The 57671-nt window shown below is 43.5% G+C and carries 59 protein-coding genes and 1 pseudogene (2 of these 60 cut by a window edge); 29 read left to right on the top strand and 31 right to left on the bottom strand.

Annotated elements, in window-relative coordinates:
- Window positions 1–134, bottom strand: partial view of a sensor histidine kinase gene (locus ACOOEY_RS18505; RefSeq protein WP_420386212.1) — the beginning only. Its footprint begins 934 nt before the window's first position; only the first 134 of its 1068 coding nucleotides appear in the window; its start codon is at window positions 132–134; the stop codon falls past the left edge of the window.
- A gap of 183 nt (window positions 135–317) precedes the next feature.
- On the opposite strand from ACOOEY_RS18505, the gene ACOOEY_RS18500 reads away from it, so the two are divergent.
- Complete coding sequence (locus tag ACOOEY_RS18500) at window positions 318–1235, top strand: ABC transporter ATP-binding protein (protein WP_420386211.1); 918 nt, start codon at window positions 318–320, stop codon at window positions 1233–1235.
- Window positions 1232–2011, top strand: coding sequence for an ABC transporter permease (locus ACOOEY_RS18495; RefSeq protein WP_420386210.1), 780 nt, complete (start codon window positions 1232–1234; stop codon window positions 2009–2011). Before ACOOEY_RS18500 ends, ACOOEY_RS18495 begins: the two co-directional genes overlap by 4 nt.
- 283 nt (window positions 2012–2294) lie before the next feature.
- Here the strand turns inward: ACOOEY_RS18495 and ACOOEY_RS18490 are convergent, their stop codons facing one another.
- The gene (locus tag ACOOEY_RS18490) at window positions 2295–2966 is read right to left on the bottom strand and encodes a DUF4412 domain-containing protein (protein WP_420386209.1); all 672 of its coding nucleotides are present in this window, start codon (window positions 2964–2966) and stop codon (window positions 2295–2297) included.
- Window positions 2967–3323: 357 nt separating this feature from the next.
- Here ACOOEY_RS18490 and ACOOEY_RS18485 point away from each other — a divergent pair, with 357 nt between their 5' ends.
- The 5 genes from ACOOEY_RS18485 (at window position 3324) to ACOOEY_RS18465 (ending at window position 7148) form a co-directional block, all read left to right on the top strand.
- The gene (locus ACOOEY_RS18485) at window positions 3324–3806 is read left to right on the top strand and encodes a GNAT family N-acetyltransferase (RefSeq protein WP_420386208.1); all 483 of its coding nucleotides are present in this window, start codon (window positions 3324–3326) and stop codon (window positions 3804–3806) included.
- Between the two features lie 64 nt (window positions 3807–3870).
- Complete coding sequence (locus tag ACOOEY_RS18480) at window positions 3871–4548, top strand: nitroreductase family protein (protein WP_420386207.1); 678 nt, start codon at window positions 3871–3873, stop codon at window positions 4546–4548.
- Entirely contained in the window at window positions 4541–5839 is a 1299-nt protein-coding gene (locus tag ACOOEY_RS18475; protein ID WP_420386206.1) for a D-alanyl-D-alanine carboxypeptidase, read from the top strand. The genes ACOOEY_RS18480 and ACOOEY_RS18475 overlap by 8 nt, the downstream gene beginning before the upstream one ends.
- 844 nt (window positions 5840–6683) lie before the next feature.
- Window positions 6684–6815, top strand: a complete 132-nt coding sequence (locus ACOOEY_RS18470) for a hypothetical protein (RefSeq protein WP_420386205.1) — start codon at window positions 6684–6686, stop codon at window positions 6813–6815.
- 201 nt (window positions 6816–7016) lie between these two features.
- Window positions 7017–7148, top strand: coding sequence for a hypothetical protein (locus tag ACOOEY_RS18465; protein ID WP_420386204.1), 132 nt, complete (start codon window positions 7017–7019; stop codon window positions 7146–7148).
- Between the two features lie 256 nt (window positions 7149–7404).
- Here ACOOEY_RS18465 and ACOOEY_RS18460 read toward each other — a convergent pair whose 3' ends face one another.
- A complete protein-coding gene (locus ACOOEY_RS18460) occupies window positions 7405–8355 on the bottom strand; it encodes a DUF6268 family outer membrane beta-barrel protein (protein WP_420386203.1) in 951 nt (316 codons plus the stop codon).
- Window positions 8356–8504: 149 nt separating this feature from the next.
- Here ACOOEY_RS18460 and ACOOEY_RS18455 point away from each other — a divergent pair, with 149 nt between their 5' ends.
- The 6 genes from ACOOEY_RS18455 (at window position 8505) to ACOOEY_RS18430 (ending at window position 18261) form a co-directional block, all read left to right on the top strand.
- Window positions 8505–11609 (top strand): WD40/YVTN/BNR-like repeat-containing protein, encoded by a 3105-nt coding sequence (locus ACOOEY_RS18455; protein WP_420386202.1) that lies wholly within the window; start codon window positions 8505–8507, stop codon window positions 11607–11609.
- 11 nt (window positions 11610–11620) lie between these two features.
- Window positions 11621–13108 carry a S10 family peptidase gene (locus ACOOEY_RS18450; protein WP_420386201.1) on the top strand — a complete coding sequence of 496 codons (1488 nt, stop codon included), beginning with the start codon at window positions 11621–11623 and terminating at the stop codon, window positions 13106–13108.
- 323 nt (window positions 13109–13431) lie between these two features.
- Window positions 13432–13905 carry a transcription elongation factor GreB gene (gene greB / locus ACOOEY_RS18445; RefSeq protein WP_420386200.1) on the top strand — a complete coding sequence of 158 codons (474 nt, stop codon included), beginning with the start codon at window positions 13432–13434 and terminating at the stop codon, window positions 13903–13905.
- A gap of 506 nt (window positions 13906–14411) precedes the next feature.
- Window positions 14412–14735 carry a GreA/GreB family elongation factor gene (locus ACOOEY_RS18440; protein WP_420388667.1) on the top strand — a complete coding sequence of 108 codons (324 nt, stop codon included), beginning with the start codon at window positions 14412–14414 and terminating at the stop codon, window positions 14733–14735.
- A 572-nt stretch (window positions 14736–15307) separates the two neighbouring features.
- Entirely contained in the window at window positions 15308–15640 is a 333-nt protein-coding gene (locus tag ACOOEY_RS18435; protein ID WP_420386199.1) for a PadR family transcriptional regulator, read from the top strand.
- A complete protein-coding gene (locus ACOOEY_RS18430) occupies window positions 15598–18261 on the top strand; it encodes an ABC transporter permease (protein WP_420386198.1) in 2664 nt (887 codons plus the stop codon). The genes ACOOEY_RS18435 and ACOOEY_RS18430 overlap by 43 nt, the downstream gene beginning before the upstream one ends.
- Before the next feature lie 339 nt (window positions 18262–18600).
- Here ACOOEY_RS18430 and ACOOEY_RS18425 read toward each other — a convergent pair whose 3' ends face one another.
- From ACOOEY_RS18425 to ACOOEY_RS18380, 10 genes and pseudogenes are all read right to left on the bottom strand, one after another.
- On the bottom strand, window positions 18601–18963 hold the full coding sequence (locus ACOOEY_RS18425) for a hypothetical protein (RefSeq protein WP_420386197.1): 363 nt from the start codon (window positions 18961–18963) through the stop codon (window positions 18601–18603).
- A 195-nt stretch (window positions 18964–19158) separates the two neighbouring features.
- A complete protein-coding gene (ctlX, locus tag ACOOEY_RS18420; protein ID WP_420386196.1) occupies window positions 19159–20067 on the bottom strand; it encodes a citrulline utilization hydrolase CtlX in 909 nt (302 codons plus the stop codon).
- A 6-nt stretch (window positions 20068–20073) separates the two neighbouring features.
- Window positions 20074–20868, bottom strand: coding sequence for a transporter (locus ACOOEY_RS18415; RefSeq protein ID WP_420386195.1), 795 nt, complete (start codon window positions 20866–20868; stop codon window positions 20074–20076).
- Window positions 20869–20943: 75 nt separating this feature from the next.
- Window positions 20944–21411, bottom strand: coding sequence for a thioredoxin family protein (locus ACOOEY_RS18410; RefSeq protein WP_420386194.1), 468 nt, complete (start codon window positions 21409–21411; stop codon window positions 20944–20946).
- Complete coding sequence (locus ACOOEY_RS18405; protein ID WP_420386193.1) at window positions 21411–23711, bottom strand: TonB-dependent receptor; 2301 nt, start codon at window positions 23709–23711, stop codon at window positions 21411–21413. Before ACOOEY_RS18405 ends, ACOOEY_RS18410 begins: the two co-directional genes overlap by 1 nt.
- A gap of 141 nt (window positions 23712–23852) precedes the next feature.
- Window positions 23853–24467: a bifunctional phosphoribosyl-AMP cyclohydrolase/phosphoribosyl-ATP diphosphatase HisIE gene (gene hisIE / locus ACOOEY_RS18400; protein ID WP_420386192.1), complete on the bottom strand. Its 615-nt coding sequence runs from the start codon at window positions 24465–24467 to the stop codon at window positions 23853–23855.
- Window positions 24464–25225, bottom strand: a complete 762-nt coding sequence (gene hisF, locus ACOOEY_RS18395; RefSeq protein WP_420386191.1) for an imidazole glycerol phosphate synthase subunit HisF — start codon at window positions 25223–25225, stop codon at window positions 24464–24466. The genes hisIE and hisF overlap by 4 nt, the downstream gene beginning before the upstream one ends.
- Before the next feature lie 61 nt (window positions 25226–25286).
- Complete coding sequence (gene hisA / locus ACOOEY_RS18390; protein ID WP_420386190.1) at window positions 25287–26003, bottom strand: 1-(5-phosphoribosyl)-5-[(5-phosphoribosylamino)methylideneamino]imidazole-4-carboxamide isomerase; 717 nt, start codon at window positions 26001–26003, stop codon at window positions 25287–25289.
- Window positions 26004–26057: 54 nt separating this feature from the next.
- Window positions 26058–26639, bottom strand: coding sequence for an imidazole glycerol phosphate synthase subunit HisH (hisH, locus tag ACOOEY_RS18385; protein WP_420386189.1), 582 nt, complete (start codon window positions 26637–26639; stop codon window positions 26058–26060).
- Window positions 26640–26669: 30 nt separating this feature from the next.
- Window positions 26670–27437: pseudogene (locus tag ACOOEY_RS18380) on the bottom strand (phenylalanine 4-monooxygenase); the annotation flags it as partial.
- Between the two features lie 269 nt (window positions 27438–27706).
- On the opposite strand from ACOOEY_RS18380, the gene ACOOEY_RS18375 reads away from it, so the two are divergent.
- Window positions 27707–28282: a hypothetical protein gene (locus tag ACOOEY_RS18375; protein ID WP_420386188.1), complete on the top strand. Its 576-nt coding sequence runs from the start codon at window positions 27707–27709 to the stop codon at window positions 28280–28282.
- A 55-nt stretch (window positions 28283–28337) separates the two neighbouring features.
- Here the strand turns inward: ACOOEY_RS18375 and ACOOEY_RS18370 are convergent, their stop codons facing one another.
- Window positions 28338–30215 (bottom strand): YfbK domain-containing protein, encoded by a 1878-nt coding sequence (locus tag ACOOEY_RS18370; RefSeq protein WP_420386187.1) that lies wholly within the window; start codon window positions 30213–30215, stop codon window positions 28338–28340.
- A gap of 136 nt (window positions 30216–30351) precedes the next feature.
- Here ACOOEY_RS18370 and ACOOEY_RS18365 point away from each other — a divergent pair, with 136 nt between their 5' ends.
- Window positions 30352–30900 carry an RNA polymerase sigma factor gene (locus tag ACOOEY_RS18365; RefSeq protein ID WP_420386186.1) on the top strand — a complete coding sequence of 183 codons (549 nt, stop codon included), beginning with the start codon at window positions 30352–30354 and terminating at the stop codon, window positions 30898–30900.
- A complete protein-coding gene (locus ACOOEY_RS18360) occupies window positions 30875–32239 on the top strand; it encodes a TonB family protein (protein ID WP_420386185.1) in 1365 nt (454 codons plus the stop codon). Before ACOOEY_RS18365 ends, ACOOEY_RS18360 begins: the two co-directional genes overlap by 26 nt.
- 46 nt (window positions 32240–32285) lie before the next feature.
- Here the strand turns inward: ACOOEY_RS18360 and ACOOEY_RS18355 are convergent, their stop codons facing one another.
- The gene (locus ACOOEY_RS18355; protein WP_420386184.1) at window positions 32286–33143 is read right to left on the bottom strand and encodes a prephenate dehydrogenase; all 858 of its coding nucleotides are present in this window, start codon (window positions 33141–33143) and stop codon (window positions 32286–32288) included.
- Window positions 33144–33256: 113 nt separating this feature from the next.
- On the bottom strand, window positions 33257–34408 hold the full coding sequence (locus tag ACOOEY_RS18350; protein WP_420386183.1) for a pyridoxal phosphate-dependent aminotransferase: 1152 nt from the start codon (window positions 34406–34408) through the stop codon (window positions 33257–33259).
- Between the two features lie 280 nt (window positions 34409–34688).
- On the opposite strand from ACOOEY_RS18350, the gene ACOOEY_RS18345 reads away from it, so the two are divergent.
- The 3 genes from ACOOEY_RS18345 (at window position 34689) to ACOOEY_RS18335 (ending at window position 36029) form a co-directional block, all read left to right on the top strand.
- Window positions 34689–35228: an acyl-CoA thioesterase gene (locus tag ACOOEY_RS18345; protein WP_420386182.1), complete on the top strand. Its 540-nt coding sequence runs from the start codon at window positions 34689–34691 to the stop codon at window positions 35226–35228.
- Window positions 35229–35388: 160 nt separating this feature from the next.
- Window positions 35389–35724 carry a type II toxin-antitoxin system RelE/ParE family toxin gene (locus ACOOEY_RS18340; protein ID WP_420386181.1) on the top strand — a complete coding sequence of 112 codons (336 nt, stop codon included), beginning with the start codon at window positions 35389–35391 and terminating at the stop codon, window positions 35722–35724.
- A 5-nt stretch (window positions 35725–35729) separates the two neighbouring features.
- Window positions 35730–36029, top strand: coding sequence for a helix-turn-helix domain-containing protein (locus ACOOEY_RS18335; protein ID WP_420386180.1), 300 nt, complete (start codon window positions 35730–35732; stop codon window positions 36027–36029).
- A gap of 86 nt (window positions 36030–36115) precedes the next feature.
- Here the strand turns inward: ACOOEY_RS18335 and aroF are convergent, their stop codons facing one another.
- The 10 genes from aroF to ACOOEY_RS18285 all read right to left on the bottom strand — a co-directional run bounded on the left by aroF (window position 36116) and on the right by ACOOEY_RS18285 (window position 44795).
- Window positions 36116–37129 (bottom strand): 3-deoxy-7-phosphoheptulonate synthase, encoded by a 1014-nt coding sequence (aroF, locus tag ACOOEY_RS18330; protein WP_420386179.1) that lies wholly within the window; start codon window positions 37127–37129, stop codon window positions 36116–36118.
- Between the two features lie 58 nt (window positions 37130–37187).
- Window positions 37188–37961 carry a tryptophan synthase subunit alpha gene (trpA, locus tag ACOOEY_RS18325; protein ID WP_420386178.1) on the bottom strand — a complete coding sequence of 258 codons (774 nt, stop codon included), beginning with the start codon at window positions 37959–37961 and terminating at the stop codon, window positions 37188–37190.
- Window positions 37962–38121: 160 nt separating this feature from the next.
- Entirely contained in the window at window positions 38122–39303 is a 1182-nt protein-coding gene (trpB, locus tag ACOOEY_RS18320; protein ID WP_420386177.1) for a tryptophan synthase subunit beta, read from the bottom strand.
- Window positions 39304–39393: 90 nt separating this feature from the next.
- Window positions 39394–40008 (bottom strand): phosphoribosylanthranilate isomerase, encoded by a 615-nt coding sequence (locus ACOOEY_RS18315; protein WP_420386176.1) that lies wholly within the window; start codon window positions 40006–40008, stop codon window positions 39394–39396.
- A 22-nt stretch (window positions 40009–40030) separates the two neighbouring features.
- A complete protein-coding gene (locus ACOOEY_RS18310; protein ID WP_420386175.1) occupies window positions 40031–40408 on the bottom strand; it encodes a four helix bundle protein in 378 nt (125 codons plus the stop codon).
- 25 nt (window positions 40409–40433) lie between these two features.
- Window positions 40434–41237, bottom strand: coding sequence for an indole-3-glycerol phosphate synthase TrpC (trpC, locus tag ACOOEY_RS18305; RefSeq protein ID WP_420386174.1), 804 nt, complete (start codon window positions 41235–41237; stop codon window positions 40434–40436).
- 65 nt (window positions 41238–41302) lie between these two features.
- Window positions 41303–42292, bottom strand: coding sequence for an anthranilate phosphoribosyltransferase (trpD, locus tag ACOOEY_RS18300; protein WP_420386173.1), 990 nt, complete (start codon window positions 42290–42292; stop codon window positions 41303–41305).
- A 35-nt stretch (window positions 42293–42327) separates the two neighbouring features.
- A complete protein-coding gene (locus tag ACOOEY_RS18295; protein ID WP_420386172.1) occupies window positions 42328–42699 on the bottom strand; it encodes a four helix bundle protein in 372 nt (123 codons plus the stop codon).
- Window positions 42700–42738: 39 nt separating this feature from the next.
- Complete coding sequence (locus ACOOEY_RS18290; RefSeq protein WP_420386171.1) at window positions 42739–43311, bottom strand: anthranilate synthase component II; 573 nt, start codon at window positions 43309–43311, stop codon at window positions 42739–42741.
- 77 nt (window positions 43312–43388) lie between these two features.
- Entirely contained in the window at window positions 43389–44795 is a 1407-nt protein-coding gene (locus tag ACOOEY_RS18285) for an anthranilate synthase component I family protein (RefSeq protein ID WP_420386170.1), read from the bottom strand.
- 440 nt (window positions 44796–45235) lie between these two features.
- Between ACOOEY_RS18285 and ACOOEY_RS18280 the strand changes: the two genes are divergently transcribed.
- Complete coding sequence (locus ACOOEY_RS18280) at window positions 45236–46087, top strand: M28 family metallopeptidase (RefSeq protein ID WP_420386169.1); 852 nt, start codon at window positions 45236–45238, stop codon at window positions 46085–46087.
- A 236-nt stretch (window positions 46088–46323) separates the two neighbouring features.
- Here ACOOEY_RS18280 and ACOOEY_RS18275 read toward each other — a convergent pair whose 3' ends face one another.
- The 4 genes from ACOOEY_RS18275 to ACOOEY_RS18260 form a co-directional block, all read right to left on the bottom strand.
- A complete protein-coding gene (locus ACOOEY_RS18275; RefSeq protein WP_420386168.1) occupies window positions 46324–47049 on the bottom strand; it encodes a hypothetical protein in 726 nt (241 codons plus the stop codon).
- A 77-nt stretch (window positions 47050–47126) separates the two neighbouring features.
- Complete coding sequence (locus ACOOEY_RS18270; RefSeq protein ID WP_420386167.1) at window positions 47127–48035, bottom strand: endonuclease/exonuclease/phosphatase family protein; 909 nt, start codon at window positions 48033–48035, stop codon at window positions 47127–47129.
- A gap of 60 nt (window positions 48036–48095) precedes the next feature.
- Window positions 48096–49382 (bottom strand): Nramp family divalent metal transporter, encoded by a 1287-nt coding sequence (locus ACOOEY_RS18265; RefSeq protein ID WP_420386166.1) that lies wholly within the window; start codon window positions 49380–49382, stop codon window positions 48096–48098.
- Between the two features lie 141 nt (window positions 49383–49523).
- Window positions 49524–50153, bottom strand: coding sequence for a 2OG-Fe(II) oxygenase (locus ACOOEY_RS18260; protein ID WP_420386165.1), 630 nt, complete (start codon window positions 50151–50153; stop codon window positions 49524–49526).
- 114 nt (window positions 50154–50267) lie between these two features.
- Between ACOOEY_RS18260 and ddlA the strand changes: the two genes are divergently transcribed.
- The 8 genes from ddlA to ACOOEY_RS18220 all read left to right on the top strand — a co-directional run bounded on the left by ddlA (window position 50268) and on the right by ACOOEY_RS18220 (window position 56355).
- The gene (gene ddlA, locus ACOOEY_RS18255; RefSeq protein WP_420386164.1) at window positions 50268–51338 is read left to right on the top strand and encodes a D-alanine--D-alanine ligase; all 1071 of its coding nucleotides are present in this window, start codon (window positions 50268–50270) and stop codon (window positions 51336–51338) included.
- The gene (locus ACOOEY_RS18250; protein ID WP_420386163.1) at window positions 51335–51883 is read left to right on the top strand and encodes a GNAT family N-acetyltransferase; all 549 of its coding nucleotides are present in this window, start codon (window positions 51335–51337) and stop codon (window positions 51881–51883) included. Before ddlA ends, ACOOEY_RS18250 begins: the two co-directional genes overlap by 4 nt.
- Window positions 51884–51960: 77 nt before the next feature.
- Window positions 51961–52335, top strand: a complete 375-nt coding sequence (locus ACOOEY_RS18245; RefSeq protein WP_420386162.1) for a hypothetical protein — start codon at window positions 51961–51963, stop codon at window positions 52333–52335.
- Between the two features lie 49 nt (window positions 52336–52384).
- Window positions 52385–53377, top strand: a complete 993-nt coding sequence (locus tag ACOOEY_RS18240; protein ID WP_420386161.1) for an NAD-dependent epimerase/dehydratase family protein — start codon at window positions 52385–52387, stop codon at window positions 53375–53377.
- 53 nt (window positions 53378–53430) lie between these two features.
- A complete protein-coding gene (locus tag ACOOEY_RS18235; RefSeq protein WP_420386160.1) occupies window positions 53431–53838 on the top strand; it encodes a hypothetical protein in 408 nt (135 codons plus the stop codon).
- A gap of 171 nt (window positions 53839–54009) precedes the next feature.
- A complete protein-coding gene (locus ACOOEY_RS18230) occupies window positions 54010–54765 on the top strand; it encodes a 5-oxoprolinase subunit PxpA (protein ID WP_420386159.1) in 756 nt (251 codons plus the stop codon).
- Window positions 54765–55475, top strand: a complete 711-nt coding sequence (pxpB, locus tag ACOOEY_RS18225) for a 5-oxoprolinase subunit PxpB (RefSeq protein WP_420386158.1) — start codon at window positions 54765–54767, stop codon at window positions 55473–55475. Before ACOOEY_RS18230 ends, pxpB begins: the two co-directional genes overlap by 1 nt.
- Complete coding sequence (locus ACOOEY_RS18220; protein ID WP_420386157.1) at window positions 55465–56355, top strand: biotin-dependent carboxyltransferase family protein; 891 nt, start codon at window positions 55465–55467, stop codon at window positions 56353–56355. The genes pxpB and ACOOEY_RS18220 overlap by 11 nt, the downstream gene beginning before the upstream one ends.
- A gap of 61 nt (window positions 56356–56416) precedes the next feature.
- Here ACOOEY_RS18220 and ACOOEY_RS18215 read toward each other — a convergent pair whose 3' ends face one another.
- Entirely contained in the window at window positions 56417–56776 is a 360-nt protein-coding gene (locus tag ACOOEY_RS18215; RefSeq protein ID WP_420386156.1) for a hypothetical protein, read from the bottom strand.
- Window positions 56777–57051: 275 nt separating this feature from the next.
- On the opposite strand from ACOOEY_RS18215, the gene ACOOEY_RS18210 reads away from it, so the two are divergent.
- A protein-coding gene (locus tag ACOOEY_RS18210) for an S-adenosylmethionine:tRNA ribosyltransferase-isomerase (RefSeq protein WP_420386155.1) crosses the window boundary here: on the top strand, window positions 57052–57671 show its 5' portion. It continues 586 nt past the right edge of the window; 620 of the gene's 1206 nt are visible here — the first part of the coding sequence; the start codon lies at window positions 57052–57054; its stop codon lies beyond the right edge, outside the window.

Genomic DNA, 57671 nt, shown 5'->3' with positions numbered 1-57671 from the left:
TATAGACCCGATTCGCTTTGCCTGATATAGAAAAAGTACGTAAACGCCAGATATAAGAACCAGGCAATGATGTGTACAACCACCTCTACCAGTCCGCCCGAATGCCTGTCTAACCACTGCCTCAGTTTCTCCATAACTTAAAGGTAGAAGATTGACAACAATCAAATGTTACAAACCTGAATGGCTTATTTGTATAAGAAGAGGGTTGGTAGAGATCATTTCCCGATTGGCAGAGAAATATGCACCATTGGTCTAATCATCTATTTACTGTGTCATCAAGAACCACATTTGTTCCGTCATTACCCAAAACAGACCTTATGTCGAATCTGATTATTGAAACTAAAAACCTGAACTTCTACTTCAAGGAGTTCCAGGCGCTCAACCAGGTGAATCTGGAGGTTCCCGAAGGCAGTATTTTCGGCTTCCTCGGTCCCAATGGAGCGGGAAAAACCACTACCATCCGTATTCTGCTGGATCTGTTCCATGCGGGTGAAGGACAGATCAAACTCTTTGGAAAGGACTTCAGCAACGGTCGCGAAGAGATTCTCGAGAAAGTTGGGGCTTTGATTGAAAATCCATCGATCTACAAACACCTGACGGGAAGACAGAATCTGGAGGTGATCAGAAGAATGGTCAATGTGCCTAAGTCGAGGGTTGAAGAAGTCCTGAAGATTGTCCGGCTGGTTGACAATGCTGATAAAAAAGCCAAAAACTACTCTCTGGGTATGTGTCAGCGACTTGGCCTTGCTGCAGCCTTATTGACTGACCCGGATCTGCTCATTCTCGATGAACCCACCAATGGCCTGGACCCCAGTGGTATTATTGAAATGAGAGAGTTGATTACCCGGTTGAATAAAGAGCATGGGAAAACCATCTTCCTTTCCAGTCACATTCTCTCCGAAATTGAGAAACTGGCTACAGATGTGGCCATTATCGATCAGGGCCAAATACTCTATCAGGGTAAACTGGAAGGCCTTCACCAACAGGACGGCCTGATGGAACTTAAGATTGAATTGGAGCAGGTTAATGAAGCCATTGAAGCTCTTCGCAACATGAATTATACCATCTCAGAGCAAAACGGCAGATCTGTCAAACTACCCATTGAATCAAAAGCCGATGTATCCAGAATTAACAAACTGTTGGTACAATCAGGTATAGATGTCTATGGTCTGCAAACCTCTGAAGAAACCCTGGAATCTATCTTCCTCAACATCACAAAAAAATTAGACCAATGAATACAGCCATAGCATTGAAAAGAGGTATCTCAGCAGAGATATACAAGTACCGATCTACTTTTGTCTTTTGGTTCATCATACTGGCTCCTGCCTTTATTCCAATCATTAACCTGATTGTATTTCTCAAAAGAGGTGATGAGATTGTTGAAAGAGGTGGTACCGCCTGGGGTAATTTGTTGCAGTTCAGTAATGGCCCTGCCAATTTCTTATTCCCCTTCTTTGTCTTTATTGTCGCCCTTTTTGTCAGCAATATCGAATGGAACTCAAATACATGGAAGCTCATCTATACTCAGCCAATCAATCGATTATCGGTATTCTTCTCGAAGTTGCTGGTATTCGTTGCTATGCTTTTCGTAAGCCTGATGCTTTACGGAACGCTTATTTTGGTGGTTGGAAAAATTGTCCATACTATCAATCCTGACCTTGGCTTTGGCGATCCATTCGATTTGGTGATGCTCTATGGCAGAACTTTCAGGATGTTTCTGGCTACTCTTGGCTTTGCTTCCATCCAGTTCTACATTAGCCAGCGGACAAAAAACATTCTACTCCCATTGGGAATAGGCATTGGTGGGATTATTTCATTTATGATTGTAGTTCAGGGCTGGGAGTACGCCATGTTTCATCCCTATGGCTACCATGTGGCAGCCTCTGGCGAGTACGTTGGTGCCAGGTCATTATTATTAGAAAATATGCAACCCATCTATCTGAGCCTTGCTGTTTTCCTGATCTTATCTCTAACGGCTGCCATAGATGCCAGCAAAAAGAGAATTGTTTAACCAATGATAGTAAGATTTAAACTTTGAAAAATAATCTGACGAAAGCAGAAACATAAGTCATTTGCAATCGTCATAAAGATATCCCGCTTGTCGGGATTACATACATCCAAATCGTGCCCTGGCTGATTCAGCTGGGGTTCTTTTTTTAAGCATGTTGAAGTGAATAATAATGGTGAAGGCTTCTCCCCTGAGCTTCACATGAATGCAGAAAGACATCTGACTCAAAAAAAGAGAAGGCCTGAATAAATAAATATTCAGGCCTTCTCTTTAGAAGCAGGTAGGTCTAGTAACCTCCACCCATCTGCTCTAATTCCTGCATTGTCATTTTTTTGTAGCCTTCCGGAATATCCAGATTAAACTCATCATCGCTGACATTATTTTTGACGACTTCTGTAGCAGTGATCGTAATGGTCATACCCTCCTGCACAGTGTGCATCTCCAAAGGCATACCTTCAATTCCCTTGTAAGTATATTCCGTATTCTTATTCAAAGGCTTAAGGTCTGGTGTATAATAGATGGTCATTTTGGTACCATCTTCATCCGTTACAATGGCCTTTTTGCATTTGTATCCTGCAATGGTTTTGGTCTCTCCCGTTTCTTCAATCTTCGGGTCTTTCTGATTCTCCAGAGCCTTTTTGTAATCTGCTTCGGTCATGGCCACGGCCATCTTCATGCCCATCATATCCATCAACATCAATCCCGATTTACTATCGTCATGGCTGATCACTGTGGTGGTCATCATACCCATGTCCATGTGAACTCTGGCTTTGTCTCCCTTAAAGGCCAACACCATTTTTGAGTCCTGCATCATCATCATGGCCATTTCTGCCTCATCGCCTTCGGCATCAATTGCAAAGTCAAAAGTGATCTTGAAACTTTCCTGAGCCACAGACAGCTGAGCCGTCATAGCGAAAAAACACAGGAGGAAGATTGAACGCATGTTCTTAATAAGCATAGTTATGTAGTTTTAAATCTTTAGCAAAATAGCTGACTTATACCGGAGTTTAGTCAACAGCTCCCATGTATTTTTAAAATCCGGTGCTCTTTGGAAGAAGTATTAAAGCCTCGTTTGAGGCAGAATAACCTACAAAACACACTCCTATTCTAACTAATCAGTGTTTAGCGATCGGTTTATGTCTCAAAATGAAACAATTGAAACCTCCCCTTTCAACCCGCATAATTCAATAATGATTGAAAACCCAGAAGTCATGTAAATTACATATTGAAGCTATATTTGAGATAAACCTTGTCGACTATAAACATGGATTGAACTTCGGTCTATTCCTTTGTAGTTGATACGATTTGCTCACCTATGAAAACTCAGGAAATCACATTTCATCAGCTAAGCGATATTGAACCTGCGGATATGTTGGCCCTAATGAACAATGCCCAGGTTCGCCAGCAAATGCCTTTGTTCAATGGTGATTTTACTCAGGATGATTATGAAAGGTTTATCGCAGCAAAAGAGGAACTCTGGCAAACCCATGGCTACGGTCCCTGGGCTTTTAAAGTGAATGGAGTCTTTGCCGGATGGGGTGGGCTCCAACCTGAAAATGGTGATGCTGATCTGGCGCTTGTATTATTACCCAGGTTCTGGGGTGTTGGCAGAAAGCTTTATCGACTCATTATTGAGAAGGCGTTCAAAGAAATGCAGCTACCATCGGTTACCATACTCTTCCCTCCCAGTCGTACCCGCATTCAGGGAATACTCAGGCTAGGGTTTAAGGAAGAAGACAGAATCGATATCAACGGGTATACTTTTATCAAATATAGATTGATGGCCGGCAATGCCTGACCCTTCAACATTCAAACAATAACATTTAACTCAAAAGCATTTTTTCTAAATTCGAACCATGGATATGAAAGTCATTAACGGATTTGAGCACATTCCCTACAGTCATGAGCATTATGAGCCTGAGGAAATGATCGAACGTAGTCAGAAGTTCTACGACTGGATGGAAACACGCAGATCAGTCAGAGATTTCTCAGATCAGCCTGTTCCACGCGAGGTGATCGAAAACATCATCAAATCTGCCTCCACCGCTCCATCGGGAGCCCACAAGCAACCCTGGACTTTCTGCGTGGTGAGTAATCCTGAGCTAAAAAAGGAAATCCGTGAAGCGGCCGAAAAAGAAGAGTATGAAAGCTATACCAAACGCATGAGCGAAGAATGGCTGGAAGACCTTAAGCCCATGGCTACAGACTGGCATAAACCATTTTTAGAAACAGCACCTTATCTTATCATTGTTTTCAAAAGACCTTTTGAATATGATCCGGAAGGTAAAAAGCATCAGAATTACTATGTCAATGAGTCTGTAGGTTTAGCAGCAGGTATGCTCATTACTGCTATCCATGACGCAGGCTTGGTAACGCTGACCCACACTCCCAGCCCAATGAACTTTCTCCAAAAACTGCTTAATCGTCCTGACAATGAAAGAGCCTATCTTCTCTTGCCAGTTGGCTATGAAGCAGAGGAAGTTTATGTACCCAATAACCGCAGAAAAGGTCTGGACGAGGTAGCCGTTTTCTATGAATAAACTGCTTTGTCTTCTTCTGGTATTATCCTTTGGCCTGTCAACTGCACAGGCTCAACGCTATTCTAAGCGAAAAATCAGAAAAGACCTGCAAGAACTTCCCGGCTTTGAGAATGCCTTCATCGGTTTTTTATTGGTAGACCCGGAGAAGAAAAAGCCGCTCTATGAGCAATATGCTGACAAATACATGACTCCGGGCTCCACAACGAAGCTGTTCACCATCTATGGAGCCATACAACACCTGCCCGATACATTATCGGCATTAGAATACGTGGTACAAGGTGATTCTCTCATTTTCTGGAGTACCGGTTATCCACTCAACCTTCACCCGGATCATCCGGATTCTGCTGTAGTGAATTTCCTTAACGCCACCGATAAACAGCTGTTTTATTGGCCAAGGCCAACCGCAGACTCCCGCTTTGGTCCCGGATGGGGGTGGGACGATTATCCCTACTATTTCGGTGCAGAGAAATCTGTTTTTCCTATTTATGGGAATAGCATTCGTTTTATTCTGGACAATAAGAATAAGACCTACAGTATGTCTCCGCAATACAGAGGATTTCGGGTTACGGTTGACTCGCTTGATGCGGAAAAGTCCAGCGTAGTCCGCGATGAGTTCTGGAACGAGTTCCACATTCAATTCGCTAATAATTATGAGGTAGACACAATCACCCGTGCCTTTCACAGCTCCAATGCCCTTTTCACCGATCTATTAAGCGATGCTATCCAGCGGCCTATTCAGCATCTGGACTTAAACTCCAGGCCTGAATACCATGAATCAATACCCGGAGTTATAGCTGACAGCTTATATCGGTGGACCCTTCAGGAATCTGACAACCTCTTTGCCGAGCAGATTATGCTGATGATCAGTGGACAGCAAAGTGATACACTCAGTACAGAAGCCGGAATAGACGAATTACAACTTACATGGAATTCATCGACAGCCCCTCAATTCCCGGGTGAATTAATATGGCGTGACGGTTCCGGACTTTCCAGATACAATATGTTTAAGCCAACCGAGTTACAAAAGTTGATTTCCTTATTCGATACGAATGAAATACTCGGTCTACTCCCCCAGGGCCAAACCTCGGGAACCCTTGAAGACTGGTATGGCCCTTATGTCTTTGCCAAAACAGGTACTCTCAGTAATAATCATGCCCTGGTTGGTTATGTTCTAACAGACAAAGGCAAGTACCTCCAATTTGTATTGATTGCCAACCATTACACCGCCTCTACCAGCACTGTTCGAAAGTCTATGGGTGTTATGCTGGAGAAGATTAAAACAGGGTTTTAGGTTCTGGACTTAGAGTTCGAAAAGCTAACATCCCCAGGCTTCACTGACCTGACACCGTAACCCCACTTTAGGGGTTGGGAAAAAAGGCTACCACAATTAGTGTCCCCTCCGATTGATTGAATATGTTGAAGGTTTTATGCTCTGAATCCGTCATGGTGAGACACCTTGACTGGCTGATTGCACTGAACCAAAAGAGCCCCCCATCTCCTGTCGGAAGGCAAGGAAAGGCCTAGAGTATCAAAGCCTGGTGGTTTCCGCTGGGGATTCTTCCGTCATATTATCCCCGATATGCATCGGGATAATACTTCCTCTGAATGACGGTGACTGATGCAGCTCCGCTAAACGCCTCATTCAGAAGGAGAACATTTCCATGAAATGAGAAATGGGCGACTGAAGAATCTCCCTGGTGTTTGCAGTTTAACAGATAGGTTCCCTGTCTGCCGCAGGCAGGTTCCCCCATAGGAGGAGGACGGTACGGAGTGCTACGAAGAGCATTGTAGTTTAACTCTTACAGTATGCGGAGAGGTAAATCCCTCCTGTCGGAAGGCAAGGAAACACCTAGAGTATCAAAGCCCGGTGGTTTCCGTTGCGGATTCTTCGGTCGTATTATCTCTGATATGTATCGAGATAATACTTCCTCTGAATGACGGTGACCGATGTAGCTCCCCTAAACGCCTCATTCAGACAGAGAACATTTCCATGAAATGAGAAATGTGCGACTGAAGAATCTCCCTGGTGTTTGCAGATTAACTGAGAGGTCCCCTGTCTACCGCAGGCAGGTTCCCCCAAGGGAGGAAGACAGTACTGAGTCCTACAAGGAGCATTGTAGTTTAACTCTTACTGTATGCGTAGAGATAAAGCCCAACTGTCGAAAGGCAAGGGAGGGCTTAAAATATCAAAGCCAGGTGGTTTCCGTTGGGGATTCTTTGGTCATATTATCTCTGATATGTATCGAGATAATACTTCCTCTGAATGACGGTGACCGATGTAGCTCCCCTAAACGCCTCATTCAGACGGAGAACATTTCCATGAAATGAGAAATGTACGACTGAAGAACCTCTCTGGTGCTTGCAGCTTAACCGAGAGGTCCCCTGTCTGTCTGCCGCAGGCAGGTTCCCCCATAGGAGGAGGACGGTACGGAGTGCTACGAAGAGCATTGTAGTTTAACTCTTACAATATGCGTAGAGGCAAATCCCTACTGTCTGAAGGCAAGGGAGGGCTTAAAGCATTGAAGCTCGGTGGTTTCCATTGGGGATTCTTCGGTCATATTATCCCCGATATGCATCGGGATAATACTTCCTCTGAATGACGATGACCGATGCAGCTCCGCTAACCGCGTCATTCAGAAGGAGAACATTTCCATGAAATGAGAAATGGGCGACTGAAGAATCTCCCTGATGCTTGCAGCTTAACCGAGAGGTCCCCTGTCTGCCACAGGCAGATTCATTTCACTCCAGATGAAAAAGCATTTTCTGACCTGACACCGTAATCCCCCTTCAGGGCTTAGGGGTCACCTTGTTATCACAGGCTTCATTTCTCGCAATAACGATACCGTATCAATCAAACTACTTCACCTTTTTCCAAAGCTTCTCTGGTGGCACGATAAAGACGGAAAACTTCAGATAGGCCGCATCCTTCAGCTTATACTCCTGCAATGGATTGTTCAGCCTCTCACCAGGCAAAGAGACAATGTAGGCTACATTATTCACATAACTTACCTCAGTAGCCAACCACAGCCAATCGTAAACCTCTTGCTCATAAGTTACATTGAATAGAAAATCAGCTCGCTGCAGAGTCAATTGCGACTGTTGCTGATCAATGGCATCGGTGACATTGTAACGCCAGTTGTCATACATGGCTTTGGCAATAAAATAAGACTTGTCCGAAACATGATATCGCAAACTGATAAATGAAGGCAAAGTAGCCTCTATCATGGCCTTTGCTGACAGTGCTCTGTTATAGGTAAATGTTGGGTAGATATTCAAGACACCCAAAGCATAGTTGACCACTAAACCATAACCTAATTCCAGGTCCTCGCGCTTCTTTGTGTTATAAGAACCAGCTACATAATAGCGACCAGAGTAACGGTTCAGGTATCTGGTATCACTTGCCAATTCGGTAACTCCCAACAGAACAAGCTTCTTTGTATCTGAAAGATTTCGCTGATAAAGGAAGTTAAGCCCTGTGTTGATCAGACGCTCCTGATTAAGGTAACGGTAGATATTTTCATCGCTTTGGGGAATAAAAGCCGTGTTATACGACTGTCTGTAATATTTCAGTTGAACGCCAAAAAGTGACTTTTCACGAAGTACTATAGGAATACCCAGCCGAACAGTCAGCAACTGGTCACTTATGAATTCATTCTCTCCATTGGCATTCATGGAAGTAGACTGGTAATTGGAAAAACCCCGGTAACCTATTTCAATCACCTTTGGACGGTATTCCAACAGATCTACCTGAGCCTGAAGGGCAACAGCACACAGGCACCAGAGTGCAAAGCATGTTAGTAGTTTCATTGGCAAAGCTTCAACCTTTCAAATCATCAAAAAGTCGACATGCAATTAACGAATTAAATTCTAATCACGGATTGTTCACCGCTCTTAAAAAAGTGATCAATCTGCGCCATGATAATTTTTATCTTCAGGCCTCATACAACTAGAATTCGATGAAAAAAACGCTTCTTTTTCTCACTCTGTGCCTGACGACAATGGGCTTTGCCCAGGCACAAATCAGCTCAGAGAGCCTTTCCGGGCTTCGTCTGAGGAATATAGGCCCAGCCACCATGAGTGGCCGTGTGGTAGACCTCGCTGTCAATGAAAATGACCCCTATACCTTCTACATCGCTACGGCTACCGGAGGTGTATGGAAGACAACCAACAATGGGGTAACCATAGAACCTGTATTTGAAAATGAGAATACACACTCAGTTGGTGCCATTGCCCTACATCAAAATCACACTAATATTTTATGGGTAGGTACCGGAGAAAGAGCCAACCGACAAAGCTCATCATGGGGAGATGGTATCTATAAATCTCACGATGGAGGAAAAACCTGGCAACACATGGGACTAAAAGATTCTCACCATATAGGAAGAATTGCCCTCCATCCTACCGATACCAATACAGTCTATGTTGCAGCTATGGGACACCTCTGGGGACCCAATAATGAAAGAGGACTTTATAAGACTACCGATGGTGGTGAAAGCTGGGAACGCCTGATCTATATCGATGACAATACAGGCGTGGTAGATGTAGCCTTAGACCCTGAAAACCCACAAATCGTCTATGCAGCCACCTACCAAAGAAGAAGAAGACCTTTTGGCTTTGATGGTGGTGGACCGGGTTCAGGCCTGCACAAATCGACTGATGGAGGCAAAACCTGGAAAGAACTTCGTAACGGATTACCAGAAGGCGACTATGGTCGCATAGGTATTTCCATCTTCCGCAAAGATCCGAATATAGTTTATGCTTCAGTAGAACAAGGCTTCCAGTATAATGCTTCTACTGCCTATAATGAAAGAAGAGCCGGCTTATACCGCTCAAAAGATAAAGGCGAAACCTGGGAGTTCATGAGTGACTGGAACCCACGTCCGATGTACGCCAGTCAACCATTAGTCGACCCTAGTGATGCCTCCAGAATCTATATGATGAACCAGTACAGCTACTCCAGCGATTCTGGCCGTACTTTCAGACCTGCCAGACAATCGCTACATGGCGATGACCGAATCTTCTGGGTCAACCCGAAAGATTCGAGACATGTAATGAAGGGTGATGATGGTGGATTAGGGATCTCCTATGATCGTGGTCAGACCTGGTTATTCATTACCAACCTTCCTGTTTCTCAATACTACAGAGTGGCTGTAGATATGGCCAAGCCTTATAATGTTTATGGAGGTTTGCAGGACAATGGAAGCTGGGTAGGTCCTTCGGAAACTTATAGAAGCAATGGTATACTCAATGAAGACTGGAAAAAGCTTGGTGGCGGTGATGGTTTCCTTAACCTCCCTCATCATACTGATCCAGATATGGTCTACACTGAGTCTCAATATCTTGGACTGGGCCGACTCAATATGAAAAACGGTCAGCGACAGTCTATCCGACCCGATGACCCACAAGGTCATATAGGAGCAAGAAGAAACTGGGACGCCTGGGGCCCGGGTCAGCCTGAGCCAGAGTTAGGCAATGCGATGGCCCCAGCCAATTGGGATGGTCCGTTCTTCCTGAGCTATCACGATCCGAATACCATTTATGCCGGTACTAACCAGCTTTGGAAAAGTACTGATGGCGGAGCCACCTGGGAAAGCCTCGGTGACCTGACCACTCGCGTTAACCGCAGAGAACTGACCATCATGGGACAAAGAGCTGATACTTCTACTCACTCTCTGGACGATGGCATCCCCTACTATCCTACCCTGACCGCTATTGCAGAAGATCGCTTTATCCAAGGCCATCTTTATGCCGGCACAGATGACGGACTTGTTCAGGTATCGGAAGACGATGGAAAAACCTGGACCAATGTAACCGATAAGTTACCCGGACTGGCAGCAGATGCTTGGGTTAATACCTTTGAGGTATCTCCAAGTATGGCCGGTACCGCCTATGTGGCCATCAACAACTACAGAAACAATGATTTCAACAACTATATCTACCGCACAACCAATGGTGGTAAAACCTGGGAATCAGTAGCCGGTGACCTGCCTGCCGACCGTGTGGCCAGAACGTTGAGGGAGGACCCTAAAAACCCCAATGTTCTTTACCTGGGTACTGAACTGGGACTTTTCGTCAGTTTTAACCGAGGAGAAAACTGGATAGAGCTGAAGAATAACATGCCAACCCTTCCATTTAACGACCTGGTAGTACACCCTAGAGATAATGACCTGGTGGTGGCCTCTCATGGTCGTGGTGTATGGATTCTGGATAACATTAGTGCGCTTCAGGAAATTGGAGACCAATGGCATCAGCGATTTGCTCTTTTCAGCATTGCAGATGCAGAAATGATTGACAGAAACATCAATGGAGCGCATACGGGTGATATGTATTACCGAGGAGAAAATCCTCCGGTAGCCGCCATGATTGACTACTATGTCCGTGATTCTGTCGATAAGGATAAGCTTAAGCTAACCATTCACGATACGGATGGCAATGAACTGGCTACACTGAGAACAGATGCTTCAGCCGGAATCCACAGAGCTTACTGGAACTTCAGAGGGCCTGACTTCAAACCAATGAACCAGAATCCGGATAACCAGCGAAGAGGCGGGTTCAGAGGCTTCGGTTTGGGAGGCACTCCTATCCTACCGGGCGTTTACGTGGCCAGACTGACCTACGAAGACAAGGTAATAGAGCAAACCTTCAGAGTTAAAAATGATCCTCGTCTCGATGTAAGCATTAATGTACAGAGAGAGTGGAAGGCTTCTATGATGAAAATCGGCACCCTCTACGAACTATTGGTAGATGAAATGCTCCCTGCACAAAAAATGGGGTGGCACCTCGATAAACTGAGAAAGGATAAAGTTGACTTTGATGAAACTGCCGCTAAGTCAATAGAAGACCTGAATCAGAAATACAATGAACTATTGAGCAGAGTACGCTCTCTCTATTTTGGAGTTAGTGGCTGGATCGGCCCATGGACCGGAGACCAGAAAGCTCAATACGATTATTTCCATGAAATGCTGCCAAAGCTCAAGATGGAAACTCAGCAAGTACTGAATTCAGATATTAAGAGACTCAACAGAGGACTGAAAAAGGAATACAGATATACCCAAGAATAAACTAAACAGAAATGAAGACAACTAAACTATGGACAATTGCAATGCTGATGCTGCTCGCGGTTTCAGCTATTGCTCAGGATTCGGAAAGACGTATTCCGGTACAATCTGCTGTGGTAACTCAGCATGAGGTAACCATTAAAGGTAAAAAAGTACCTTATAAAGCCACTGCCGGAACTCAACCGGTTTGGGATAACGATGGCAAACCCGTTGCTACCCTATTCTATACCTACTACGAGCGTACGGATGTGAGTGATAAGGACAGAAGACCATTGGTCATCAGCTTTAATGGTGGCCCTGGCTCAGCCTCTGTCTGGATGCACCTGGCCTATACCGGACCTAAAATCCTTAAGATTGATGATGAAGGCTACCCTATTCAACCTTATGGTGTAAAAGACAATCCGCATTCCATCCTCGATGTAGCAGATATCGTTTTTGTGAACCCGGTGAATACTGGTTATTCGCGTATTGTAGACCCTGAGGCCGACAGAAGACAATTCTTTGGTGTGAATCAGGACATTCGCTACCTGAGCGAGTGGATCAACACTTTTGTCACCAGAGCAAACCGTTGGAACAGTCCTAAGTACCTGATTGGTGAAAGCTACGGAACTACTCGTGTATCAGGTCTTTCTTATGCTTTACAGAACAATCACTGGATGTATCTGAATGGTGTTATCCTCGTATCTCCTACAGAACTGGGTATAGATAGAAGCGGTCCTGTGGAAATGGCCAACAGACTGCCTTATTTCACAGCGGCAGCCTGGTATCACAAACAACTACCATCTGACCTGCAGAGTAAGGACCTCCTGGAAGTGCTGGAGATGTCTGAGTCTTATACTCAGAACCACCTACTCCCGGCTATTGCCAAAGGTGCATGGGTATCTGATAGTGAAAAGGAAGACGCGATTAAGAACTTTGCCCGTTTCTCTGGACTTGATGAAGAGGTAGTTCGTCAACATAACCTGGATGTTCCGGAAAGCTTCTTCTGGAAAGACCTCTTGCGTCACGAAGGTCATACCGTTGGTCGACTTGACTCACGTTATAAGGGAATCGATAGAATGGATGCCGGAACCAGCCCGGACTTCAATTCAGAACTTACTTCATGGTTGCATTCATTCACCCCGGCTATCAACTACTACTTCCCGAATGTACTGAATTATTATACTGACCTTAAATACAACATGTTCGGCCCGGTTAACCCCTGGGACAGAAGTGGCGACAGAACTGGTGAGAATCTGCGTCAGGCTATGGCCATGAACCCATACCTGCATGTAATGACACAATCCGGTTATTTCGATGGAGCCACCACCTACTATAATGCCAAGTACAACATGTGGCATTTAGACCCTAGTGGTAAACTGAAAGACCGAATGAGCTTTAAAGGATATCGCAGTGGACACATGATGTACCTGAGAGCAGAAGATTTGGCCAAAGCCAATGATGATATTCGTGAGTTCATCAAGAACAGCATACCGCCAGCGGGAACACCGGCTAAGTATTAGCATCGGTTGATTTAGAGTCAATTGATCTATAAAGGAAATCAGAAAAGGGAGCTTCGGCTCCTTTTTTTGTATTCTGAATAATCTTAGATTTTTTGAATTAGACTGGCATCCATAATGTAAATCGGACCAGGTAGTTCCAAGGAACAAGCTACAAGCTTTTATCAGTTGAAAACGGTTAATTAATTTAAGTTCAGTCGGATAGACAAAAGAATCGGTAGATCCTTGACGATCGAGATAGAAAACAGTCTTCCGAGACGAAAGACCAGGTACAGCTAATTATATTTGCAGCCGTTTAGTTTTCAACAGCAAGAATTTCATCGAATATGAGAACAGGAATGATCACGCCAGAAGGGTTGGAAAAACTCAAAGAGGAGCTGAATTTTCTTTGGAAAGTTGAACGTCCTGAAATCACTAAAAAAGTCTCGTGGGCGGCCAGCCTGGGGGATCGATCAGAGAATGCCGATTATCACTACAACAAAAAGCGTCTTCGTGAAATTGACAGACGCATCCTCTATCTACGCAAATGTATTGATGACTTTAAGGTGATCCATTACCATCCTCACCAGGAAGGAAAAGTGGGTTTTGGGGCCTGGATAGACATTGAAAACAACCTGGGACTTAGAAAACGACTGCGCATTGTGGGCTATGAAGAGCTGATTGGCATGAAAGATTATATCTCCATAGACTCTCCTATCGCTCAGGCCTTACTCAAAAAACAGGTGGGTGATGAAGTTGAAGTAGAAACACCTGCCACTACGCTCACCTGGAAGATTCATAACATCGAATACGAGAAGTGAGATAACGGGTACCCCCTAAAGTCATCTGCAACCTAACCTATTGCTGCCACAATCGGTGTCTTCACCGATTGATCGACCATGCCAGTATGCTCAACTCATCCTCGTTTGTAACGAGGATGAAAGCGGCTATAGCCAGTTGTCAATGTACATAGACCATCTCCCGACACGTCATTCTGAATTTATTTCAGAATCTTTCGAAGGATAAGAGGTCCTCGTTACAAACAAGGAGCAGTCTGTACCATTTTCAGCATACTTAAGTGACATACTGCCACAGCCTTTCCTTCTCGGGTGCAGCGAGGACTTTGGCAGATCTTTCGTTTCACTCAAGATAGAAAACAGACTACTCTGCAACCATCATGATGTACTCCATTAAAAGGTCATCAAGGGCCTAGCCTGTTGTTGCCACAATCGGTGTCTTCACCGATTGATCGACCATACCAGTATATTCAACTCATCCGCGTTTAACGAGGATGAAAGCGGCTATAACCAGTTGTCAATACACATAGATCAGCCCCCGACACGTCATTCTGAATTTATTTCAGAATCTCTCGAATGATCAAAGGTCCTCGTTACAAACAAGGACCAGTCTGTACTACTTTCAGCATACTTATGGTTTTGGGGCCTGGATAGACATTGAAAACAACCTGGGACTTAGAAAACGACTGCGCATTGTGGGCTATGAAGAGCTGATTGGCATGAAAGATTATATCTCCATAGACTCCCCTATCGCTCAGGCCTTACTCAAAAAACAGGTGGGTGATGAGGTTGAAGTAAAAACACCTGCCACCACGCTCACCTGGAAGATTCATAACATCGAATACCAGAAGTGAGATAACCCTTTCCATCCTGAGTGTAGCAAGGAACCTTACTGCTCTTTCAAGCTTTGGCAGATCTTTCGTTTCACTCAAGATAGAAAACAGACTACTCTGCAACCATCATGATGTACTCCATTAAAAGGTCATCAAGGGCCTAGCCTGTTGTTGCCACAATCAGTGTCTTCACCGATTGATCGACCATGCCAGTATGCTCAACTCATCCGCGTTTAACGAGGATGAAAGCGGCTATAGCCAGTTGTCAATGTACATAGACCATCTCCCGACACGTCATTCTGAATTTATTTCAGAATCTTTCGAAGGATAAGAGGCCCTCGTTACAAACGAAGACCAGTCTGTACCATTTTCAGCATACTTAAGTGACATACTGTCTAGGCCTTTCCATCTCAAGTGCAGTGAGGACTTTGGCAGATCTTTCGTTTCACTCAAGATAGAAAACAGATTACTCTGCAACCATCATGATGTACCTCCTTTCGATTTAATTATTTTACAATTGGGTAAAAAATAATCACCCCTTCCCTTGCGGCTTTAAATCGGTTTTTATTCTTTTGTTTTACAAATGGGTAAAAATGAATCATAAGATCGGAGAATTCGAGGAAATAGTCTTGCTCTTTGTAGCAGCTCAACATGAAGAGGCTTATGGCCTTTCCGTTACGAAAGCCATTGAAAAGGAGCTCGACAGATCAGTAACCATGAGCAGTGTACATACTGCCCTCTATCGTCTGGAAGAAAAGGGATTGGTAGAGTCAAAAATTGGTGATGCTGAAGGCAACCGTAGGGGCCGGAGAAAGCGAATTTTCGTCATTACAGCACAAGGCAAACAGGCTTTGGTCGAAGCCCGAGATGCCAGAATGCGTGTATGGAACATGATACCAGATTATGTGATGAAGTTCGGCTGGTGACAGAAGAACACTACGATATTGATCCTCCAAAAAAAGCTGAACAGTTCTTCCTCTGGTACTGCAATGAACGCATGCAGGAAACCATTGGTGGCGATCTTTATGAGCGCTTTATAGACAACTATGAGCAATATGGCAGAAGAAAAGCCAATCGAAAATACTGGATCGATGTGATCCGATTTATGAACAGACACACACTCAAACGGTCAACAAACTCAAAATTCAACAACATGTCAATGCTTAGTAATTATTTCAAAGTAGGTTTTAGAAACCTGGTGCGCAACCGTGCTTTTACAGCCATTAATGTATTGGGACTTTCGGTCTCAATGGCTGTTTGCCTGATTATTATTCTGATGATCAACGATCAGTTGAGCTACGATCAGTTTCATCCCAATAAGGATAATATTTATCGCTTTACTCACGATCGGGATGTGGGGCTAAGTGTTCCAATGGCCACTATTCCGCAACCTCTGGCAGCTACAGTTCAGGAGCGTTTTGCCGGTTTTGATGAAATCACCAATTTCCATCGCTTCAGTGGAGAAGTGTTAGAAAACGGAAAGTCCATTGAGCTAATCGGCTATTATACAGAACCTGCCACTTTTAAGATGTTTAATTACCCTCTCAGACTGGGTAATCCGGCTACAGTTCTGTCAGAGCCTAACTCTGTGGTATTGAAGGCTGCTATTGCCGAGAAGTTCTTTCCCGGAGAAAACCCCATTGGTAAGAGCATGAAGGTGGGCAATATGGGAACCTATAAGGTAACAGGCGTACTTGAAGAGCTCCCGGGCAAAACCCATATTCGTTTCGATGCCTTTGCTTCAGTAAGCAGTATTCCTGCTCTTGAAAAAAGAGGATACAGCTTTCGTGGAGTCGATGATTGGGAAAATGGCAGCAGCACCTGGACTTACTTCAGCTTGAAAGAAGGTTATAGTATTGAGCAATTACAACCTATTCTTGATGGATTAAGAAATGAATTCTACGATGATAACAGCGAATATAGAGCTGATTTTACTGTTCAAAAGCTAACTGACATTACTCCTGGCCCTCTCTATGGCAACCAAATTGGAGATGGTATGCCAACCTTCTTCGTTTATGGTTTAGCTATTCTGGCGGGACTTATCATTGTTTGTGCTGCCTTTAATTATACCAACCTTTCAGCGGCCAGAGCCATGACAAGGACTAAAGAAGTTGGGGTAAGAAAAGTAATGGGGGCACGTAGAAATCAACTCACTTTCCAATTCATGGTAGAGTCGGTTCTACTGAGCCTTATTTCACTGGTTTTAGCGTTCATCTTTATCCAATTCCTGATCCCGGCATTTGAAGGACTTCAAATGAGCACTTTGCTCAACTGGGATCTTGAACTCACCCCCAAGAGCTACCTGCAATTTATTGGCTTTGCCGTTTTGGTTGGATTAGTTACCGGCTTCTTCCCTAGTCTATATCTGGCCTCATTCAATGTACTGAATGCCATGAAGGGAGCCATCAACAAAAAAAGACTATCCGGCTGGGCATTACGCAAAACCCTGATTGTCACTCAATTCGTGATCTCTATTGTATTGATTGTCTCTTCCCTCCTGGTCTACAAACAGATTCGTTTCATTGTCGATAAAGACTATGGCTATACGAAAGAAAACATCATTGTGGTAGACCTGCAAGGGCAAGACTACGACCTGTTGAAGACAGAGCTCGAAAAGCTTCCTTTTGTGGAACAAATCGCAGCGACTAATTCAATCCCGAATACAGGGGTATCTTATGCACAACCGGTGTGGAGACAAACAGAAGATGAAAGTATTTCCATGAATTACTATTCTATTGACGAGCAGTACATCCCGGAATTAAACCTGGAGCTGATAGCCGGCAGAAATTTCGAACAGAATGCAGAAAGTCTCAACAAAACATCATTGATCATCAACGAACAGGCATTAAGTGCACTTGGCTTTGAAAGTCCTCTGGATGCCTTAGGCCAAACCTTGTTTGTGGAAAGCGATTCAATTGCTAAGAACATTATTGGCGTGGTTAAAGATTACAACTATGAATTCATTATCAGTAATATTAACCCACTTATGCTCCGCTATGAGCCAGCAGATTTCCAGTTTGCCCAGGTGAAGATATTGGGTTATGATATCACAGACGAAATGGCTCAAATTGATCAGGTGTGGAATGAATTTGACAAGAACCATGAACTACGTGCTAAGACTTTCCAGACTCATCAGGATGAATTCAATGCCTTCTTCTATGACATTCTATATATTATTGGTTTAATAGCCGTTCTGAGCATCAGTATTGCCGCTATGGGACTTCTGGGCATCTCTGCCTTTGCCATTCAGGCGAGACTTAAAGAGGTAAGCATCAGAAAAGTATTGGGGGCTAATATTAAATCCTTAGTGCTAATGCTCTCTAAGAGCTTCGTGGTCATGCTGGTCATTGCGCTGATTATAGGTTTCGCGCTGGCCTATTATGGCAATGCCATCTGGCTAAATATGTTTGCCTACCGCACCAGTTTCGGCTTTGAGATATTCTTTTTTACTGCAGTTGGATTAATAGGTGTTGCCGTATTGACCATAGGCTGGCAGGCAATCAAGGCCATTGGAACCAATCCGGCTGCCACCCTTAGGGATGACTAAATGTGAGTTCGGCTTTCTGGCTTGTAATTTTATGCTTCTAGCAAAGTCGATTCATGAAATGGATCTCTGCTTTAGCTGAGCTGATCTTTCGCTACACTCAAGATAGAAAAGGATGGATTACCAAAGTTTCAAAGATTAAGGCTAAAACTCGCAATGTTCATATAAATCTTGTTCTTCGGAGAAAGGATACATTGCTTTCTTATCCCGAGCGGAGCCGAGGGATCTGCCTAGATACCATGTACTACTAATCTTGCTGAACAATCAAGGCTGAAGTTTAGCTTTCTGGTTCATCTTTAGGACAAAAAAAGAGGCTGTCAACTCATTGACAGCCTCAAATCATCACCCAGCTAACCACTCTAACGCTGCTTCATCATCTACAAACAAGCGCATTTTCTTAAATCCTGCGCTTAGACAATGATTCTCCCACTGCTTATACCCTCTTACATCTTCTCTCACAACCACTGCACGCTTGTAAGAGGAAGCCAATCCTAGCTGAGCAAGCTCTTGAGATAGTTCGCTCATATCATGTTCATCTGCCTTCAGGTTCGCCTCTCGCAAATCAGTAAAAACTCTGTTCAACCCATTCTGATATGCTAACTTCCCTACTTCTTCAAAATACCTTCTGGCGATTTCTTTGGTCAGGTCTCCTTCAATACGTCCGGAAACCAGCTTCAACCCATCAACCACTTTAACCTCAATCATTCACAAACCCCTCTCTCAAAAGCGGGTGCAAAGGTAGAGGTAATTTCAATAAATTCAAACCTTACCCCTTAAATATCAGCTAGTTACAGATAATTTTATGCATCACGTTTTCCGGGGAAATAATCTGTAGGTACTTACGAATTCACCCCAATAAAAACACCCGTGAAACGGCAGTAAGAAGAATAAAAGCAAAGCTTAAGCTACCCGGCACATCATGCATCTGACACTTCCACCACCAAATTTTTCAATAGTAGGAATCTGTACAGTTACAATTTTGGAGTAACCTGAAAGCTTATCTATCTGGAACTGAGACAGGCTATCGTAGGCGGTTTGCGACATGATGAGTGTAGATTTACCAGCATCGTCAAGTACCTCCAGCATGTTGCCTGCAAAATGGTACATCTGCTCCATGGTTATCTCCACTACTTCGTGACCGGTTTCTTCAAGTGTTCTAATCACATCAAAGCGCTGATCTTCCTTAATGGACTCAGCACATATCACGGCATATTGGCTGGCAATGCACATGACTACATTGGTATGATATACTGCTACACCTTCAACATTGAATGATTCAAACAGTACCGGCTCATAGCCATTGATCTCACAAAGCTTATCCAGCACATCCCTGTCTGTACGGGAAGAAAGGCATGCATAGGCCAGGTCGTTTTCATAGTCAATGACCACACTACCTGTGCTTTCCAGGAACTTGTTATCCTCTTCATATTTTGAGATATCAATGATCTCATCTACGGGTACACCTTCATCCACTAATTGATCGAGCAAGTCTACCCTTCGTTCCCATCTGCGGTTTTCTGCTAACATGGGATAAAGCACTACCCTGCCATCATGGAATGAGACCCAGTTGTTAGGAAATACTGCATTGGGTTTCTTGGGTTCGTCAGTATCATCAATCACTACAACATCTACCCCATGGGTACGCAGGGTGTTTACGGCCTCATTGAACTCATCAATGGCCGTTTGTTGTATACTGTGTTGTTGTTCGGCTCCTTCGGCCTGTTGAAAAGAGTTAGTAATAGCAGTGGATGGATCGAAACCAAAATGAGCTGGTCGAACCATCATAATTTTCGCGGCAGCTTGCCTCATACATTTCTATTTTAAAAAGCGTTTACTTAAACCAAAGCCAAGCAAAAGATTGGCAGACCCATTCGACAACCCTGTTCCTCCATAGACATCGAGTTGAAGACTGGAATTAAGCAGGTAGGTTAATCCTGCATCCATTGAATGATTCTCAGGACCTCTGTCTGGAATGGCCCCATAGGCTTCTATAAAAACAGCCAGTTTTTCATTAAGACTTCGCGATAACACAACGGTATATACAGCCGAGTTACTCTCGAACTCATTGCTGGCAGCCCAGCCCACATTCGTAGAAAGTGCCAACTCTCCGGGCAAAGAGCCATCTAGCAAAAGCCTGATCTCTGTTTGAAGTCCCGTACCGATATTGTCGAAAATCCCTCCTCCAAGGTTTGCCAAAATACCGATATCAGGCCATTTAGGATTATTTTTCAATATGTTATACTTCACCCCGAAAAATGTGGGTGCCAGGCTAAGCGGATTGGATTCAGAAACAGATCCATCGGTGATAAATCTGCTTTTGATAAGTTCTTGATAGAATCTCAGCTCCAGCTTATTACTCACTCCATATCTCAGCAGCGTGTTGTTAATGGAAATGTTCTGGAATTTCAGATTGGGCGCAAAATTACCCGGGAAAAAGTCATTGAATTCAGAAATATAAAAGCCGGTTTCAATTTGAAATGCTCCAATCGGCACTACGGCCGCAGAAGTAGTTTGTGTAGGACGATCTGTATAAATATTATCCTGGGCCTGTAGTTCAAAATTCAGGATCAGGCCAATGAGTAGAGTAAATGAAAAGGCTATTTTTTTCATGCGCAGCTAAGGTATTAAATGACGGTTGAGTAGAAAAGACTTCCTGAAGAGTAATTGTTGCCAAAAAAGAGGAAATTATCGCTCTGTTAGCTGACTGCTGAGTACCAGCATCTGCTTTTTATTGAGCATGGCATTGTGCTGAAACCTGATTTCACCATCAGCACTTAAAATTACCACAGTAGGAAAAGATACTTTACCATCAACTGTTCCTATAGCCTCGGCTAACTGATGAATTCCGGTCCCCTTTCCTGTAGGCCTGAAATGAAAAGATTGTCCCATGAACTGAATGCTTTCTTCAGATTCACCATTGAAACTCACAAACCAGAAGTTATTATTCAGTGCCCCCTGCACTTGCTTGTTGGCCAGAACACTCCTTTCCATCACTTTGCAATAACGACACCAGGGGGCATGCAGAAAGACCATAACATCTCTTTCCTCCACTTTTTGTAAACTGTCGATAGATTCGAATGACCAGGTATTGAGCTGGGCATAGGATTGCTGAAGCCCCAGAATCATCAACGATATGATCAAAAACTTCTTCATTAGTCAATTGAAAATCTGATACCGAAAAAGCCTCTTATCCCTTGGTTAGGTGCATACACGTAAGTCGGATCGAAGGTTAGCGCATATGGATTGTTTGGTGTAGCCTGCACATTACCCTGGTTATCGTATCTCACCTGCTTGTCGAATGGATCGTTTGACCGGGCAATAAGGAAAGGCACCTCCTGATCAGGAGTCCAGTTGAATATGTTCTTTACTCCACCATAAAACTCTACTTTTTTATGGGTATAGGTCAGCTGAATGTTCTGCAAACTCCACCATGGAGAAAACTTGTCTCTTGGATCAAGTTCACCTAACAAGGGTAGCTCCATCGGACTGTACAGTTTTCCGGTATAATCAACAGTGAGGGGCAGGCCGGAAAAGGTATAGGATGCTGTCCAGGTAGCGGAAAACCGTTCTGTTAACAGCTGACGCCTCTTTACTCCATCATTTCTGGTAAACACATCCTGATAGGTAAACCCAGCTAATAGTTTGAACCCATTATTGAAATCAAAATCCAGATTGGCACTAAAGCCATTGGTTACCGCATAACCATCGATGTTATCATAAATAATCTGATCCTGATCTGTCTCATAGTCCGGTAATATCTGGTTAGTGAAGTAGGTGTAGAAAGCACTCATGTCAAGACCAATGAAAATTCCGGAATTGGTGTACCAATTGCCCAGATAGTTCAGGTTGAAGTTATAACTCTTCTCCGGCTTCAGTTCATTGGCGATAATGACCTCTCTGGCACCTGTTAGCGCAGCATGATCTTCAGTAAAGAGATTCACCACACGGAATCCGGTTCCTGCATTAAACCTCAAGGACTGATCAGGAGAAATGGCCCATTTATAGCCTATACGCGGTGTGAATATACCACCATGCCTGCTATTGTGGTCATATCGCAGACCCAGCAACAGCTTGTTATTATTTTCAAAAGTGACCTCATCCTGGATGAATACACCCGGGAGCTTAATTCTATCCGGCTGGTTCAATACATCATTACCATCCATCCGGGCCGTAGCAGGTGTGTTGTCGTCATAGAAAGTATGACGATAAGCGGCTCCAAGGAGTAAATCATGCAGACCATACTGCTTGTCCCAACTCAGCTGAGTAAAGCTAATTCGCTGGATAGCATCGTATACTGTCTCCCCATAGCGACTATCCTGATCGTGTGCATTGAAGGAAAAGGAGAGCATGAGCTTTTCTGTGGTAGGAAGCTGATATTGACCCAGTAGCTCCCATCGGTCGGTGTAGATGCTTTCTCCATAAACTTCATCACCACCACGATGAGACTCATTCCATTGGGTTTCTCCTCCCCAGCGATTTTCATAATAGTACCTTCCGGCAAGAGTGAACAGTTTATGATCCTTTCGGTTGAAACTCCACTTCTGAAAAACAGATATTCGGTCCTGCAAGGTTACGTCAGTGAAGTTGTCATTGTTCTGGTCCATAATGTTATCATAGAGATAATAGTTTACACCGGTCAGGGAAGTGGCCTTCTCTCCTACATTCAGTTTTAATCCCAGGTCCAGGTTATACTCCTGCCAGGTAGTACCAAACATATCAAATGCCAAAAGCGGTGCATTGCCGGGTTTCTTTGTGATAATGTTCACCAGTCCTCCTACTGCCTCACTACCGTAAAGTGAAGAAGCAGGTCCTTTCACAATCTCTACACGTTCGACCAGAGAATTAGGAATTCCCGATAATCCATAGACTGTGGAAAGTCCACTGACTATCGGCATCCCATCGATCAACACAAAAGTATATGGACCTTCCAGTCCGTTGATATGGATGTCTCCTGTATTACAAATATTACAATTCAATTGGGGTCTGACACCGTTGACATTTTGCAGGGCATCGTAAATATTAGGAGTTGGATTTTTCCTGAAAAACTTCGGGCTATAAACTTCCACGGGAACAGAGCTTTCCATCCTGGTTATTTCCTTCAAGGTACCGGTAACCACCACCTCAGACAATGACTGCTGATCCTCCTTCATCGAGACATTCAGGGTCAAAGATTCTCCCGGTGAAAGGTTGATTTTTCTGCTTTCGGCAATGAACCCGACAAAGCTAAATTGTAGTGTATAAGTTCCGGCTTGCAGGCCTCTGATCTCGTATCTGCCCAGGCTATCTGTTGATGTTCCCAGACTGGTACCATCAACCAAAACATTCACATAGGCGAGTGGAAATTCATCCGCAAGCACATGCCCGGACACTCTGGCTCTCTGCGCCTGCACCGTCAGAGAGCTCCCCATCAAAAGAAGTAAAAAAAGTACGCTTCTGGCCTGTTGATATAGCATAAATCAATTCAAATGATGAGACAAATTTAAATCATCAATTCGAATTGATTGAATATATTTTTAGATAAATTTGATTTTAATTTTTAGTCTAATCTAAATTATCGTATTTAAAGCCCTATTAACCTGATATTTACTAAACACTCATTTATGTCTTGATTCAAGAATAGAAACAACATCAGAAAGCGTATATCCTTTAGCCTCCAGGAGCATCATATAGTGAAAAAGCAGGTCGGCAGACTCATTCAAAAAGAGGTTTTCGTCATTATCCTTAGCTTCAATTACTACCTCCACGGCCTCTTCTCCCACCTTCTGAGCTACCTTATTGATTCCTTTGGAAAACAGCCTGGCCACATAAGATTCTTCAGGAGATCTTTGCCTGCGTTCTTTGATCACCTGGGTGAGGTGATTGAGAAACTGAATATCATTTTCGTTGTCTTCATCCCAGCAGGTATCTGTTCCGGTGTGACAAGTTGGGCCGTCTGGATCGACCTTAACAAGTAGTGCATCCTGATCGCAATCAAGTGCTACAGAAACCAGGTTGAGAAAGTTAGCCGAGGTCTCCCCCTTTGTCCAGAGCCTTTGCTTTGACCTACTGTAAAAAGTCACCTTCTTGGTGGACATGGTCAGGTCTAATGCTTCATCATTCATGTAGCCCAACATTAGTACTTTTCCGGTATTTACATCCTGAACAATGGCAGGCACGAGTCCGTCACCTTTACCAAAATCCACCTGTCCTATATCTTCTAATAATCTCATATTTCTATCCTTACTGGTATTCCTTTTTCTCTTAAATATTGCTTCAATTCGGGAACGGCAATTTCCTTAAAGTGGAAGATGCTGGCAGCTAATGCCGCATCTGCTTTTCCCCTAGTAAATGTATTCGTAAAGTGTTCCATTTGCCCGGCTCCACCGGAAGCGATCACCGGTATGGACAACATTCCCGAAATCTCTGCAGTCAACTCATCTGCAAAGCCGGCTTTCGTTCCATCATGGTCCATAGAGGTGAGCAGTATTTCTCCGGCACCTCTTTGCTCTACTTCTTTGGCCCAGGGTATAGTTCTGAGCTCTGTTGGGGTTCTGCCTCCCCTTACGTGTACAATATGCTCTCCTTCAACAAAGCGGGTGTCTATGGCCACCACCACACATTGACTACCAAACTCTAATGCCAGTTCATTGATCAGATCGGGTCTTTTTACCGCTGATGAATTGATAGATATTTTATCCGCACCGGCATTCAGCAAGGCAGAAACGTCTTCTACTGAACTGATTCCTCCCCCTACGGTAAAGGGGATATTGATTTCTGCGGCCACCCTTTTCACCAGTTCCACAAGTGTCTTGCGTTTCTCCACCGTAGCGGTGATATCCAGAAAAACCAGCTCATCGGCTCCTTCACGGGCATATCTAGCGGCCAATTCAACAGGATCACCTGCATCGCGTAAGCCTACAAAATTGACCCCTTTTACAGTTCTTCCGTCTTTAATATCCAGGCAGGGTATAATTCTTTTAGTTAACATCTGATTGATTTATGATGTATGAGTCTTGATTTAGGTTCAATTCTTATTCACAGGTCTTTAATCACCCGAAGTTAGCCAATTGCTCAAGGGTGATTCTTCCTTCATAGAAAGCTTTGCCTACAATAGCTCCATAGACTCCCATGTCCTCGAGCTCCTGCAAATCACTGTACTCAGCGACTCCTCCACTGGCAATGAGCTTTAGGTTGGGAAATGCTTTCAGAACCTTCTGATAAAGCTCCATTGATGGACCTTGAAGCATACCGTCTTTACTCACATCGGTGCAGATGCAGTACCTCACACCCTGGTTTAAATAACTTTCAAGGAAAGGAAACAGGTCCAGCCCGGAATCTTCCTGCCAACCGTGAATAGCAATTTTTTCCTCTATAACATCAGCACCCAAAATGATCTTTTCTGCTCCGTAATCCTTTAACCAGGAGCTTACCAACTCGGGATTTTTGGCCGCTATGCTACCTGCAGTAATCTGACTGGCACCTGCCTTGAGCACCGCATCGAGGGATTCATTGGATTTTACTCCTCCACCAAAATCAACCTGAAGGCCAGTTTCGCTGGTAATTAGATTCAGCACTTCTAGATTTTGAGGGCTTTGTGCCTTGGCTCCGTCCAGATCTACTAAATGCAAATGGGTAATTCCGGCTGATTCAAAGTTCTTAGCCACTTCCAAAGGGCTGTCAGAATACTCCTTCTTCTGGTTATAATCTCCCTTGGTAAGACGTACAGCCTTACCTGAGATGATATCTATTGCTGGTATGATAATCAATGCTAAGTTTTTAAGGTTTTATCATTTTTGGCTACGCTTGTGAATTCCGAAGTATCATAGCCTTAGAAAATTAGAGAGAATTTGTTCTCCTACCTTTCCGCTTTTTTCCGGATGTGCCTGCAAAGCATAGAAATTGTCTTTTTGTAATGCTGCCGAAAACCGGTTGATATACTCTGTTTCTGCCACTGTACATTCACTCAATTCGGCATAATAACTATGCACATAATAGACATAGGCCTCTTCAGTTAATCCCTCAAACAATGGTGAATTAAGCTTTTCCAGGTTATTCCAACCCATTTGGGGTACTTTGAGCTTCGGTTCAAACTTTCTGACCTTCACATCGAAAATCCCAAGGCAATCTGTATCATTCTCCTCGGAGTGGCTGCACATGAGCTGCAAACCCAGACAAACTCCAAATACAGGTTGTTTAAGGGACTTAATGACTTCATCGAGCCCCTTATTTCTCAGGAAGTTCATGGCGGTACTGGCTTCACCCACACCAGGGAAAATCACCTTATCTGCCACGCGAATCTCATCCGGATCGGCAGACAAAACAGGCTCAACGCCCAGGCGTTGCAAAGCATAAGTGACCGACTGGACATTACCTGCGTTATAGTTGATAATTACTACGCTCATATGTTCACGAACTAGGTTAAACCAAAAGGGTTAAGCCAATGCAGCTTTTTCTTTCAGTCGTTGTTCAATCTTTTCCTTAATCTCTGGAATAGACTCGTAAAGTTGCTCATATGAATCGATTATGAAATAGTTTTCCTGCATTCGGTCTTTCCTGTATGGAGTATCCAATATCTGATCGACATTATACTCAAAGTGATTCGGTTGATCAGAAAGGGAAAATTTAGTTTCTCCTGAAGAAGACAAGATACCTGCCCCGTAGATTCTCAAGCCGGATTCTTCTCTGATTAGCCCAAATTCGATAGTAAACCAGTAAATACGAGACAGCAAGTGTATAGCCCACTCATCTTCAATCCACTCATGACCAAATTGACTGATAGCCTGAAGAAAATCTACAAAAGCCTGATTGGTCAGCAGCGGAATATGAGCAAATACATCGTGAAACATATCCGGCTCTTCGAGATAGTCGAGCTGACTCATTTTCCTAACCCAGGTAGTGGCCGGAAATTTCTTATTGGCCATTAATTCGAAGAAAAGACCATCCTCCACAATACCAGGAACAGCATAAATTTCCCAGCCGGTGAGTCCCTTGAGGATTTTGTTAGTCTCTTCAAAATTCGGAATGGCATCAGCGGTGAAGTTGATCTTTTCCAGACCCGTCAGAAACTCTTTGGTAGCAGCCTCAGGAAGTTGAGGAAACTGTCTGTCGAAGAGGATTTTCCAAACCTCCTGATCTTCTGCTGTGTAATTTTCATAAATCTGTTTCATATCTGTTTTATAAGTTTTAGCCAAAAAAAAGACCCGGTTCTTGCGGAACCGGGTCTATCTATATTTTTAATCTTTAAGTCAATCAAAACATACGACTACCGTTCCGCGCTTGCGTAGCATGGTAATAGTGGTAGTAATATGCGTTGCTGTGTAACATTGGCACAAAGGTAATTCCTGATCCTTTACCCGCAAGTAAAAAATGACTTTTTGCATCTAAGAGTACAGGAGATTTGACACTTGACAGACAAAGTCGATCTCCATTGCCCAAAAGTTCGTTTATTGTAACACTAACTGACTCAACCATGAAAAGACTGTTACTCACCCTATTGACCATTCTGGTCGTTAGTTGTAATCAAAACATTGACATTGACCCTGACACAGGGTTCGAAGTATTCACTATTCCCACCGGAGGTCATAGCTCAATTGTTCGAAATGAAGCCTTCACAGGAACCGGTATTAATGTGACTGTACTCTTTGACGAAAGTGCAGAATACACTCTCGATGTAACCAGCGACCAGGCTGACATTAATAAGTTGATCGGTTTCTCCGACTGTCATCAGGATCATCAAAGCGAAAGCGCCCGTCTCGGCTGGAGATGGTTTGATGATGAACTTCAAATACTGGCTTACACCTACAGAGAAGGTCAGCTCAGTTTCGAATTGATGGGTGCAGTTAGTATGAACCAGGAAATTGATTTGCAGATCCGCATTGTGGGCGATACCTATCAGTATTCAGGAACCGGACTTACCTCAGTGACTATGGACCGTACCCCAAACTGCGAAACCGGTGACAACTATTGGCTCTGGCCCTACTTTGGAGGAGATCAGCCGGCCCCTCACGAAGTAACCATTAAGCTGAAACGAGAAATAATTGAGTAAACTAAAAGACCAATCAGCTATCAACTTATGCTGATAGCTAATTGGTCATTCCTTACTACTCTTCAGACTTCTTGAGTAGTTCTGCCATCTCCATCAATTTAATCATCTCTGCTCGATAACCATTGCCATCGGTACCCTTGCTACGTTTTGCCAGCTGAATGGCATCATGGTATTGGAATTCATTGATGTAGTCAGACTCTCTCATCAGCATTCCGAATGAGGCTACTGCAGCAGACCAGTTGAAATTATTACTCAGATAATTGTTCAGTTTGTTTTTAATTACTGTATCCAGATAGATCGACTTATCTTCATCTGGTTGCTTGTAGCGAAGCTTTACAGTCATTAGATCGGTTGTATTGCTCACGACCTTAGGCTGGCCATTGGGCTGATACTTTAAGTCATCCACAGGTTTAAAACTGCTATTAACCCCTACCGGAATCACTTCATACAAAGCCGTTACGGTGTGACCAGCCCCCAGTTCTCCGGCATCCTTCTTATCATTATTGAAATCTTCATCCGCCAACAACCTGTTTTCATAGCCTATTAATCGATATGCCTGTACAGTTCCCGGGTTGAACTCTACCTGAAGCTTTACATCTTTGGCAATGGTGAAAAGGGTTCCACCAAACTCATTAACCAATACCTTCTTTGCTTCCAGTATATTATCTATGTAAGCATGATTACCATTTCCTTTGTCGGCCAGGATTTCCATCTTAGAATCCTTGTAGTTCCCCATACCAAAACCTAATACGGTAAGATAAACACCGCTCTTTCTCTTCTTTTCAATCAGGTCTTCCATGGCCTCATCACTCGATGCACCAACATTAAAATCACCATCTGTGGCCAGGATAATGCGGTTATTACCTCCTTCAATAAAATGCTCTTCTGCTATGCTATAGGCCAGTTTGATTCCTGCTCCTCCCGCAGTTGAACCTCCTGCCTGAAGATTCTCCAGCGCTTTCAGAATCTTTTTCTTCTCATTTCCAGGAGTAGATGGTAACACCTCTCCCGCTGCTCCTGCATACACCACAATAGAAACCCTGTCTTCAGCTCTTAATTCATTCACCAACAGTTTCAGTGACTTTTTGAGCAAAGGCAACTTGTTTTCTGACGACATGGAACCTGAGACATCAAGCAGAAAGACGATGTTGGAAGCTGGCAGTTCATCCATCTCTATCTTCTCGCCCTGAATACCAATATGCACCAGATAATGGTCCTCATTCCAGGGAGCCTTACCTACCTCATGTTGCACGTTGAAAGGGTGTTTACCTTGAGGAGTATCATATTCGTAATCGAAGTAGTTGATCATCTCCTCAATCTTCACTGCATCCTTGGGTGGCAACATACCCTGATTGATAAAACGCCTGATATTGCTGTATGAAGCGGCATCTACATCAATGGAAAAAGTACTGTATGGATTCTTGAATGGAGAGTTAAAACCATTCTCACTTATCTCGCTGTATGACTCATTGGATACATCATCTTCCATGTAAGTTGGAGAAGGCATACTCATACCATTGGCATTGCCTTGTAAACTTAAAGCCTCTTCAAATGCTTCCTGTTTTCTCTCCAGCCTTTGTTGTCTTCTTTTGGCTGCTGCTCCGGTCACCACTACTTCGCCCAAAGAATTCACATCTGGCATTAACCTCACATTGAGCACATTAGAATTACCAACTTTAAACTCTCTGGTCTTGTATCCCAAATATCTAAAAACAAGGGTAGCCCCTTTATCCGGCACCTGCAAACTGTAATTTCCTTCCAGATCAGTGGCTGTACCTATATTGGTTCCTTTTATCAGTACGGTGACCTGGGGTAAGGGCAGTCCATCATCAGCTCCGATTACCTTTCCTCTGATGGTTCTTGAAAAATTATTATCAATAGGTTTATGGAATCCTATGAATAATGTCATCATGATTATTAAGACCTGTTTCATGGCATATCGATTTTAGTTTTACAATCTTTAGTAGCAGGATGCGTAGCACTGAAAGATTCCATAAACAGGAGAAGAAAAATTCTGATCTTTTTTGACCAAGAGCATTTCAAATAGCACCCAATTAACTGACATTCAATTGATTGAATCTTATCAATCGAATGGAGATCAATCTGTTCTTGGAATTCTCTTTAAGCGATATATGCCTATGGTTTATGGTACCTGCATGAAATACCTGAAAGAACGGGAAGCAGCTAAAGACATGGCCATGCAGGTATTTGAGAAGCTCATGAAGGAACTGAAAGAGAAAGAGGTTCAAAACTTCAAAAGCTGGTTATATGTGTTAACCAGAAATGAATGCCTCATGCTGCTACGAAAGAATAATCCGGAGAAGAATGGGGTGTCGATTAACGGGACTGAGTTTATGGAATATCAACTCCCTGTGCATCATACTGACGAGGAAGATTTGGAAAACGACCTCGGTAAAATGGAAACCTGTATCGAAAAACTGAATGAAGAGCAGAACAACTGTATCAGACTATTCTACTTAAAGAAGAAGAGCTATCAGGAAGTCTGCGAAGTCACAGGGTTTGAGTTGAAGAAGGTGAAGAGTTACCTTCAGAACGGCCGAAGGAATTTGAAAATTTGTATTGAAAAACTGCGTGAGCAAGAAGAACAGACATATTGAACATCTGACTCCAGAGCTGATCAAGGCTTATAGAAATGGTGAGCTGACTCATGAGGAAATGCATGAAGTTGAAAAACTCATGCTTGAAAACCCACTGTATGAGGATGGCTTTGAGGGTCTTGATGCATTGACCGATGATCTATTGGATTCTGATCTCAGCGAGTTAGACACAAGACTAGACTCCTTATTGGAGCCAGAAAATAGCAAAAGCGGGTTCTGGACCATTTGGAGAGGAATAGCCGCTGCGATAGTATTTCTATTGATTGCCACTTCCCTTTTCTTCCTGAAAGAAGACAAGCCTGTACCCAATAAATTACTTACTGAAAACAAAAAGACTCCAAAAACAGAAGAGACAGATAGTTTACCGGCAGCCAACCAATCCACACTCAATGCAGACAGTATTGATGATGATACTGAACTCATATTTGAAGATACCTTTGAAGAATCGGCACCTATGCCTGAATTGAAGGCCTTTGAACAACTGACCATTGCCAGTATAAAAATTGAAGACAAACAACTGACACTTCAGGCCCTGGTAGACATTGAGAGCGATACACCAAGGCTTATTATCCCAATGGAAGAGCTAATAGCAGAGTCGGTATCCATTCTTAATGAGCAAGAGGCTGCTCAAATTCTAAAAGGTCAAGTCGAAGGATTACGAGTACAGGGGTTACAAGCTCAGCCTGCACCCGAGGCCAGGCAATCGACTGGCTTAGATGCCAAAGCCTCAACAGAGACTAGTATTGTACGCGGTAAAGTAACAGGAACAGACGATGGTCTCCCCTTACCTCAGGTAACCGTATTGTTAGAGGGCACAACCAATGGTACTGCTACAACTCTGGAGGGGCAATACACTCTCACGAATGTTCCTAAAAATGCTACACTGGTTTTCCGTTACTTAGGTTATATCACCCAGACCATTAAAGTTGGTGAACAGGACACTGTCAATGTAGAATTAGAGCCTGATGCTACTTCGCTTGGAGAAGTAGTAGTCACAGGGTTGGCTGCCTCTGAAGAAGATCGAAAAATGGAATTCTTTTATGAAGCCGCAAGACCCGTTGATGGGTTTCCCGAATTCAACTCCTATTTGAAGGACAATATCCGATACCCTGAGGAAGCCAAAGCTGAGAATATTCGTGGTCGTGTAACCGTAGAATTCACTGTAGATGCGGATGGTTACCTCAGTGATTTCGAAATCATCAGAGGCTTGGGCTTTGGTTGCGATGAAGAAGCCATACGCCTGGTACGTGAAGGACCTCAGTGGGAACCCAAAAAACAAGGAGCCAATAAAAACCCTGTGAGTTCACGAGTAAGGATACGAATCAGGTTTAAGCCTTAGTTCAATTTGAAGATTTGAGGATGCGTTAATTTGAAAATCTGAATGATCAGGGACTAATTCTATCAACAATTCCCCTTATTCGATTCGCCTCCTTCATATAAGCTTTCATACCATCAGCATCCTTTTCTTCCAGCAGCTTCTTGAACTGCTCCAGTTGATCGATATAAGTGGAGAGTCCTTCCAACAAATGCTCTCTATTTTGAAGAAATATAGGTGACCACATTTCCGGTGAGCTTTTAGCCAAGCGTACGGTTGAAGCAAAACCAGATCCAGCCATATCAAAAATTCTTTGCTCTGATCTCTCCTTTTCCATGACCGCCTGACTCAATGCAAAGGAAGTCACATGACTCAAATGAGAAACAAAAGCCAGATGTAGATCATGCTCAGCGGGATTCATCAAAGTGAGACGCATTTCAAGCATCTGACAAAGCTCCTGAAACAGCTCCATCTGCTTTTGTCCCGACTTCTCCTCTTCACAAACGATCATCACTTTCTGTTCGAAAAGTGAAGCAAATGCCGCTTCAGGGCCAGAGTATTCTGTCCCTGCTATGGGGTGAGCGGCTACGAAATTGGCCCTCTTAGGGTGATTTGCCACGACATCGCAAATGGCCTTTTTGGTAGATCCAAAATCAATGACTAAAGCATCTTCCTGACAGGCATCAAGCACCTCGGGCAACAATTGCTCTAATGCATCTACCGGAATCCCAATAGCAATCACATCCGCTTCTGCAATGGCCTCTTTCATGGATTTGGAATCGTGGATAATCCCAAGAGCCTTTGCTTTTTGCAAGGCTTGCTCATTTCTATCTACCCCACATACATGCAGGGACCCCTCATAGGTTTTCTTCAATCCCAGAACAAAGGAGCCTGAAATCAAACCAACTCCTATCAATGTAACATTCATCTGTTTATTATTTATCCTTTAACCTTTCCGGGTTTCGTCATTCTGAACTTGTTTCAGAATCCTTGGTGGACCCTGAAATAAATTCAGAGTGACGTAGTGTTCAAAGTGTCAATTCAAACCCTTGAAATTGCCTCTTCTAAGACTGACTGTCTGTTACATAATGAAACACGAACAAACTGTTCTCCCTTCTTCCCGAAAATAGAGCCAGGGGTAATAAATATGTTTTTATCATACAGTAACTGATCTACCAGGTCAGTGCTTTTAGAGTAGTCCTCGGGAATTTTCGCCCAAACGAACAAGCCTTGCTGTTCCCTGTCATACGTACAACCTATCTTATCCAATAGAGTCCACACCTGCTTTCTTCTCTCCTGATATTTTTCATTAAGCTGACTAAACCAACTCTCTCGTAATTTTAATGCTTCTGTCGCTGCCAGCATCATAGGTTTAAACTGTCCTGAATCTACATTCGACTTTACCTTGAGAATGGTTTTGATATAGTCTTCCCTTCCTGCTACCCAACCTATTCTCCATCCAGCCATGTTAAATGACTTGCTTAAGGAGTTAAGCTCTATGACCACATCCTTTGCACCACCTATACTCAACAAACTCAAAGGTTCAGATTGAGGTAGAATCATGCTGTATGGATTGTCATGGCATAACAAAAACTGCTTACTTCTGGCCAATGCGACCAGCCTTTCGAAGGTGTCTTGCTTTGCTGCTGCTCCTGTAGGCATATGTGGATAGTTAAGCCATAGGAGTTTAACCCTGCTAAAATCCAGTTGCTCCAGAAATTGCCAGTCAGGTTGGTAGTCATTCTCCTCAACCAGCGGATAAGAGATGACTTTAGCCTTGACCATATTGGCCACGGCAGCATAGGCCGGATATGCCAATTCAGGCACCAGTACCTCATCTCCCTCATCGAGAAAAGCCAGTGAGATATGCGTAATCCCCTCTTTAGAACCGATCAGGGGTAATACCTCCTTCTCAGGATTCAGGTCAATACCATAGGCCCAGTGGTTCCAGTCGACTATAGCCTTCTTGAGCTCCGGTATACCAGCATAAGACTGATAGCCATGCATCTCTTCCTGAACAGCTGATTCCTGCAAAGCACTTATCACCTCAGGCGCTGGCATACCATCGGGATTCCCTATGCCCAGGTTTAATACCGGCTTTCCTTCGGCTATCATTTCGCGAATCTCCGCCAGCTTCTGTGAGAAGTAATATTCCTGAACTGTATTGAGCCTTGATGAAGGTTGAATGATCATAATGGTAAATATTGAAAGGAAATGGATGAGTTGAAAGGGAATTTTATACTCGTTCAAATTGAATTTGACAGATACGCATCGGTACCGTCATTGCGAGGAGCAAGCTTTGCTTCCCGAAGCATCGGGAGCAAAAGATTGTGACGAAGCAATCTGTCTGTTTGAAAAGCAGTTGCAATGAATAGGCAGATTGCTTCATCATGAAACCTTGTTATCACAGGTTTCATTTCTCACAATGACGGTTCATCTGGTTATATTTGACTTTCAAACTTTGAACAATTCCATGTCTTTCAAATCCATTACCGAATCTCAAATCACCCTCTCGCAGTTAATGCTTCCCTCTCACTCCAATTTCAGTGGCAAAATTCATGGTGGCTTTATTCTCAACCTCATGGACCAGGTGGTCTTTGCCTGTGCTTCCAAACACTCTGGACAATACTGCGTAACTGCCTCTGTCAACCGGGTAGATTTCCTGAACCCGATTGAGGTAGGTGAACTGGTTACGCTAAAAGCCTCCATCAACTACACCGGACGCACTTCTATGGTAGTTGGCGTAAGAGTAGAATCAGAGAATATCCAGACCGGAGTGACTAAACATTGTAACTCCTCCTACTTCACCATGGTAGCCAAAGGAGACGATGGCCAAAATGTGGAAGTCCCGGGACTGATACTGGATGATATGGATAGCATCAGACGTTTTGCCCGAAGCATCACCCGACAAGAACAATCTAAGAAAAGAGTGCAGAGCTTCACTCCTGAGGAATTTGTAGTGGATGAGTATTTAGAGTTGATTAAGGAGCATAATGCTCAAATGGAGTTGTAAGAGAAAAAAGCTCATTACACTAGACACACTAATATGCTCTTGAAATAAACCTGCCTGAATTGAACTTTTCATTATGCTTTACTTCTGGTTTCAGAGTAATTCTTTCTCAAAAAATCAATTCACTTTTACAAAAATGTTATCTTAAGAGATAACTTTACGTATGGTTAGAAAGATTGTCTTCTTTGAGAACCATTTCATTGCCTTTTATCAAAAGCAGAATGATAAGGTCAAAGGAAAGATTCAGTATGTACTTGAACTGATTCGGCAAGTAGATCGAGTTCCAGAAAAGTTCTTAAAGCACCTTGCCGGAACTGATGGCTTGTATGAAGTTCGAATTGAATACCAGTCCAATATATACAGAGTGTTTTGTTGTTTTGATGAAGGTAAGTTGGTCGTTTTGTTTAATGGATTTCAAAAGAAAAGCCAAAAAACACCTCAGAAAGAAATTGACAACGCAGTAAAAATAATGAAGCGATACTTCGAATCTAAGGGCTAATTAAAATGAAAAACTACAAAGAAATTAAGGACTTCGATCAACTCATTGAGTTGGAGCATGGGCAAATTGGTACCGAAACCCGAAATCGATATGAAGAAGGTGCTCAGATGTTCATCGTTAGCGAGATGCTCAAAGCGGCTCGTAAAGAGGCCAACTTAACCCAAGAAGAACTAGCGAATAGAGCTGGTACGAAAAAGAGTTACATCTCTAAGATTGAGAATGGAAAGGGTAACATTCAATTGGCAACACTTATAAGAATCTTTGAACAAGGACTGAACCGTAGAATAGGTTTGACTTTCTTATAAAAGAGTAAATAATCCCGCTCCATAAACTTCAGGACGCGGGATTCTAATACTTTCTAGTCTCAATACTCACTACCTAATACGCAATACTAAAAACTCTCCCTCAGCTCAAAAGTCTTCTTCATCCTATCAATCAGCTTGGCCGATTCCGGGAAGTTCAGTGTTTGCTGCCCATCTGAATAAGCCTCTTCCGGTTTTTCATGGGTTTCGTAGATGACGCCATCAGCTCCTGCCATGATGCTGGCTAAGGCGATAGGTTCAACGAAGTCACGGATACCAATACCATGCGATGGATCTGCAATGACCGGCAAATGCGTCTTCTCCTTAAGTACGGCAATCGCATTCAGGTCCATTGTATTTCGGGTAGCCTTCTCATAGGTCCTGATACCTCTTTCGCAAAGTAGCAGTCTCTCATTACCAGCGGAGAAAACATATTCTGCTGAGTAAAGGAGTTCATCAATTGTCCCCGAAATACCACGCTTGATCATGACCGGCTTATCGGTATTCTTACCCAACTCATCGAGCAGGTTGAAGTTCTGGGTATTTCTTGCTCCTACCTGATAGATATCTACATAAGGATCCATTTCCTCAATTTGAGAAACCTGCATCACCTCAGTCACGATTTTAATCCCTGCCTCTTTAGCCAGTTGATACCAAAGCTCCAGGCCTTCAATGCCCATTCCTCGGAAAGCATAGGGTGAGCTTCTCGGTTTGAAAACCCCTCCACGCATAATTGAGATGCCATTGTCTTTCAGGTGAGCGATGGTCTTTCTAATCTGATCTTCACCTTCAATAGAACATGGTCCGGCCATGATCTGGAAACCACCTTCTTCGATTTTAATACCGTCACCCAGGTCAATCGTAGTGGCATTCACCTTCCATTTTTTGGAGACCAGCTTATAGTCATCTGAAACGATATGGATGTCCTTAATGCCTTCCATGTGTCCAATGGAACGGATATCAAAATTTCGTTTTCCAATACCAATCAGGTAATCTCCCTTCTGGGTTTTCACCTCTGTTGGTTTATATTTCAGCCCTTTAATGCGGTTAATGATCGCGTCTTTCTGGCTGTCTTTTATGTCTTGTTCGAATTGTATAATCATTTTCTTGAATTACGATGTACGATTTTTGATTTACGATCTACCGGTTTCCGTTTTCTGTTCAACCGATTACTGATTTTACATATTGATCAATGTTCAAACTCAAATCTCCTTCCTGCGCAAGCACCTTAATAAACGCACTGCCAATAATGGCTCCGTTGGCATTTTCGCAGGCTTTGTCGAAGGTTTTTTTGTTGGAAATACCAAAGCCTATCAATCGAGGATTCTTCAATCCCATCTGATTCACACGCTGAAAATAAGCCTCCTGCTCCTCAGAAATACCGGTCTTGGCCCCGGTGGTGCTGGCCGAAGAAACCATGTAGATAAATCCGCTGGAATTATTGTCGATTTCTCTGATACGCGCTTCTGATGTCTGAGGCGTGATGAGGAAGATATTAAGCAATCCATTCTTTTCGAAAACAGGCTTATAAACTTCCAGGTACTCATACATGGGCAAATCAGGCAATATGAGTCCATCTATTCCCCTGTCCGCACAGTCTGCACAGAACTGCTCAATACCATATTGTACAATGGGGTTGATATATCCCATCAGTACTATAGGAATGCTCACCTGACTCCTGATGTCTTTCAGTTGTTCCATCAATAGCTTGAGGGTCATGCCATTGGAAAGGGCCACATCATTGCTGGCCTGAATGGTTGGTCCATCGGCCACAGGGTCTGAAAAAGGAATTCCAATTTCGATCAGGTCGGCACCAGAGGCTTCCAAAGCCCTGAGTATGCTTACGGTATCATCCAGCTTAGGATAACCAGCCGTGAAGTACACATTCAGTATGCGGTTAGGCTTGGTTTGAAAAAGGTCTGTTATTCTATTCATTGTTTTTTGTTCTCTGACTCCGTTCATTTATTTGTTTTGTGAATATTTTTTTGTCTGGCCTCATCCCCCGCCTTCTCCCTAAGGAGAAGGAGCTAATGGTGTTCACAAAACCAAATAAATTCACTCAGCAGTCTCAATACTCTGTACTCAATACTAACTACTAATACTTCCCCCATTTTATATAAGTCTCCAGGTCTTTATCTCCACGACCTGAGAGATTAATCACCACTATGTCTTCCGGTTTCAAAGACATCTGATTTAAGGCAGCAAAAGCATGCGCTGACTCAATAGCGGGAATAATACCCTCCAGCCTGCTCAGTTGTACACCTGCTTTCATGGCTTCTTCATCGGTTACACTGTAGAAGGTTGCCCTTCCTGTTTCGAACAGGTGAGCATGAACCGGCCCGATCCCCGGGTAGTCCAAACCTGCTGAAATGGAATAAGGCTCTACCACCTGACCATCAGCGGTTTGCATCAATAGTGTTTTGCTACCATGCAAAATTCCCGGTTTACCCAAAGTGGTTGTCGCAGCACTTTTGCCTGTAGCATTCCCCAGTCCGGCAGCTTCCACGGCCACCAGATTCACCGAAGCATCATCATAATAATTATAGAAAGCTCCGGCCGCATTGCTTCCACCGCCAACGCAGGCGACTACATAGTTGGGTAGTGCCGTTCCCTCCTTCTCTTCCAGCTGAGTTCTGATTTCTGCACTGATAACGGACTGAAATCTGGCTACCATTTCAGGATATGGATGTGGCCCTACTACCGAACCAATGATATAGTGCGTATCGGTTGGATTGTTGATCCAGTGCCGCATGGCTTCATTGGTGGCATCCTTTAGGGTTTTGCTTCCACTGGTGGCTGGACGAACTTCCGCGCCAAGAATACGCATACGCTCCACATTGGGTCTCTGACGCGCCATATCGATCTCTCCCATATAGACAATACACTCTATGCCCATCAACGCGCAGACGGTAGCGGTGGCTACTCCATGCTGACCTGCTCCCGTCTCTGCAATGATCTTCTTCTTACCCAGGCGCTGTGCCAACAGAATCTGTCCAATGGTATTGTTGACTTTGTGCGCTCCTGTGTGGCAAAGGTCTTCGCGCTTGAGGTAGATTTTAGCTCCATAATGGGCTGAAAGCCTTTCTGCCAGATAAAGCGGTGTAGGTCTTCCAACATAGTCCTTCAACAACTGATCGAACTGTTTTTTGAAGTCCGGATCTGAAGTGATGGACTCATAGTTATCTCTTAACTCTTCCACATTGGGGTATAGCATTTCAGGGATGTATGCCCCTCCGAAATTGCCGTAATACCCTCGTTCGTCTACTTTTATTTTCATACGCTATCGTCTATCGTCATTGCGAGGGAGGTACGACCGTGGCAATCTCCCAACTATTGTGGAGACTGCTTCGTTCCTCGCAGTGACGTTCTATTTCATAATCGCTTTAAGCTTTTTCAATGCCTCTAAATCCTTCAAACCCGGCTGCAACTCAAACTTTGAGTTCACATCTATGGCATAAGGTTGAACCTTTAAACTACTAATGGCCTCCACATTTTCCAGATCAATACCCCCACTTAAGAAATATGGTACATCACAGTGGTAATCATTCAGCACTTCCCAGTTGAAGACCTCTCCGTTTCCTCCTCTTTCTTTGCCTTTTGTATCGAAAAGGAAGAAGTCTACCAGGCCTTTATAAGGCTTCAGTTGGTCGAAATCGAATTCCTCAGCTATTGAGAACACCTTCATCACACTGATACCAATGGCGAATAACTCGCCTACATATTCCACTGATTCATCACCGTGTAGCTGCACATGATCAAGTCCATAGGCACGAACCTTCTCTTTAACTTCCCTGATAGGTGCGTTAACGAAAACGCCTACTTTCTTTACTGACTCTGGAAAACCCAACAGCAAGTCATTATCCAGCTCAGGAGCAAACCGTTTAGACCCCTCGAAGAAAATAAAGCCCATATAGTCTGGCTCCAACCTCAATAGTTGTTGGATATTTTCACTTTGCCTCATGCCGCAGACTTTGATCTTCATTTTGGTTATTGGTTATCAGTTATTAGTTATTAGGGTTCTTAGCCTTCTTGAGATAGTTGATATATCCGTTTAAAACTTTCAGCACCTCATCAATTTTTACTTCAAACTCATTTAGCACTTCGTTAGTCATGTAGCCTTCATCACAGGCGGTAATTAGATGATCATGAGTTTCATATAGTGAGCCTCTGGCTTGTCTGCAAAACTGAATATTCTCCTGAAAATGGAACCTACCATAGCCCTCAGCAATATTGGCAGTCACTGACCTTGAAGACCTTCTAATCTGGCTAATAAGACCATACTTCTCCTCATTAGGAAATCCTTTTGATATTTCAGAAATCTCCTTTCTCAAAAGCCTGGCTCTTTTCCAGCATTCCAACTCGGTGAAACTCTTCAAATTCATGGCGTGTACTAATTCGGATTAACCATTAACTCTTAACCAACATTCTATTAACCGCTTCTATAAACTCAGCAGCGGTGCGCTCAGGCCTGCCCGTTTTCATAAAGGTTTCTCCAATTAAAAAGCCCTGAAAACCATGACTTCTTAAATCGATGATGGCTTCCGGGTCACTGATACCGCTTTCTGAGATCTTCACAAAATCGTTTGGAATTAATGGAGCCAAAGCCTTACTGGTTTCTACCGATACTTCAAAGGTCTTCAGGTTACGGTTGTTCACTCCTACTACATCCAAATGCTCGTTTAGATAATTATCTAACTCCTCCTGATTATGCACCTCCATGAGTACTTCCAGATCAAAGCTTTTAGCAAAGGCTGCGAGTTCCTTGAGTCTTTTTGGCTCTAAAGCAGCTGCAATCAACAGAATAGCATCGGCTCCAATGGATTTAGCCTCAACGATTTGATATTCATCTACTATAAAGTCCTTTCTCAGCACCGGGCAGAAGTTGAATTTTCTGGCTGTACTGAGGTCTTCACTACTTCCGCCAAAGAATTCCGAATCAGTCAATACTGATAATGCTGAAGCTCCGGCCTGCATATACCCAATGGTAGTTCGCTCTACCGGTGCATGGGCATTGATGACGCCTTTTGATGGTGATTGACGCTTGAACTCAGCGATAATTCCTGATTTGTCTTCTCTGAGCAGGTACTTCTTCAGTGAAATAGGTTTCCCATCGAAATAGATGCTTTGTTCCAACAGTTTCTCTGTGTAGAGTGACCTTCTCTCTTCTACTTCCTTATGCTTATGGGCAATGATTTGTTCTAGTATATCCATATTCGGTTATCGGTTGACCGGAAAACAGAAAACAGTTTTCCAGATTCCCGTTTTCTAATTTCTGTTTAACTGATTTCTAAGATTTTTCTGAATGTTCTTAATGCTTTTCCGCTTTCAAGGGATTCTCTGGCCATTCCCAGGGCATCATCTGTCGAAACTCCCTTACCACATTGTATAGCCATAGCAGCATTGGCAATGACTACTTCGTTCTGTGCTTTGGTACCCTCTCCCTTAAGAATGGATTCAAATATATTAGCGGATTCTTCCACTGTATTTCCTCCAAAAATCGCTTCTGCTTTAATGGTTTCCAATCCAATATCTTCTGGATTTACGATTTCTTCCTTGTCATTAGTGATCTTCTTGAAAGCTCCGGTGAGTGATATTTCATCATAACCATCCAGTGCATGCAAAATGACAAAGTGTTTGTCGGTCTTCTGATATAAGTAACCATATAACCTTGCCAGTTCAAGGCTAAAAACTCCTACCAATTGCTTCTTAGGAAAGGACGGATTAACCATTGGACCGAGCATATTGAAGAAGGTTTTAACTCCCAGGTCTCTTCTGATGGGCGCTACATTCTTCATGGCCGGGTGAAACAAGGGTGCATGCAAAAAGCAAAGGCCACATTCATCAAGACTCCTTTTCAATTGGCCGATGTCATTGGTGAACTCATAACCAAAATGGGCCATCAGGTTGGAAGAACCAGAAACTGATGAAACTCCATTATTACCATGCTTGGCTACATTTTGACCTGCTCCGGCTACAATAAATGAGGATAGGGTGGAAATATTGAAGGTATTCTTTCCATCTCCCCCTGTACCACACAGGTCAATGGCATCATATTCCGGTATCTCAACCGGTACGCAAAGTTCCAGCATGGCATCTCTGAAGCCTTCAAGTTCTTCAACCGTAATGCTTCGCATGAGATAAACCGTCAGGAAAGCAGCTACCTGACTCTGGTTATATTTTCCCTGAGCCAGATTGATGAGTATTTCCTTGGCTGTCTGCTTGTCCAGAGACTTATATTCTATGAGTTGATTTAGTATTTCTTTCATCTTAATTCGGTTAAAAGGAAATCGGAAAACAGAAATCAGTTGGTTTGTTTAGAGTTGGTCAGAAACCTTATGTAGCCGTTCAGTATTCTGATGCATTCTTCAATTTTGTCATCATATACTTTCACTATCCCGGAATCAATATAACCTTCATCCAGAGCCACTGTCAGATGATCCTGAAGCTCTGTCAAAGAGCCTCTGGAATGTCTGCAGAATTGAATATTCTCTTGATAATGATATCTGCCGTACCCTTCTGCAATATTTGCAGTGACGGACCTTGATGCTCTAATCATTTGATCTACCAGTTTGAATCGTTCATCTGTTGGAAACTTTTTGGTCAGTTTTGAAATATCATTCCTCAACTCTCTTCCCTTTTTCCATATTTCCAAATCCTTAAAATTCTTACTCATGTGCTTACTGATTAACTGTTTTCTGATTTCCGTTTTCTGCTAACTACACACCCAATTCTCTAATAATTTGTGTCCATGCTCCGTCATAATTGACTCGGGATGGAACTGCACTCCTTTTACATCATATTGCTTATGACTGATGGCCATAATTTCTCCAAATTCATCTTCTGCCGTGATATTCAGCTGATCGCCAAGGTTTTGTTTATCGACATTCCAGCTATGGTAATGACAGATAGTGTAGTTCTCCGGAATATCCCTGAACAACCTGTCCTTTTGATCCAACACGTTCACCTGACTGGATACTCCATGTAATACCTGAGGCATATTGTACAGCTTCGCGCCATATACTTCGGCAATGGCCTGATGCCCGAGGCAAACGCCCAGAATACTTTTGGTTGCACCGTATTGTTCGATCAGAGGCAAGAGTATTCCCGCTTCTTCTGGAATTCCCGGGCCCGGAGATAATAGTACCTTGTCGTATTGGTCTACTGCTTCGAGAGCAATCTGGTCGTTACGAAAAACATCCATTTCTCCTCCATAACCCAACTCTTTCAGGTAATGGACCAGGTTATAGGTGAATGAATCGTAGTTATCTAGTATTAATATTTTCATTGTTCGTTCTCTTCAGTGATTAGAAATCAGAAATCGGTTTATTACCTTTTGTCTTCTACTTTCCGTTCAACCATTTTCTACCTGATCTCTTTCGCTAATTCAATGGCCTTCCTCAAGGCAGCCAATTTGTTATTCACTTCCTGCAATTCAGACTCTCTGTTGGACTTAGCTACTACTCCGGCCCCGGCCTGAAAAAAAAGTGTATTGTTCTTACTCAGGAATGACCTGATCATAATCGCATGATTGAAATCTCCATTGAAGCCCATAAAGCCGATGGCCCCTCCATAATAACCTCTTCTCGTGGTCTCATTCTCATTGATCAGTTGCATGGCTCTTACTTTTGGCGCTCCGCTAAGCGTTCCTGCCGGGAAAGTACTGGCTACCATTTGAGTAGACTCCATGTCATCGGAAAGCGTACCGGTCACTTTAGAAACCAGGTGAATGACATGCGAGTAATACTGAATCTCTTTGTAGGTATCTACCTGCACATTAGAACCTGCTCTGCTGAGGTCATTACGGGCAAGGTCTACCAGCATGACATGTTCTGAGTTTTCTTTAGGATCGGCATGAAGCTTTCTGGCTAATTCAGCGTCTGCTTCATCGTTTCCTGTTCTTTTAAAAGTCCCTGCAATGGGGTGAATCGTGGCCTTGCGATCTTTAATTACCAACTGGGCTTCTGGTGAAGATCCGAAGATCTTGAAGCTCCCAAAATCAAAGTAAAACAGATAAGGAGAAGGGTTAACCGACCTGAGTGCTCTGTAAACATTAAACTCATCGCCCTTGAAACCACTCTGAAATCTTCTGGAAAGTACAATCTGGAAAACATCTCCCCTGAAACAGTGCTTCATTCCCTCATCGATAATCGAAAGGAATTCTTCATCAGTATAATTAGATACCTCCTCCGTCAGTGGTGCAAACTCATACGAAGGGAAGTTTTTGTTATTCACCAAAGTCTCAATAGACTGAATCCCTTTCGGCTCTGTTCCTTCCGGTGAATGCTCGAAAAGATAGAGCTCATTCTTGAAGTGATCTATGGCAATGACATAGCGATAAACATGGTAAAGCAGATCAGGGATTTCGTATTGATCTGCTTTGCCATCTGCAACAGGAATGTCCTCAAAGTACCTGACCGCATCGTAACCAATGTAACCGAAAAGCCCATTGTTGATAAACTTAAAAGAATCGGCATCTGATTCGAAGGCTGCGGCAAACTCCGACAGTTTAGCTGCCACCTGAGCACCTTCTACTTCACCCTCCTCATCATAACCCGGCAAAGTCAGTTCGTACCTGCAATCCTTCACCATCAGTCTGGCAATAGGCTCACAGCAGATGTAAGAGAAGCTATTGTCGTCTCCATGATAATCAGAGCTTTCCAGCAGAATGGCATTCTGATATTTGTCTCTTAGTTTCAGGTAAATACTTACCGGTGTCACTGTATCGGCCAGCAACTTTTTGTAGGTAGTATTGAGTTTAATTTTGTTCATTTTCTTAATGCTTTATTCAGAGTCCATGTCCTCTCTATAGTCCCTCAAAAGGCACATATCTATAACCGATAAGCTTCTTAGACATCGGTTCTTTATTGTTTAATCATTCTCCTTTCAAAACATGCAGCCCGTTCGGCTGCTACTGTAAATCCCTTCTCAGAAGGTCTAATCGGCATTTTCCCAGCGCCTTAAAACGAAAAAAGCCCGCATGAACTGCGGGCTTTTATATATCCTTAGAAATAGCACTAGTTCACGTTACCGAAGATCAGTTACGTGCCACCACCATGCGTTATTTCTGTTTGTTCTTTTCATTATGCTGCCAAAACTAGAAAAGGATTTTTTGAAAGCAAATAGAATTTTGAGAATTTCTGTCAGAGGTAAGACTTGCCTGGCATCGAAGCCATATATTTGATCATTTAAAGGCTAAAACAACAACCAGAATGCTCAGAAACTCACTAACTATTGGATTACTGTTCCTTACGCTCTCGTCAGTATTTGCTTTTCAAAGCAATCAACTCAGCACTCAAAAGGAAATACTCTCAAAATTAACCGGTCATGAAGCCATTCAGGGGCAGACAAAACTTAAAGATCGTTTTGCCCAGGAATCGAGAGAAATTGCAGCAGAATACCTGAAAACTAAACTTGCCACTTTCTGTGAAGCCATTATTGAAAACTACAGTGCTACAGGCAACAATGTAATAGGAACTATTCCGGCTACTGTTTCAACGGATCAATGGATTATTCTGGGCGCCCATTATGATAGTGTCAGAGACTGTCCCGGTGCCAATGACAATGCCTCCGGTGTGGCACTGGCCTATTCCGTAGCCCAACATATAGCTTCCTTACCCGATAGAAAATATAATATGAAGGTTGTGTTCTTCGATGAGGAAGAGAGGGGATTAATTGGTAGTAAGGCCTATGCACAGCAATTGGTGGATAAAAACATGAAAGTAGTTTCCGTACATACGGTCGATCAATTGGCCTGGGATAAAGATGGCGATATGGGAATAGAGCTGGAGGTACCAACAGAGAATATCAAAAGTCACTATTTAAAGATTGCCAAAGACTTCGGCTACGAATTTCCGATACAGATATCTGATGTGACTTCTACTGACCATCGCTCTTTCAGAAACCAGGGATTTGCAGCCACCGGAATTACCGAAGAATACAAAAATGGTGATACAACACCACATTATCACCGGCCTACCGATACCTACGAAACCGTCAACTTCGAATACCTCACCACTATTACGACTTATGTAGCGAAGGTCTTTGAAGATTTGATGAAGTAGAAAACACAATCATATAGTTAATATTTCAGCAGAATCGGTACCCTCTGCCTCTATTCCAGACCCGATCCCAACAATTCGCTACGGAATCAAAAAGTAAATAAGTGACAATAACAAAATCACGATGGAGACACTGCGATTGGCGGCTTAGGCAGTATTCATAAGCATAGTTGCAGAACCCTTATCACGACAGGTAGAAAACCTAATGAAATAAAAAAACCGCCCTGGGGCGGTTCTATCTACTTTTCTGCCATTAGCTGTTTATACCTCAGCTCATTGTAATTAACAATGTGATTGGCAAAATTTCTGAAATGTGGATTTCTCACGTCCAGCATTTCCGGTACATCCGCAAAGATGCTTCTGTATGCCTTTTCAAAAGATGCCTTTCTAACGATTTGAGTATCACCATCTCCTTTAACCACCAGAAAAGTTCTCTCCTCTCCTCCTACCACAGGTATACCTTTTATAGCAATAGGCATAGACTTCGATCCATTGGGGTGATAATAAACCTTGATGAATTCGTCCATTCCAGGATTGAGCAACTGTAGCATACCCTTCTTCTTGCTTCTTGGCATCACCTGGGTATCATAATAGATCCATTCTCTGTCCAGAATGTTATTGTAGTTAGTTCTGGCGGCATGACGGATACTGGTTGTCTTTTCGTTAATGGTGTTGAGCTTAGTAAAAGCATCCGGACGAATACCAAAGCTCTGGATTTGATGGGCTTTGAACTTATGCTTTCTACCCTCTTCATCCACTAGCGTTAGCCTGACAATGAAGCCTCTTGACTGAGTGGCTCCTCTTAATTTCCCATGAATCTCCTCACCTGAGTTGGTAATTACGAAACACTCCTTCATGCTGAAAAAATCAGCGAAAGGCTCTGCGAATTCCTGTGCCTGAACACGGCCCACACCCAGGACCACAAAAAATAAGGCGATTGATAATTTGAGTTTGTGCATCATCATATTTTGAGTTGTTGACGCAGACTTTTACCAATTGCCGTGCCAAAAAGATTGGCAACTTACTTACTCAATAATACCTATTAGTTAGTTGAGAGTTGAATCATTACCGGTCTGTGATCAGAAACGGTATTGGTGAATTCAGAAAAGCACTGATCCAGTTTCAAGGTCTGTGTAGACAACTCATTATCGAAAAGCTCATTGGTAATAAGAATCTGATCAATATGGCTTGGCCAGGATGGATATGACCATTCGGTATCTGGTCCTGCAGCAATTTCCATCGTAGCGAATTCATAGTTGTTCGCATCATCAATGAAGTTCTGGAAAACATTATCAGAGGCATCAACAATTTCATCATTGAAATCGCCCAGGACAATGACATTCTCAGTAGCCAGATTATCATCAATATAAGTTTTGATCAGTTGAGAAGCACTTCTTCTGCGATCTTCGGAGCCATCGCAACATTTCAGGTGAACATTAATCAGACTGAGTATCAAGCCACTGTTGTGTTGCACCTTCACATAAAGAGGTCTTCTAACAGAAGTAAAAGCATCATCGTTTTCGGTCGTAGATTCTGCATAGAGGTTAACCGGTTGTTCCAACACTGTGATTTCACTGTCTTTGTAGAGATAGGCCAATCGCTGGCTGCTTCCACTTACATGCACCACTTGTCCTGACCAGCCCTCGAGGGCATCAACCATGGCATTAAAGTCGCTAACCGACCTGATTTCCTGAAGAGCAATAATATCGGCATCAAAGTCTTCAACGATCTGCTCTACTCTTTCTACTGCTGTGGCTATTACAGGAAAATTCTCCACGTTCCAGGTCACTACTTCAAGAGTTTGACTGCCTACTGCTACCAGGCAATTCTCATAATCTACAGGTTGTAGGTCATCATCATTATCCGGAGCAGGCGTTGTATCTCCTCCACTTTCTCCACAGGCTACAAGAGCCATCAACAATAGTCCGAAAAGCCAGTATCTTTTTTGCATGGCGCAAATTTAAAGGCTTAGAAAGTCAGAGGCTACAAAAAGATTTGATATTAAGATCAACTATATGTTAACTCTTCTTTCCTTTTGGATTGTCCAGAGAGCAAGAGCAGTAAACACCAGAGCCAGCGCAATGATGAGGCTACGGTTCAGGCCGGAAAAAGCAAAGCTTTCACCAATAGCAGAATGAAAGGCCTTCGACACATTGATCAAACCTAAGACAGAAGTGACCAGCAACGTGATGAACATGGCCAGGTTTAAGCCTATGCCATTCATATGCTGCCCCAGTCTTTTACTATTAGTAAGAACCCAGAGAGCGAAAGTGAGAATCGGTAAAATAAATCCATTAGCCGCCTGTGCTGCAATGATCACTGGAATGGGTCTGATACCACTGATGCCAATGCCAAAACCTATGATGATAATCACGGCCCAAAGGCTTCTGAACTGCCTCGACTGGTTCGACCATGTCTCTCCTTTAGGATGGACACTTCTGATTGTCAATGCTCCGGCCAAAGCAGCTGTAATCGTTGAAGTAAATCCCGCACCAAAAAGACCAAAGGCAAAGATATACCCCATAAAAGGGCCATGGTCTGAGACCAACTCTTCGTAAAGAATATCGAAGTTAAACCGACCATCCAGGCTGGTCCCTACCAGCAACACCGCCATTGAAACGAGTCCACCCAGAAGGATAGAAAAGATCAGTCCGGAACGAACTGATTTCAACTCCTTCCCTTCTGCCAGGCCAGACCCCAGGAATATATTATAAGGAACAATAGTGGTGCCTATCAACCCGAGTACAATAAGAGTGGAGTTATCAGGTAAACGAGGGACTACCAGGCCATTCAGAACTTCTCCCCAGGGCAAACCAAAACTCAATGCTGCATAGAACAACCCTACGCCCATAATCGCCACAAATGCACCTAAGATTTGGGGGACTGATTTAGTCTTTTCGAAGAATAGCAATAGAAACGAAACGACAGCTATGATAGTGGTAAATATCCATTGGGGAATACCCAACTTCAATACAGCAAGTCCTGAAATAGCTCCTAGTATATTACCGGCCTCATAGGCCAGACAACCTAAAAAGATAGATATACCAATAAACCAGACAAAAGCAGATTGGGAAAAGCGTTGTTTTATGGCCTGGCCGAGACTTTTACCGGAAACGATGGTAACTCTGGCTGCTGCCTCCTGAACTACCAGACAAGCGAGGGTAGAAAATAAAAGTGCCCAAAGTAACTGAAACCGATAATTGGCTCCGGCTGATGCGGCAGTGGTAACTGTACCCGGACCAATAAACGCAGCGGCTATGACCAGCCAGAACAGATAGTTCCAGAATTTAGACTTCATCGCGGAAGATACTAATTTCTGTTTTGAACTGGTTCGGTTATCTCCTCAGCGATTCAATCTGTCAAGATTGGGGTTTGATCCATAAATATGACTACATCAAGATCACGGTAAGGACACCGTGATTGGTAGCATAGATAACTATCAACCCAACAGGAAGCCCAGGTCTGAGGGGTTTTTCAACATCCAGCCCGTTAAACTATATCGGCCCACGTTAGTGGTTAATACCTCATGTGGCAGCACATCACTTTTAAAAAGGATGAGACGCTTAGCAATGGGCTCTACCAGTTTTTCTTCATCATTATGATATAGCTTGAGTTCTCCACCATCTCCGGGTTGCCAGCCTTCATTCAAATAGATAATCATTGAAATCAGTCGGTTACTTCTGGCCTTAAATTGGTCAAGGTGTTTCTCGTAGAATGTGCCTTTGGGGTAATAAGCTAAATGGGATTCAAAATCAGCTATTCCTAAAAAGCAGTACCTATTGAGTTTAGCTATAAGTTCATGGATCAGCTCAAAGATGGCAGCCAGGTTTTGGTCAACTTCACTGTCAAGCCAATAGACATGGTCTCCCCTTCTGCTCGTGTCAAGATGATGTTCACTCAACGCTCCTATACCGGCCGGATCAAACTCGTCATGCCCCAGTTTATTGAGAAAGAAGTTTCTCAGTAGTCTATAGGTGTCATCATCAAGAAAATCATCAATAACCACGTAGTCATTGGCGGCAAGTGCATCAACCCAGTCAATCCACTGCTCTTCAGTAATACTTTTCAACAGTTTTACTACCGTAAAAAACTTGGCAAAAGTGATAAGAACTTTTCAAATAATCTCTTATCAGAATGTGAAATTTGCACGTTCTTACCTTAATTGAATTTTTATTTAACGTCCATGTCAAAACAGAATCTGGCCATCATTTTTGGAGGCAAATCCACAGAGCATGAAATATCCATCCTCTCAGCCAAAAGTATACTCAAACACCTGGATCGAAGTCCCTTTAACCTCTATGTAATCAAAATAGATACCGCAGGGCACTGGTGGTTGATTGATGAAAACCAGATTGACACCGACCAAGCTGGCACGAGAGTCAGCCTGATTCCCGGCAGCCCTAAAACAGAATTAATCAGCCTGGTTGATGGACAGGTTATTACAACCCTCGATGTCGCTTTTCCGGTATTACACGGGGTCTTTGGAGAAGATGGTACTATACAGGGCTTATTTAAAATGGCAGATCTGGCCTTTGTAGGTTGTGATGTGCTCGCAGCGTCTTCCTGTATGGACAAAGATGTAACCAAGCGCCTCCTCAGAGATGCAGATATTAACATCGCTCCTTATCTAATGGCTACCAACCAAAGCATCCCCTCTTACAATCAGGTAGAAAAGGAATTAGGTATGCCTGTGTTCATTAAACCCGCTAATCTGGGCTCTTCTGTTGGGGTATATAAGGTTTCCAGTGAAAGTGCATACAATGAAAAAATCAGGCAGGCGCTTACCTACGATCACAAGGTCTTAATCGAACAACTGATCATAGGCAAGGAAGTGGAATGTTCCGTTTTAGGAAATGAAGATCCCAAAGCCTCTCTCCCGGGTGAAATCATTACCAATACCGATTTCTATGACTTTGAATCGAAGTATGTCGATTCAAACGCTTCCAGCACTCAAATCCCGGCATCGATCACTGAAAATCAAATTGATGAAGTAAGGAAGATCGCTGTGAAGGCTTACCAGACTATGGGTTGTCAGGGACTGGCCAGAGTCGATTTCTTTGTGACACAGGAAGGTGAAATCATGATCAATGAAATCAATACCCTCCCGGGCTTCACTAACATAAGCATGTATCCGAAGATGTGGGAAGCCACAGGTATCGGATATCAGGAGCTCTTAAGCCTGCTGATTGAACTGGCTCTGACCAAACACGAAAAAGACGCTTCACTGAACATAAAAGCAAGAGAAGTTAAATGAATTATGCCGTTACCACAGTACCTGTCAGTCTGATTGAAGAATCGGCCATTCAGGAAATCAATGCGCTGACAGACCTGACCTGGCCGGAAACCAAACCGGCTGAATTTACCGAAAGAAGCAGAATAGAAGATTTTCTCCATAGAAACCCCGGTAAGTTCTGTCACATGATCTATGATGGAGATCAGCTGATCGGATATGCGGAGTCGTTTCCCCGTGAAATTTCAGCCGACCAGCAACGACAAACGATTATGGGACTGGGAGCGGTTTGTGTGCATCCACAATTCAAAGGTAATGGCCTTGGGGCCATGTTGGTACAGGCTGCCTTTGCCAGAGTAGACGATGAAGAGTTCACCCTTTCTCTCTTCCAAACGGGAGTTCCTGGCTTTTATCATAAGCTTAATTGCCGAACTATCGATAATCGAATTGTGAACTCACTGCATGATCAACCTGAGCAGAATCCGTTTTGGGACCCCTATATCATGATCTATCCCAACTCTCAACCCGGTTTTCTGTCAGATATCGACCTTTTAGGCCCTGGTTACTAAAAAATCCATCAGATTTTTTTTCCCACTTGTTGATTTTTTCTCAATAACAGTGATATTGCTTTCAAAATCTAACTGCTATGAGCCAACCAAGTCCATCGAAACCGCGAGTAATTAAAGACTTTGAAAAGCTGGATAAAGACATTCAGGAACAAATCAAGCTGGAATACCCGGAAGGTTTTGAAGACAACCTAATCTATTTCACCAACAAAGAAGGCAAGCGTGTTTCAGCACTTCCATTCGAAACTGAAGAGAAATACTATCTCGTCAGAATGACCATCGAAGAAGCACAACAAATCATCGAAGACGATGATGATTACGATGATGATGGTAACCTCAAAGACGACATCAAAATGGAGTACGAAGAAAAGCACAGCGATGAGGATGAAGAAATGGATGAAGACGATAGCGACCCTTACAGCGACCAGGGTGATGATGACGAAGATGATGACTAATTGAACTAAACCAGTTCAGGCTGGTTGAACAATTAGTTAGCTTAACTATATGAAAATTGGAATCATCGGGGGAACAGGCATGTTGGGCCACCACATTGCCATAGAAGCCCAAATAAGACAATACGAATTAGTACTCATACACAGGAAAGGCACTGACTTAGACAAGGTGCTGGATCTTCGCTATGAATCCAGGATTGCCGATCTGAACGATCGTGGAAGCCTGATCAAGGCATTTGAAGGTCTGGATGCCGTGGCTAATTGCGCGGCCTATTATCCTACTGTACCCCGTCCACTGGCTCAGGAGATGAAGACAGCCAGACTTCAGATGAAGTTTTTCCTCGATGCTATTGAACAAGCCAAAATAGAAAAAGCACTATACGTTGGCGGTGCCATTGCGCTTCCAAAAGTGACCAATGGAATTGCCAATGAAGAAGCTATATACGACAAGGCACCGGAAAACCTGGCTCCTTATGTACAGGTCAAATGGCTGATGGACCAAATGGCAAGAGAAGCAGCAAATGATGGCCTGCCACTGGTCATTGGTATTCCTTCCATGACTTTTGGTGAATACGACTATGGCCCTACCACAGGCAAGTTAATTGTCGAACTGGCCAATCAGAACCTGAAAGCTTACATTAAAGGAGAGAGAAACGTGGTTTCAGCCAGAGATGCAGGCCGGGGTTTACTTTATGCTTTGGAGAAAGGACAGGCCGGGGAACGCTATCTGATTACAGGAGAAAACACCAATATGGATGAGCTGGTAGCTACAATTTGTGAACGTGCTGAGGTGCCATTACTAAAGAAGACCGTTCCACTCAATATGGCTAAACTGGTGAACAAGCTTCAAGAAACCAGGTATGCTCTATTTAGAGGTGACGCCCCAAAAATCAGTTCCACTGCCATTGCTGTAATGGCAGGAGGACAACATCTCGATGGCAATAAAGCCAAGGTAGAATTAGACTACACCCCGAATCTTACGATGCGCGATGCGGTGGACAGGGCATTTATCTGGTTCGAGAAAAACGGCTACATCAAGCAATAGCTTTCCAACTTTCGTTTGACTTTGGTTGTCTGTGATAATGAAAAGTCAAAAGTATGAAACCTTATCTGATGCTCCTGTTATTGGCCGTATTACTGTACTCCTGCGGTGAAAAGACTGTGGATGATATTTTAGACTGTCCTGATAATCTCGCCTGTACAGAAGAGCTTCGTCACATAACTTACTCCCCCATGGCAAATGGCCAGCCTGTAGTCCTCGACCATTACTATGTCAAGAACCTGGACAATGGTCAGATTTATCAAAGCAATCCCGCCATACTACAGGCCGAAGGAAGCTACCTGGTCGTAAGTGATCTGGAAATGGATCAATTGAGGCAATCAGGTACTATACTCCGCTTCTTTGGTGTAATCGATAACAAAATTGTACTGGAAACTGATTTTAAGGTGGGTAAAGACTGCTGTCATATTGTTCCTCTTGGTGGACCTTACGACCTTCAGCAATAAGGAATTACTTTTTATGATCACAATGGTTTTGATCAAGCTGATCTGGCCCGAATATCCCTGTCAAAAGCCGCCTATTCTGATGAATTCCGCACTCCGCAAAATCAGCTGATTTTGCTCCTTTCTTTGGCTTAGTCTTAAAATGCTTTTGTTAACTTGGTGAAAAAGGAGCTCATGAATTCAGTCGACATTAATTGCGACATGGGAGAAAGCTATGGCAACTATACCATAGGCAATGATGAAGCTATTTTTCCACATATCACTTCCTGTAATATTGCCTGCGGCATGCATGCAGGAGATCCATATCAAATAGAAAGAACAATCGACCTGGCCATTCAGCATCAGGTACAGATAGGAGCCCATCCAGGCTATCCGGACCTTCAAGGCTTTGGTCGCAGAGTGCTGCCCATGGAGTCCGCAGAATTATCCTCCTACATTAAGTATCAGGTGTCAGCTCTTATGGGACTTGTAGCCAGCAAAGGCGTTTCCATGACCTATGTAAAACCACATGGAGCACTTTACAATGAAATGGCCAGGAATGAAGCGGTGGCTCGTATTGTTGTTAAAGCCATTAAAGCGATTAACCCCGATTTGAAAGTAATGGGGCTTGCCGGTAGTTTGGTTAAAGATATTGCTGAGGGCGAGGACATGATCTTCATTGCTGAAGCCTTTGCCGACAGACAATATGAAGCCAATGGACAGTTAAGGTCGAGACAATTGGAACATGCCGTTATTGGAGATGCCGAAAAAGCCGCCAGTCAGGTACTCTCTATCTCTCAGTCCGGCAAAACCTTAAGCCTCGATGGCTCAGAAGTGCCTGTTACTGCTCAGAGCTTTTGCATACATGGCGATAATCCGGCAGCCATATCCATTCTGAATACCATCACAGAAAAGCTGTCGGCTTCAGGTATCACTAAAAAACACTTTTAATGGACGTCAAACCCTTTGGTGATAAAGCCCTGTTAATCTCATTCGAGAAGAAAATTGATCCGGAGGTCAACCAAATGGTGATTAACCTTTATCATACATTGAAAGCCTCCAGGTCATTCACCTTCCTCACACCCGCCTATTGCAGCCTTACCGTAGGCATTGACCGAACCAGATTCACCATGACCGAAGCCACTGAACTCATTCGTGATTTGGCAACACATCCACCAACCAACCAAATGGCCTATGTGCGCGATGTGACCATCCCGGTATGTTATGAACCTGAGTTTGCCCCTGACATGGCAGAAGTAAGCCGCAAAACTGGTCTCACTGAACAGGAAATTATTCAAAAGCATACAGAAACCACTTACAGGGTCTATATGCTGGGGTTCGTTGCTGGTTTTGCATACCTGGGAACCTTGCCCGAACCTTTGGTCTGTGATAGAAAAGAAACCCCGAGAAAACTCGTTCCGAAAGGTTCTGTGGGACTGGCCGGTCACCAAACGGGAATCTACCCGGTAGACGCTCCCGGAGGGTGGCAGATTATCGGGCAAACTCCCCTGAACATGTTCGATACATCGAGAGAAGAACCTAACCTCCTCTTTTCAGGAGATAAAGTGAAGTTCAGAGCTGTTTCAGCCGATGAATTCAAACTGATTGCCTTGAAACAAGATACCGGCATATATACTATGGAAGCCAGGCATGGAGAATAGATTCATCATCCATATTGTCAAACCGGGGCTGTTCAGTACCCTTCAGGACATGGGCCGTATTGGGCATCAGGATGCCGGAATCCCATTTGGCGGGGCCATGGACAAAGAGGCTCACAAAATTGCCAACGAATTACTGGACAATCCTCATGAAACTCCCACCATAGAAATGACGCTGATTGGTGCCGAATTACTTTTTGAAGGGAGTGGACAGATCGCTATCACCGGAGCAGACATGCAGGCTGAACTGAACGGCAAGCCGGTTATTTTGTATCAAACACTGGATATTAAAGACGGTGATCGCCTGGTATTTCATCAGGCCGCTCTGGGATGCAGGACTTACCTTGCCGCCAAGGGCGTCTGGAAAGCCAATGAATGGCTCAAGAGCTTTAGTGCTATTTCTAATCTTCTGAATGTAGATGGCCTACCCAACAGGCTAAAAGCGAAAGATGAAATTGGCATCCAAATCACCAATTTCATTCCAAGAAGAACCTATCCCATCGCCCTCAGACCTGTTTACTCGTCCTGCTACATACTCCGTGTAGTAACAGGCCCTGAATTCGAGCAGTTTACCATGCCGCAAATTCAGTCATTCTTTGAGACGATATTTAAGGTGAGTGCAGATTCGAACAGAATGGGTTACCGATTAGAAGGGGCTATTGAAGACTATCAACCAAATGGAGAGGAGATTTCGTCAGGCATTGTGGAAGGCACCATTCAGTTAACCAAATCAGGCCAGCCGATTATTCTTACAGCAGATGCCCAGACAACGGGTGGATACCCAAGAATTGTTAATGTGATTAGTGAAGACCTTTCAATTGTGGCTCAGATGAAAGCGGGTGACGAAGTGAAGTTCATGTTAGTGAGTTTATCAGACCTCTAAAAAGAGACAAGGCGATCTCCGTATGAAATCGCCTTAATCAACCTTAAACTAAAACTACTAACTAATGATTTATTTGATAGTAGGCAGTGCCATTCAATTCTGATAGCAAGTCTGCCTGTCTCAAAAGCTTTAACTGATTTTCGTTGAGACTACCTTTCTCTCCCTCCACCAACAACTGCTGGTTGTCATCATACACCTTAACGTAGTCTACTGTCTGGAATTGTACTACCTCTTCTGCCAGATATTGCTCCACATAGGCATCAATATCTTCCAGGTAATCTTCGTCATAAACGATAGTGGCTTCTGCCTTATCATTGACGGGTTGGTTATTGATCGGGGTAGTTGCTGCTGAGGCGAGAATAGTGCCTGCCAGCATAAGTGCCACAACGGCTGAGATTCTACTTTTATTTAATGTTTTCATGTTGTTTGATATTTTGAGCTCCGCCCGTAGGCGGAAAATTTTGACCTTGTTTTCGACCTTGTTTTTGACCTGCCAGTATTTATCCAATCGGTATGCCAAAAAATATTAACTACTGATTATCAGATAGTTATATCAAAACTCATTTTAAGGGGTGTACGAACGTGTACGGAATCGGTCAAACTAGTGAACAGTTTTGTCCATTTTGAGCGTTTCAGCCGCTTTTTTTAGGTTACATGAACTGCATTAAATTTTCATAATTTAACTTGCGGCCCATTATGGCATTACCTTCTGCACCCGATTTACAAGAGATCAATTATCATCTTCCCGATGAAAGAATTGCTAAGTACCCACTGGCACAGCGCGATGAGTCCAAACTCCTTATCTATAGGAGCGGACAAATTCAAGACGCCCGGTTTAAAGGCTTGCCTAATCAGTTAGAATCAGGTACAACCCTTTTCTTTAATAATACCCGGGTAATCCCTGCCAGACTATTTTTTCAGAAGGACACAGGTGCTCAGATTGAAATCTTTCTGTTGAGTCCGGTAAGTCCTACCCATATCATCAGCCTGATGATGGAGGCATCCGGACCAGTTGTCTGGGAATGCATGGTAGGAAACTTCAAAAAGTGGAAGGATGATACAGTTCTGAAAAGAACATTAGAAGTATCAGGTAAACCAGTAGAGCTGGAAGCCAGAATAGCCGATCGTGATAACAAGCAAATAGAGTTTAGTTGGTCTGACCCTTCCATCTCATTCGCTGAAATTGTTGAGCTCAGCGGAAAAGTACCTTTACCCCCCTACCTCAATCGTTCCGATGAGCCTGAGGACAAGGAGCGATACCAGACCGTATACTCTAAACAAGATGGTGCAGTGGCTGCACCTACGGCCGGCCTTCA

The organism is Roseivirga sp., assembly GCF_965216855.1.
In the GTDB taxonomy this organism is placed as follows: Bacteria; Bacteroidota; Bacteroidia; order Cytophagales; family Cyclobacteriaceae; genus Roseivirga.
Note: the sequence above shows the minus strand (reverse complement) of the source record. Positions and strands in the feature narration are given on the sequence as shown.

What these genes read in the sequence shown, in the direction of transcription:
- ACOOEY_RS18295 (WP_420386172.1), bottom strand. Translation starts at nt 42,699, where the DNA reads ATGAGTAAGAATTTTAAGGATTTGGAAATATGGAAAAAGGGAAGAGAG.
- pxpB (WP_420386158.1), top strand. Translation starts at nt 54,765, where the DNA reads ATGGACGTCAAACCCTTTGGTGATAAAGCCCTGTTAATCTCATTCGAG.
- ACOOEY_RS18250 (WP_420386163.1), top strand. Translation starts at nt 51,335, where the DNA reads ATGAATTATGCCGTTACCACAGTACCTGTCAGTCTGATTGAAGAATCG.
- ctlX (WP_420386196.1), bottom strand. Translation starts at nt 20,067, where the DNA reads ATGAGGCAAGCTGCCGCGAAAATTATGATGGTTCGACCAGCTCATTTT.
- ACOOEY_RS18450 (WP_420386201.1), top strand. Translation starts at nt 11,621, where the DNA reads ATGAAGACAACTAAACTATGGACAATTGCAATGCTGATGCTGCTCGCG.
- ACOOEY_RS18315 (WP_420386176.1), bottom strand. Translation starts at nt 40,008, where the DNA reads ATGAAGATCAAAGTCTGCGGCATGAGGCAAAGTGAAAATATCCAACAA.
- trpC (WP_420386174.1), bottom strand. Translation starts at nt 41,237, where the DNA reads ATGGATATACTAGAACAAATCATTGCCCATAAGCATAAGGAAGTAGAA.
- ACOOEY_RS18490 (WP_420386209.1), bottom strand. Translation starts at nt 2,966, where the DNA reads ATGCTTATTAAGAACATGCGTTCAATCTTCCTCCTGTGTTTTTTCGCT.
- ACOOEY_RS18235 (WP_420386160.1), top strand. Translation starts at nt 53,431, where the DNA reads ATGAAACCTTATCTGATGCTCCTGTTATTGGCCGTATTACTGTACTCC.
- ACOOEY_RS18475 (WP_420386206.1), top strand. Translation starts at nt 4,541, where the DNA reads ATGAATAAACTGCTTTGTCTTCTTCTGGTATTATCCTTTGGCCTGTCA.
- ACOOEY_RS18290 (WP_420386171.1), bottom strand. Translation starts at nt 43,311, where the DNA reads ATGAAAATATTAATACTAGATAACTACGATTCATTCACCTATAACCTG.
- ACOOEY_RS18465 (WP_420386204.1), top strand. Translation starts at nt 7,017, where the DNA reads ATGCGTAGAGGCAAATCCCTACTGTCTGAAGGCAAGGGAGGGCTTAAA.
- hisF (WP_420386191.1), bottom strand. Translation starts at nt 25,225, where the DNA reads ATGTTAACTAAAAGAATTATACCCTGCCTGGATATTAAAGACGGAAGA.
- ACOOEY_RS18430 (WP_420386198.1), top strand. Translation starts at nt 15,598, where the DNA reads ATGGAACATGATACCAGATTATGTGATGAAGTTCGGCTGGTGACAGAA.
- trpD (WP_420386173.1), bottom strand. Translation starts at nt 42,292, where the DNA reads ATGAAAGAAATACTAAATCAACTCATAGAATATAAGTCTCTGGACAAG.
- ACOOEY_RS18340 (WP_420386181.1), top strand. Translation starts at nt 35,389, where the DNA reads ATGGTTAGAAAGATTGTCTTCTTTGAGAACCATTTCATTGCCTTTTAT.
- ACOOEY_RS18345 (WP_420386182.1), top strand. Translation starts at nt 34,689, where the DNA reads ATGTCTTTCAAATCCATTACCGAATCTCAAATCACCCTCTCGCAGTTA.
- ACOOEY_RS18485 (WP_420386208.1), top strand. Translation starts at nt 3,324, where the DNA reads ATGAAAACTCAGGAAATCACATTTCATCAGCTAAGCGATATTGAACCT.
- ACOOEY_RS18220 (WP_420386157.1), top strand. Translation starts at nt 55,465, where the DNA reads ATGGAGAATAGATTCATCATCCATATTGTCAAACCGGGGCTGTTCAGT.
- trpB (WP_420386177.1), bottom strand. Translation starts at nt 39,303, where the DNA reads ATGAAAATAAAAGTAGACGAACGAGGGTATTACGGCAATTTCGGAGGG.
- ACOOEY_RS18335 (WP_420386180.1), top strand. Translation starts at nt 35,730, where the DNA reads ATGAAAAACTACAAAGAAATTAAGGACTTCGATCAACTCATTGAGTTG.
- ACOOEY_RS18215 (WP_420386156.1), bottom strand. Translation starts at nt 56,776, where the DNA reads ATGAAAACATTAAATAAAAGTAGAATCTCAGCCGTTGTGGCACTTATG.
- ACOOEY_RS18310 (WP_420386175.1), bottom strand. Translation starts at nt 40,408, where the DNA reads ATGAATTTGAAGAGTTTCACCGAGTTGGAATGCTGGAAAAGAGCCAGG.
- ACOOEY_RS18500 (WP_420386211.1), top strand. Translation starts at nt 318, where the DNA reads ATGTCGAATCTGATTATTGAAACTAAAAACCTGAACTTCTACTTCAAG.
- ddlA (WP_420386164.1), top strand. Translation starts at nt 50,268, where the DNA reads ATGTCAAAACAGAATCTGGCCATCATTTTTGGAGGCAAATCCACAGAG.
- hisH (WP_420386189.1), bottom strand. Translation starts at nt 26,639, where the DNA reads ATGAGCGTAGTAATTATCAACTATAACGCAGGTAATGTCCAGTCGGTC.
- ACOOEY_RS18455 (WP_420386202.1), top strand. Translation starts at nt 8,505, where the DNA reads ATGAAAAAAACGCTTCTTTTTCTCACTCTGTGCCTGACGACAATGGGC.
- ACOOEY_RS18375 (WP_420386188.1), top strand. Translation starts at nt 27,707, where the DNA reads ATGAAAAGACTGTTACTCACCCTATTGACCATTCTGGTCGTTAGTTGT.
- ACOOEY_RS18405 (WP_420386193.1), bottom strand. Translation starts at nt 23,711, where the DNA reads ATGCTATATCAACAGGCCAGAAGCGTACTTTTTTTACTTCTTTTGATG.
- ACOOEY_RS18265 (WP_420386166.1), bottom strand. Translation starts at nt 49,382, where the DNA reads ATGAAGTCTAAATTCTGGAACTATCTGTTCTGGCTGGTCATAGCCGCT.
- ACOOEY_RS18355 (WP_420386184.1), bottom strand. Translation starts at nt 33,143, where the DNA reads ATGAATGTTACATTGATAGGAGTTGGTTTGATTTCAGGCTCCTTTGTT.
- ACOOEY_RS18370 (WP_420386187.1), bottom strand. Translation starts at nt 30,215, where the DNA reads ATGAAACAGGTCTTAATAATCATGATGACATTATTCATAGGATTCCAT.
- ACOOEY_RS18410 (WP_420386194.1), bottom strand. Translation starts at nt 21,411, where the DNA reads ATGAAGAAGTTTTTGATCATATCGTTGATGATTCTGGGGCTTCAGCAA.
- trpA (WP_420386178.1), bottom strand. Translation starts at nt 37,961, where the DNA reads ATGAATAGAATAACAGACCTTTTTCAAACCAAGCCTAACCGCATACTG.
- aroF (WP_420386179.1), bottom strand. Translation starts at nt 37,129, where the DNA reads ATGATTATACAATTCGAACAAGACATAAAAGACAGCCAGAAAGACGCG.
- ACOOEY_RS18425 (WP_420386197.1), bottom strand. Translation starts at nt 18,963, where the DNA reads ATGATTGAGGTTAAAGTGGTTGATGGGTTGAAGCTGGTTTCCGGACGT.
- ACOOEY_RS18240 (WP_420386161.1), top strand. Translation starts at nt 52,385, where the DNA reads ATGAAAATTGGAATCATCGGGGGAACAGGCATGTTGGGCCACCACATT.
- ACOOEY_RS18230 (WP_420386159.1), top strand. Translation starts at nt 54,010, where the DNA reads ATGAATTCAGTCGACATTAATTGCGACATGGGAGAAAGCTATGGCAAC.
- ACOOEY_RS18270 (WP_420386167.1), bottom strand. Translation starts at nt 48,035, where the DNA reads ATGCAAAAAAGATACTGGCTTTTCGGACTATTGTTGATGGCTCTTGTA.
- greB (WP_420386200.1), top strand. Translation starts at nt 13,432, where the DNA reads ATGAGAACAGGAATGATCACGCCAGAAGGGTTGGAAAAACTCAAAGAG.
- ACOOEY_RS18460 (WP_420386203.1), bottom strand. Translation starts at nt 8,355, where the DNA reads ATGAAACTACTAACATGCTTTGCACTCTGGTGCCTGTGTGCTGTTGCC.
- ACOOEY_RS18470 (WP_420386205.1), top strand. Translation starts at nt 6,684, where the DNA reads ATGCGTAGAGATAAAGCCCAACTGTCGAAAGGCAAGGGAGGGCTTAAA.
- ACOOEY_RS18280 (WP_420386169.1), top strand. Translation starts at nt 45,236, where the DNA reads ATGCTCAGAAACTCACTAACTATTGGATTACTGTTCCTTACGCTCTCG.
- ACOOEY_RS18480 (WP_420386207.1), top strand. Translation starts at nt 3,871, where the DNA reads ATGAAAGTCATTAACGGATTTGAGCACATTCCCTACAGTCATGAGCAT.
- ACOOEY_RS18275 (WP_420386168.1), bottom strand. Translation starts at nt 47,049, where the DNA reads ATGATGATGCACAAACTCAAATTATCAATCGCCTTATTTTTTGTGGTC.
- ACOOEY_RS18285 (WP_420386170.1), bottom strand. Translation starts at nt 44,795, where the DNA reads ATGAACAAAATTAAACTCAATACTACCTACAAAAAGTTGCTGGCCGAT.
- ACOOEY_RS18245 (WP_420386162.1), top strand. Translation starts at nt 51,961, where the DNA reads ATGAGCCAACCAAGTCCATCGAAACCGCGAGTAATTAAAGACTTTGAA.
- ACOOEY_RS18415 (WP_420386195.1), bottom strand. Translation starts at nt 20,868, where the DNA reads ATGAAAAAAATAGCCTTTTCATTTACTCTACTCATTGGCCTGATCCTG.
- ACOOEY_RS18350 (WP_420386183.1), bottom strand. Translation starts at nt 34,408, where the DNA reads ATGATCATTCAACCTTCATCAAGGCTCAATACAGTTCAGGAATATTAC.
- ACOOEY_RS18495 (WP_420386210.1), top strand. Translation starts at nt 1,232, where the DNA reads ATGAATACAGCCATAGCATTGAAAAGAGGTATCTCAGCAGAGATATAC.
- hisIE (WP_420386192.1), bottom strand. Translation starts at nt 24,467, where the DNA reads ATGAGATTATTAGAAGATATAGGACAGGTGGATTTTGGTAAAGGTGAC.
- ACOOEY_RS18435 (WP_420386199.1), top strand. Translation starts at nt 15,308, where the DNA reads ATGAATCATAAGATCGGAGAATTCGAGGAAATAGTCTTGCTCTTTGTA.